This window comes from Gordonia sp. (in: high G+C Gram-positive bacteria) (assembly GCF_049647785.1).
Lineage (GTDB): Bacteria > Actinomycetota > Actinomycetes > Mycobacteriales > Mycobacteriaceae > Gordonia.
In genome coordinates, this window is the sequence record NZ_JBARYI010000094.1 from 1 (window position 1) to 56024 (window position 56024).

Annotated in this window: 65 protein-coding genes (1 of these 65 running past the window's edge); 15 read left to right on the top strand and 50 right to left on the bottom strand. The window is 62.8% G+C overall.

The genetic code is table 11. The features are described from left to right. Positions 1 to 80: 80 nt before the first annotated feature. From ahcY to WBA38_RS16465, 5 genes are all read right to left on the bottom strand, one after another. Positions 81 to 1568, bottom strand: a complete 1488-nt coding sequence (ahcY, locus tag WBA38_RS16445) for an adenosylhomocysteinase (RefSeq protein WP_424296070.1) — start codon at positions 1566 to 1568, stop codon at positions 81 to 83. Between the two features lie 115 nt (positions 1569 to 1683). Continuing rightward, the gene (locus WBA38_RS16450; RefSeq protein ID WP_424293773.1) at positions 1684 to 3183 is read right to left on the bottom strand and encodes an amino acid permease; all 1500 of its coding nucleotides are present in this window, start codon (positions 3181 to 3183) and stop codon (positions 1684 to 1686) included. Positions 3184 to 3262: 79 nt separating this feature from the next. Then, complete coding sequence (locus WBA38_RS16455; protein ID WP_424323139.1) at positions 3263 to 3445, bottom strand: methionine/alanine import family NSS transporter small subunit; 183 nt, start codon at positions 3443 to 3445, stop codon at positions 3263 to 3265. Continuing rightward, positions 3442 to 5052, bottom strand: coding sequence for a sodium-dependent transporter (locus WBA38_RS16460; protein ID WP_424323140.1), 1611 nt, complete (start codon positions 5050 to 5052; stop codon positions 3442 to 3444). Before WBA38_RS16460 ends, WBA38_RS16455 begins: the two co-directional genes overlap by 4 nt. Before the next feature lie 119 nt (positions 5053 to 5171). Then, positions 5172 to 6098, bottom strand: a complete 927-nt coding sequence (locus tag WBA38_RS16465; protein ID WP_424293776.1) for a cation diffusion facilitator family transporter — start codon at positions 6096 to 6098, stop codon at positions 5172 to 5174. Positions 6099 to 6283: 185 nt separating this feature from the next. Here WBA38_RS16465 and WBA38_RS16470 point away from each other — a divergent pair, with 185 nt between their 5' ends. Further along, complete coding sequence (locus WBA38_RS16470; protein WP_424323141.1) at positions 6284 to 7423, top strand: LLM class flavin-dependent oxidoreductase; 1140 nt, start codon at positions 6284 to 6286, stop codon at positions 7421 to 7423. A gap of 3 nt (positions 7424 to 7426) precedes the next feature. Continuing rightward, complete coding sequence (locus WBA38_RS16475) at positions 7427 to 8080, top strand: CE1759 family FMN reductase (RefSeq protein ID WP_424293795.1); 654 nt, start codon at positions 7427 to 7429, stop codon at positions 8078 to 8080. 74 nt (positions 8081 to 8154) lie between these two features. Here WBA38_RS16475 and WBA38_RS16480 read toward each other — a convergent pair whose 3' ends face one another. The 8 genes from WBA38_RS16480 to WBA38_RS16515 all read right to left on the bottom strand — a co-directional run bounded on the left by WBA38_RS16480 (position 8155) and on the right by WBA38_RS16515 (position 12431). After that, positions 8155 to 8451 carry a WXG100 family type VII secretion target gene (locus WBA38_RS16480; protein WP_424293796.1) on the bottom strand — a complete coding sequence of 99 codons (297 nt, stop codon included), beginning with the start codon at positions 8449 to 8451 and terminating at the stop codon, positions 8155 to 8157. Between the two features lie 38 nt (positions 8452 to 8489). Further along, positions 8490 to 8801, bottom strand: coding sequence for a WXG100 family type VII secretion target (locus tag WBA38_RS16485; protein ID WP_424293797.1), 312 nt, complete (start codon positions 8799 to 8801; stop codon positions 8490 to 8492). Positions 8802 to 8902: 101 nt separating this feature from the next. Then, positions 8903 to 10258 (bottom strand): hypothetical protein, encoded by a 1356-nt coding sequence (locus WBA38_RS16490; protein WP_424293798.1) that lies wholly within the window; start codon positions 10256 to 10258, stop codon positions 8903 to 8905. Further along, complete coding sequence (locus tag WBA38_RS16495; RefSeq protein WP_424323142.1) at positions 10255 to 10557, bottom strand: type VII secretion target; 303 nt, start codon at positions 10555 to 10557, stop codon at positions 10255 to 10257. The genes WBA38_RS16490 and WBA38_RS16495 overlap by 4 nt, the downstream gene beginning before the upstream one ends. 42 nt (positions 10558 to 10599) lie before the next feature. After that, a complete protein-coding gene (locus WBA38_RS16500) occupies positions 10600 to 10929 on the bottom strand; it encodes a YbaB/EbfC family nucleoid-associated protein (RefSeq protein ID WP_424293539.1) in 330 nt (109 codons plus the stop codon). A gap of 2 nt (positions 10930 to 10931) precedes the next feature. Next, positions 10932 to 11315, bottom strand: coding sequence for a hypothetical protein (locus WBA38_RS16505; protein ID WP_424293540.1), 384 nt, complete (start codon positions 11313 to 11315; stop codon positions 10932 to 10934). A 73-nt stretch (positions 11316 to 11388) separates the two neighbouring features. Further along, complete coding sequence (locus WBA38_RS16510) at positions 11389 to 11820, bottom strand: nuclear transport factor 2 family protein (protein WP_424293541.1); 432 nt, start codon at positions 11818 to 11820, stop codon at positions 11389 to 11391. Beyond that, positions 11817 to 12431 carry a TetR/AcrR family transcriptional regulator gene (locus WBA38_RS16515; RefSeq protein ID WP_424293542.1) on the bottom strand — a complete coding sequence of 205 codons (615 nt, stop codon included), beginning with the start codon at positions 12429 to 12431 and terminating at the stop codon, positions 11817 to 11819. Before WBA38_RS16515 ends, WBA38_RS16510 begins: the two co-directional genes overlap by 4 nt. Before the next feature lie 118 nt (positions 12432 to 12549). On the opposite strand from WBA38_RS16515, the gene WBA38_RS16520 reads away from it, so the two are divergent. Then, complete coding sequence (locus WBA38_RS16520) at positions 12550 to 14211, top strand: AMP-binding protein (protein WP_424293543.1); 1662 nt, start codon at positions 12550 to 12552, stop codon at positions 14209 to 14211. A gap of 95 nt (positions 14212 to 14306) precedes the next feature. On the opposite strand, the gene truA is transcribed toward WBA38_RS16520, so the two are convergent. From truA to WBA38_RS16610, 18 genes are all read right to left on the bottom strand, one after another. Further along, entirely contained in the window at positions 14307 to 15179 is an 873-nt protein-coding gene (truA, locus tag WBA38_RS16525; protein WP_424293544.1) for a tRNA pseudouridine(38-40) synthase TruA, read from the bottom strand. A gap of 51 nt (positions 15180 to 15230) precedes the next feature. Continuing rightward, complete coding sequence (rplQ, locus tag WBA38_RS16530; protein WP_424293545.1) at positions 15231 to 15773, bottom strand: 50S ribosomal protein L17; 543 nt, start codon at positions 15771 to 15773, stop codon at positions 15231 to 15233. A gap of 106 nt (positions 15774 to 15879) precedes the next feature. Continuing rightward, on the bottom strand, positions 15880 to 16932 hold the full coding sequence (locus WBA38_RS16535) for a DNA-directed RNA polymerase subunit alpha (protein WP_424293546.1): 1053 nt from the start codon (positions 16930 to 16932) through the stop codon (positions 15880 to 15882). A 98-nt stretch (positions 16933 to 17030) separates the two neighbouring features. Next, positions 17031 to 17636, bottom strand: a complete 606-nt coding sequence (gene rpsD / locus WBA38_RS16540; RefSeq protein WP_424293547.1) for a 30S ribosomal protein S4 — start codon at positions 17634 to 17636, stop codon at positions 17031 to 17033. 21 nt (positions 17637 to 17657) lie between these two features. Next, the gene (gene rpsK, locus WBA38_RS16545; RefSeq protein ID WP_006895581.1) at positions 17658 to 18065 is read right to left on the bottom strand and encodes a 30S ribosomal protein S11; all 408 of its coding nucleotides are present in this window, start codon (positions 18063 to 18065) and stop codon (positions 17658 to 17660) included. Next, positions 18065 to 18433, bottom strand: coding sequence for a 30S ribosomal protein S13 (gene rpsM, locus WBA38_RS16550; protein ID WP_424293548.1), 369 nt, complete (start codon positions 18431 to 18433; stop codon positions 18065 to 18067). The genes rpsK and rpsM overlap by 1 nt, the downstream gene beginning before the upstream one ends. A 176-nt stretch (positions 18434 to 18609) precedes the next feature. Then, positions 18610 to 18723, bottom strand: coding sequence for a 50S ribosomal protein L36 (gene rpmJ, locus WBA38_RS16555; RefSeq protein WP_026917227.1), 114 nt, complete (start codon positions 18721 to 18723; stop codon positions 18610 to 18612). Positions 18724 to 18827: 104 nt separating this feature from the next. Beyond that, positions 18828 to 19049 (bottom strand): translation initiation factor IF-1, encoded by a 222-nt coding sequence (infA, locus tag WBA38_RS16560; protein ID WP_003418601.1) that lies wholly within the window; start codon positions 19047 to 19049, stop codon positions 18828 to 18830. Between the two features lie 198 nt (positions 19050 to 19247). Continuing rightward, the gene (locus WBA38_RS16565; RefSeq protein WP_424293550.1) at positions 19248 to 19937 is read right to left on the bottom strand and encodes a hypothetical protein; all 690 of its coding nucleotides are present in this window, start codon (positions 19935 to 19937) and stop codon (positions 19248 to 19250) included. Positions 19938 to 20000: 63 nt separating this feature from the next. Continuing rightward, the gene (locus WBA38_RS16570) at positions 20001 to 20516 is read right to left on the bottom strand and encodes a hypothetical protein (RefSeq protein WP_424293551.1); all 516 of its coding nucleotides are present in this window, start codon (positions 20514 to 20516) and stop codon (positions 20001 to 20003) included. Continuing rightward, complete coding sequence (locus WBA38_RS16575; protein WP_424293552.1) at positions 20513 to 20857, bottom strand: hypothetical protein; 345 nt, start codon at positions 20855 to 20857, stop codon at positions 20513 to 20515. The genes WBA38_RS16570 and WBA38_RS16575 overlap by 4 nt, the downstream gene beginning before the upstream one ends. Positions 20858 to 20872: 15 nt before the next feature. Continuing rightward, positions 20873 to 21133, bottom strand: a complete 261-nt coding sequence (locus WBA38_RS16580; RefSeq protein WP_424293553.1) for a hypothetical protein — start codon at positions 21131 to 21133, stop codon at positions 20873 to 20875. A gap of 27 nt (positions 21134 to 21160) precedes the next feature. Further along, positions 21161 to 22720, bottom strand: a complete 1560-nt coding sequence (locus WBA38_RS16585) for an AAA family ATPase (protein WP_424293554.1) — start codon at positions 22718 to 22720, stop codon at positions 21161 to 21163. 14 nt (positions 22721 to 22734) lie between these two features. Continuing rightward, positions 22735 to 23325 carry a hypothetical protein gene (locus WBA38_RS16590; protein ID WP_424293555.1) on the bottom strand — a complete coding sequence of 197 codons (591 nt, stop codon included), beginning with the start codon at positions 23323 to 23325 and terminating at the stop codon, positions 22735 to 22737. Positions 23326 to 23842: 517 nt separating this feature from the next. After that, the gene (locus WBA38_RS16595) at positions 23843 to 25606 is read right to left on the bottom strand and encodes a hypothetical protein (RefSeq protein ID WP_424293556.1); all 1764 of its coding nucleotides are present in this window, start codon (positions 25604 to 25606) and stop codon (positions 23843 to 23845) included. 48 nt (positions 25607 to 25654) lie between these two features. Next, entirely contained in the window at positions 25655 to 26164 is a 510-nt protein-coding gene (locus tag WBA38_RS16600) for a hypothetical protein (RefSeq protein WP_424293557.1), read from the bottom strand. Positions 26165 to 26180: 16 nt separating this feature from the next. Further along, the gene (locus WBA38_RS16605) at positions 26181 to 26726 is read right to left on the bottom strand and encodes a hypothetical protein (RefSeq protein ID WP_424293558.1); all 546 of its coding nucleotides are present in this window, start codon (positions 26724 to 26726) and stop codon (positions 26181 to 26183) included. Beyond that, positions 26723 to 29602, bottom strand: a complete 2880-nt coding sequence (locus WBA38_RS16610; RefSeq protein WP_424293559.1) for an FtsK/SpoIIIE domain-containing protein — start codon at positions 29600 to 29602, stop codon at positions 26723 to 26725. Before WBA38_RS16610 ends, WBA38_RS16605 begins: the two co-directional genes overlap by 4 nt. A gap of 201 nt (positions 29603 to 29803) precedes the next feature. On the opposite strand from WBA38_RS16610, the gene WBA38_RS16615 reads away from it, so the two are divergent. Genes WBA38_RS16615 through WBA38_RS16630 form a run of 4 tightly spaced genes read left to right on the top strand, consistent with a single transcriptional unit; the run spans position 29804 to position 32490 of the window. Further along, entirely contained in the window at positions 29804 to 30205 is a 402-nt protein-coding gene (locus WBA38_RS16615) for a phage holin family protein (protein WP_424293560.1), read from the top strand. After that, entirely contained in the window at positions 30202 to 30816 is a 615-nt protein-coding gene (locus WBA38_RS16620) for an SIMPL domain-containing protein (RefSeq protein WP_424293561.1), read from the top strand. Before WBA38_RS16615 ends, WBA38_RS16620 begins: the two co-directional genes overlap by 4 nt. 2 nt (positions 30817 to 30818) lie before the next feature. After that, positions 30819 to 31268: a D-aminoacyl-tRNA deacylase gene (dtd, locus tag WBA38_RS16625; protein ID WP_424293562.1), complete on the top strand. Its 450-nt coding sequence runs from the start codon at positions 30819 to 30821 to the stop codon at positions 31266 to 31268. A gap of 22 nt (positions 31269 to 31290) precedes the next feature. Further along, a complete protein-coding gene (locus WBA38_RS16630) occupies positions 31291 to 32490 on the top strand; it encodes a glycosyltransferase 87 family protein (protein WP_424293563.1) in 1200 nt (399 codons plus the stop codon). Here WBA38_RS16630 and WBA38_RS16635 read toward each other — a convergent pair. From WBA38_RS16635 to rpsH, 10 genes are all read right to left on the bottom strand, one after another. Further along, on the bottom strand, positions 32487 to 32945 hold the full coding sequence (locus WBA38_RS16635; RefSeq protein WP_424293564.1) for a hypothetical protein: 459 nt from the start codon (positions 32943 to 32945) through the stop codon (positions 32487 to 32489). The genes WBA38_RS16630 and WBA38_RS16635 overlap by 4 nt on opposite strands. Before the next feature lie 141 nt (positions 32946 to 33086). After that, entirely contained in the window at positions 33087 to 33881 is a 795-nt protein-coding gene (gene map / locus WBA38_RS16640; RefSeq protein ID WP_424293565.1) for a type I methionyl aminopeptidase, read from the bottom strand. Positions 33882 to 33891: 10 nt separating this feature from the next. Continuing rightward, positions 33892 to 34440 (bottom strand): adenylate kinase, encoded by a 549-nt coding sequence (locus tag WBA38_RS16645; RefSeq protein ID WP_424293566.1) that lies wholly within the window; start codon positions 34438 to 34440, stop codon positions 33892 to 33894. Beyond that, entirely contained in the window at positions 34437 to 35771 is a 1335-nt protein-coding gene (gene secY / locus WBA38_RS16650; protein WP_424293567.1) for a preprotein translocase subunit SecY, read from the bottom strand. The genes WBA38_RS16645 and secY overlap by 4 nt, the downstream gene beginning before the upstream one ends. Before the next feature lie 220 nt (positions 35772 to 35991). Further along, a complete protein-coding gene (rplO, locus tag WBA38_RS16655; protein WP_424293568.1) occupies positions 35992 to 36432 on the bottom strand; it encodes a 50S ribosomal protein L15 in 441 nt (146 codons plus the stop codon). Between the two features lie 3 nt (positions 36433 to 36435). Next, a complete protein-coding gene (gene rpmD / locus WBA38_RS16660; RefSeq protein WP_161897451.1) occupies positions 36436 to 36615 on the bottom strand; it encodes a 50S ribosomal protein L30 in 180 nt (59 codons plus the stop codon). 3 nt (positions 36616 to 36618) lie between these two features. Next, positions 36619 to 37275 (bottom strand): 30S ribosomal protein S5, encoded by a 657-nt coding sequence (gene rpsE / locus WBA38_RS16665; RefSeq protein ID WP_424293569.1) that lies wholly within the window; start codon positions 37273 to 37275, stop codon positions 36619 to 36621. A gap of 34 nt (positions 37276 to 37309) precedes the next feature. Further along, the gene (gene rplR / locus WBA38_RS16670; RefSeq protein ID WP_424293570.1) at positions 37310 to 37717 is read right to left on the bottom strand and encodes a 50S ribosomal protein L18; all 408 of its coding nucleotides are present in this window, start codon (positions 37715 to 37717) and stop codon (positions 37310 to 37312) included. A gap of 4 nt (positions 37718 to 37721) precedes the next feature. Next, on the bottom strand, positions 37722 to 38258 hold the full coding sequence (gene rplF, locus WBA38_RS16675; RefSeq protein WP_424293571.1) for a 50S ribosomal protein L6: 537 nt from the start codon (positions 38256 to 38258) through the stop codon (positions 37722 to 37724). A 14-nt stretch (positions 38259 to 38272) separates the two neighbouring features. Continuing rightward, the gene (rpsH, locus tag WBA38_RS16680) at positions 38273 to 38671 is read right to left on the bottom strand and encodes a 30S ribosomal protein S8 (protein ID WP_424293572.1); all 399 of its coding nucleotides are present in this window, start codon (positions 38669 to 38671) and stop codon (positions 38273 to 38275) included. Between the two features lie 402 nt (positions 38672 to 39073). Between rpsH and WBA38_RS16685 the strand changes: the two genes are divergently transcribed. The 8 genes from WBA38_RS16685 to WBA38_RS16720 all read left to right on the top strand — a co-directional run bounded on the left by WBA38_RS16685 (position 39074) and on the right by WBA38_RS16720 (position 48547). After that, on the top strand, positions 39074 to 39235 hold the full coding sequence (locus tag WBA38_RS16685) for a hypothetical protein (RefSeq protein ID WP_424293573.1): 162 nt from the start codon (positions 39074 to 39076) through the stop codon (positions 39233 to 39235). 276 nt (positions 39236 to 39511) lie between these two features. Next, positions 39512 to 43216, top strand: a complete 3705-nt coding sequence (locus WBA38_RS16690) for a nitrate reductase subunit alpha (protein ID WP_424323143.1) — start codon at positions 39512 to 39514, stop codon at positions 43214 to 43216. After that, a complete protein-coding gene (gene narH, locus WBA38_RS16695) occupies positions 43216 to 44925 on the top strand; it encodes a nitrate reductase subunit beta (protein WP_424296189.1) in 1710 nt (569 codons plus the stop codon). Before WBA38_RS16690 ends, narH begins: the two co-directional genes overlap by 1 nt. Further along, the gene (gene narJ / locus WBA38_RS16700; protein WP_424296190.1) at positions 44922 to 45617 is read left to right on the top strand and encodes a nitrate reductase molybdenum cofactor assembly chaperone; all 696 of its coding nucleotides are present in this window, start codon (positions 44922 to 44924) and stop codon (positions 45615 to 45617) included. Before narH ends, narJ begins: the two co-directional genes overlap by 4 nt. Then, positions 45614 to 46360: a respiratory nitrate reductase subunit gamma gene (gene narI / locus WBA38_RS16705; RefSeq protein ID WP_424296191.1), complete on the top strand. Its 747-nt coding sequence runs from the start codon at positions 45614 to 45616 to the stop codon at positions 46358 to 46360. The genes narJ and narI overlap by 4 nt, the downstream gene beginning before the upstream one ends. Continuing rightward, on the top strand, positions 46360 to 47607 hold the full coding sequence (locus tag WBA38_RS16710) for an MFS transporter (RefSeq protein ID WP_424296193.1): 1248 nt from the start codon (positions 46360 to 46362) through the stop codon (positions 47605 to 47607). The genes narI and WBA38_RS16710 overlap by 1 nt, the downstream gene beginning before the upstream one ends. Further along, complete coding sequence (locus WBA38_RS16715; RefSeq protein ID WP_424296195.1) at positions 47604 to 47936, top strand: cupin domain-containing protein; 333 nt, start codon at positions 47604 to 47606, stop codon at positions 47934 to 47936. The genes WBA38_RS16710 and WBA38_RS16715 overlap by 4 nt, the downstream gene beginning before the upstream one ends. Before the next feature lie 239 nt (positions 47937 to 48175). Next, positions 48176 to 48547: a DoxX family protein gene (locus WBA38_RS16720; RefSeq protein WP_424293867.1), complete on the top strand. Its 372-nt coding sequence runs from the start codon at positions 48176 to 48178 to the stop codon at positions 48545 to 48547. 69 nt (positions 48548 to 48616) lie between these two features. On the opposite strand, the gene WBA38_RS16725 is transcribed toward WBA38_RS16720, so the two are convergent. The 9 genes from WBA38_RS16725 to WBA38_RS16765 all read right to left on the bottom strand — a co-directional run. Next, a complete protein-coding gene (locus WBA38_RS16725; protein WP_424293868.1) occupies positions 48617 to 50320 on the bottom strand; it encodes a purine-cytosine permease family protein in 1704 nt (567 codons plus the stop codon). Positions 50321 to 50428: 108 nt separating this feature from the next. Beyond that, positions 50429 to 51412, bottom strand: a complete 984-nt coding sequence (locus tag WBA38_RS16730; protein ID WP_424293869.1) for a HoxN/HupN/NixA family nickel/cobalt transporter — start codon at positions 51410 to 51412, stop codon at positions 50429 to 50431. Further along, on the bottom strand, positions 51409 to 52032 hold the full coding sequence (locus tag WBA38_RS16735) for an urease accessory protein UreD (RefSeq protein ID WP_424293870.1): 624 nt from the start codon (positions 52030 to 52032) through the stop codon (positions 51409 to 51411). Before WBA38_RS16735 ends, WBA38_RS16730 begins: the two co-directional genes overlap by 4 nt. Before the next feature lie 86 nt (positions 52033 to 52118). Beyond that, positions 52119 to 52850 (bottom strand): urease accessory protein UreG, encoded by a 732-nt coding sequence (ureG, locus tag WBA38_RS16740; protein ID WP_424293871.1) that lies wholly within the window; start codon positions 52848 to 52850, stop codon positions 52119 to 52121. Beyond that, positions 52843 to 53493, bottom strand: a complete 651-nt coding sequence (locus WBA38_RS16745) for an urease accessory protein UreF (protein WP_424293872.1) — start codon at positions 53491 to 53493, stop codon at positions 52843 to 52845. The genes ureG and WBA38_RS16745 overlap by 8 nt, the downstream gene beginning before the upstream one ends. After that, a complete protein-coding gene (locus WBA38_RS16750; protein WP_424293873.1) occupies positions 53493 to 55190 on the bottom strand; it encodes an urease subunit alpha in 1698 nt (565 codons plus the stop codon). The genes WBA38_RS16745 and WBA38_RS16750 overlap by 1 nt, the downstream gene beginning before the upstream one ends. After that, positions 55190 to 55519 (bottom strand): urease subunit beta, encoded by a 330-nt coding sequence (gene ureB, locus WBA38_RS16755; RefSeq protein ID WP_424293874.1) that lies wholly within the window; start codon positions 55517 to 55519, stop codon positions 55190 to 55192. Before ureB ends, WBA38_RS16750 begins: the two co-directional genes overlap by 1 nt. 8 nt (positions 55520 to 55527) lie before the next feature. Then, positions 55528 to 55830 (bottom strand): urease subunit gamma, encoded by a 303-nt coding sequence (locus tag WBA38_RS16760; RefSeq protein ID WP_424293875.1) that lies wholly within the window; start codon positions 55828 to 55830, stop codon positions 55528 to 55530. Positions 55831 to 55952: 122 nt separating this feature from the next. Next, positions 55953 to 56024, bottom strand: the final stretch of a protein-coding gene (locus WBA38_RS16765) for a sulfate/molybdate ABC transporter ATP-binding protein (RefSeq protein ID WP_424293876.1). Its footprint extends 954 nt past the window's final position; the window shows 72 of its 1026 coding nt (coding positions 955-1026); the start codon falls outside the window, past its right edge — the gene reads right to left on this strand; it ends in the stop codon at positions 55953 to 55955.

Genomic DNA, 56024 nt, shown 5'->3' on the forward strand with positions numbered 1-56024 from the left:
GATTCCCGCTCCACGTCAGACGTGGAGCGGGAATCAACGCATCATGCGAGAACAGGCGGGGCGGGACGCCACGGGCGGGATTAGTAGCGGTAGTGCTCCGGCTTGTAGGGGCCTTCGACGTCGACGCCGATGTACTCAGCCTGCTCCTTGCTGAGCTTGGTCAGGCTGCCGCCGAGAGCCTCGACGTGGATCCGAGCGACCTTCTCGTCGAGATGCTTGGGGAGGCGATAGACCTCGTTGTCGTACTCGTCGCCCTTGGTCCACAGTTCAATCTGTGCGATGACCTGGTTGGCGAAGCTGTTACTCATGACAAACGACGGGTGGCCCGTCGCGTTGCCGAGATTCAGCAAACGCCCCTCCGACAGCACGATGATGCTGTGGCCGTCGGGGAACACCCACTGATCGACCTGCGGCTTGATGTTGATGCGCGTCATGCCTTCGGCAGCTTCCAGACCAGCCATGTCGATCTCGTTGTCGAAGTGACCGATGTTGCCGAGAACGGCCTGGTGCTTCATCTTCTTCATGTGCTCGAAGGAAATGATGTCCAGGTTGCCGGTGGCAGTGATGACGATGTCGGCGTTGGCGATGGCTTCGTCGACGGTGACGACGTCGTAGCCGTCCATGAGCGCCTGCAGCGCGTTGATCGGGTCGATCTCAGTGACCTGGACACGACCGCCCTGGCCCGCGAGGGACTCTGCGCAACCCTTGCCCACGTCGCCGTAGCCGCAGATCAGGATCTTCTTGCCGCCGATGAGAACATCGGTGCCGCGGTTGATGCCGTCGATCAACGAATGGCGGGTGCCGTACTTGTTGTCGAACTTGCTCTTGGTGACCGAATCGTTGACATTGATGGCCGGGAAGTCCAGCTCGCCTGCGACCGCGAACTGGTACAGCCGCAAGACTCCCGTGGTGGTTTCCTCGGTGACGCCCTGTACCGACTCCGAGATTGCGCTCCACTTGCCGGGCGCAACCTCAACGGAACGACGCAGCAGTTCCAGGAACACCTTGTACTCGGCCGAGTGGCTTTCGTCGGCTGGCGGCACAACGCCTGCCTTCTCAAACTCACAACCGCGGAGCACCAGCATGGTGGCGTCGCCGCCGTCGTCCAAGATCATGTTGGCCGGCGCGGGCTCGCCATCAACGTCAGGCCAGGTCAGCATCTGCTCCGCAGCCCACCAGTACTCCTCCAGCGTTTCGCCCTTCCACGCGAACACCGGAACGCCCGAGGGCTCTTCGACGGTGCCGTACGGTCCGACGACCACGGCTGCGGCCGCGTGGTCCTGGGTGGAGAAAATGTTGCACGACGCCCAGCGAACCTCCGCGCCCAAGGCGACGAGAGTCTCAATCAGCACGGCTGTCTGCACAGTCATGTGCAGGCTGCCGGAAATCCGAGCGCCCTTCAGCGGCTGCACATCGGCGTACTCGCGGCGCAGTTCCATCAGACCGGGCATCTCGTGCTCGGCCAGACGGATCTCTTTACGGCCATATTCGGCCTCGGAGAGATCGGCAACCTTGTACTCGACGCCGTTGCGAGTGTCGGTGGTCAGGGCGCTAGTGGGCGCGGTCATAGGTACCTCTCGGTTGGCAGACTAATCAATGACGGTACCGGTCACCTGTGAGGCAACCGGTACCTGTCGCGTCTATAAGACTGTGTTCTTGCTACTAGCGTATCGCGACCACAAGTTACAGCGACTCCGGTGTCGGGACATCGTCGACGACTTCGCCGCGTTGCCGCTTACCAAGGACCGAATTGCGACGACCGTAGAAGGCGTAGACGACGATGCCGATGAGCATCCAACCGACGAATCGCAGCCAGGTCTCCACTGCCAGATTCAGCATCAACCAGATGCAGGCTGCAACCGCCAAAATCGGGATCACCGGAACCAGCGGAACGCGAAAACCGCGTTTGAGATCGGGACGGGTACGACGCAGCACAATCACGCCTATGCACACGAGAACGAAGGCGAACAAGGTACCGATGTTCACCATCTCTTCGAGTGTGCCCATCGGGAAGATGAAGGCGAGAAGACCGGAGACCACGCCCACTATGACCGTGATCCGGACGGGCGTCCCGCGACTACCGGTCTTCGCGAGACCGCGCGGCAGCAGTCCGTCGCGCGCCATGGCGAACCCGACGCGTGTCTGCCCGAGCAGCATCACCATTACGACGGTCGTGAGGCCAGCGAGGGCACCGATGTTGATAGCCCATTCGGCCCAGCCGATGTCGTGGACGGCAAAAGCCGTCGCCAAGGTCGCATTCTCGCCGGCCAGGGCGGTGTAGGGAACCATCCCGGTCAGCACCAGAGACACCGCGACGTACAGGACCGTGACGATCGCGAGCGAACCGAGAATGCCGCGCGGCAACGCCTTCTGCGGATTCTTCGTTTCCTCTGCGGTGGTGGCGACGATGTCGAAACCGATGAAGGCGAAGAATACGAGCGACGCCGCGGCGAGGAGTCCGTACCAACCAAAATCACTGCCGGCACCGCCAGTTATCCACGAGAACAGAGTTTGCCGAATGCCGGACGGCCCGTCGGCCGATTGCTGCGCGGGCGGAATATACGGCGAATAGTTCTTGGTACTGATGTAGAACGCACCGACGACAATGACGAGCAGCACCACGGACACTTTGATCGCCGTGATGACGACGGAGACACGCGAGGACAGCTTGGTGCCGAGTGCCAATAACGTTGTCAGGACCGCAATCAGGAGTAGCGCAGCCCAGTCGAAGGTGTGTCCAAACAACTCAAAGGTGTTGTTGCCTGCGCCAATGATATTGCCCAGGTACAGCGACCAGCCCTTACCGACCACCGACGCGGCCAGCGCGAACTCCAAGATCAAGTCCCACCCAATAATCCAGGCGACAAATTCACCGAACGTGGCATACGAGAAGGTGTACGCCGAACCGGCAACCGGGACCGTCGAAGCGAACTCGGCGTAGCAGAGTGCGGCCAGGCCGCAGGCGATAGCGGCGAGCACAAACGCCAACGACACCGAGGGTCCTGTGACATTTCCTGCGGTCCGCGCGGTGGTCGTAAAGATGCCCGCACCAACCACCACGGCCACGCCGAAGACCGTAAGGTCCCATGCGGTCAGTTCGCGTTTCAGTTTGCTGCCGGGTTCATCAGTGTCGGCGATGGACTGCTCAACTGATTTCACACGACCGAAGAGGCTGCTAAACATGCCCACTGGTGTACTCCCTTGAGGAATGCTGGATTTCCCGCCCGGGCGGGATAAAACGTTGCGCGAAATAGCCGAACCGTCAGGTGTCGCGGGTGGGGTGCGGTTCACTTTCGCGGACTACGTCATCGCGGACGAGGGCTGCCGGTTCCTCAGGCAGTTCTTCGACTTCCGGATGACGGACGAGAAAGGCAATGCTGGCCGCCAGTCCGCCCCACACCACGACCGCCGCGATGATGAGAAAGAGAATTGCTCCGCCGGTCATTGCTCGGCCCCCTTCTTTGCCGCGACGACAGGTCTCACATCTGGCCACGCCTTAAACTGCGGATCGTCGCGTCCCTTCCACGGGAACAGTGTGCCGACGATCGCTATGACTGCGATGAGTCCGACGGTGCCCCAACCGAAGACACCGACAAACCAGGTGGGTTCGCCCTCGTAACCGTCGCGGATGAGGGTTCGCAGTTTCTCGATCAGCATGATTCCCAGGAAGACCGGCGCGTACAGGCCAATCAGCGGGACCCACCATGCACCGACCCTGAAGGTCGAGACCGCGTTCAAATGCCCGCGCAGTTCGTCAATGCTTCGGGAAGCCCAACCGCCATTGTTTCTAAAGGTGAACTCCACCAAGACGCACATGGCAATCGCGGAGGCGACGATGCCGATGTTGTTGGCGAACTGGTCGACGGTGTCGAGCGTATAGAGGCCGGTGGCGGTACTGAACAGTCCGAAGGAGACGGCACCGCACACGATGCCAACGGTCAAGGCTGCGGTCCGCTGCGTCAACCCGAACTTCTCTTGGAGCGCCACCGAGACTCCCAAAACCAGCGAGATCAGCGACGTGAAGCCAGCAATCACCAGCGACCCGAAGAACAGGGCACCAAACAGCGCACTGCCCGGCATCTGGGAAATCACGGCGGGAAATGTCACGAACGACAGGATGGGACCTGAGATCCCCTCAAGCTCGTCTACCGCGATGCCCTGTTGATGGGCGAGGAAGCCCAGGGCCGAGAACACGCCGATGCCTGCGAGGATCTCGAACGACGAGTTCGCGAAGCCAACGACCAGACCCGACGACGTCATGTTTGCCTTGCGTCGCTGGAACGATGCGTACGCGATCATGATGCCGAAAGCGATCGACATGGAGAAGAAGATCTGACTGTAGGCCGCGATCCACACGTTGAGGTCGCGCAGCGCGGCCCAATCCGGGGTGAAGAGAGCATTGAGCCCGTCCGACGCGCCGGGCAGGGTTACCGCCCGAATAACGAGGGCACCGAAACCCAACACCAACAATGGAATGCCAATGACGTTGAGCTTCTCGATGCCCTTAGAAACTCCGAGCGCCAGCACCACCACAATCGCGACCCAGACTGCCGCTAACGGCCACGCGACGCCAGCGACCAAGTCCGACGAGACGCCAACTTCTTTGGGTAGGTGAAGGTACTCGTCGGTGAAGAATGCTGCGGTGTCGTCGCCCCACTTGGTGCCGAAGGAGAAGTAAAAGAAGCTCAATGACCAGGCGATGATGACCGCGTAGTAGCAGGAGATCACAAAGAGGATGCCGATCTGAAACCAACCGAGCGCTTCGGCCTTGCGGAACAGACGCCGGAAAGCCAGCGGCGGTGCCGCACGGAACCGATGTCCAATCGCGTAGTCGAGGAACAGGATCGGGATTCCAGCCGTCACGAGGGCAATCAGATACGGAATGAGGAAGGCACCGCCGCCGCTCTCGTACGCGACTCCGGGGAAGCGCCAAATATTTCCCAATCCGACCGCTGAACCGATCGCCGCCAAGATAAATCCGCGGTTACTGGTCCACGTGTCGCGCTCGCCTGCGGCCCCCGTCGTGCCCGACGCAGCCTCAACTTCTGCCACCTTATGTGACCCCTTCCACATCTATTTCGACTCAGACGCTAGCGCATGCGCTAGGCCGGGAGGCCCCATCTGCCAGGACTCGTTACCTCGCGGCGACCCGTCGTACAGCGCCAGATGAATCAAGACGCGGTGATGCCGCGATCAATGTCCGGTTCGAGGTAAATAACGCGCGATTGCGGGACCGCCCCGCGCATACGCCCCTCTGCCTCGTCGATGATCTGCGCGATCTCAGCAGCACCAAGGCTCGGAGAGACCGCAATCTTGGCGGCGACGAGAAGCTCCTCGGGACCGAGATACTGGGTCTTCATGTGAATAACCCTATCGACACCCTGGCCCGGAAGTACGGCCCAGAGGGCGGCTTCTTCTTCTTCGGTCGCCCCTTCGCCGATCAGCAGGCTCTTCATTTCGACGATCAGGACCATGGCAATCAATCCCAACAGCACGCCGATGGACAGGGTGCCGATGCCATCCCAGATGGCGTTGCCAGTCAGCATCGTCAGACCGACGCCCGCCAGCGCCAGGATCAAGCCGATAAGCGCCCCGGCGTCCTCAAGCAGCACGACGGGGAGTTCCGGGGAGCGCGACGTGCGAATGAATCGCCACCACGATGCGTCACCCTTGAGGGGCTTTGACTCTTTGCGCGCGGTGTGAAAGCTGAAACTCTCGAGAACGATCGCCACCAGCAGGATCACGACGGCGACCATCGGTGAGTCCAGCCCGTGGTCCCCGGAGTGCCGAATCTTCTGGACACCTTCGTACAGCGCAAACAGCGAACCCAGTGAGAAGATGACCAGCGCAACGACGAACGAATAGAAGTACCGACTGCGGCCGTACCCAAACGGATGCAGCTTGTCAGCCTCACGCTTGGCCCCTCGCTGCCCCACCAGGAGCAGCCCCTGGTTCGAGGTGTCCGCGACCGAGTGAACGCCTTCAGCCAGCATCGATGACGACCCGGTGATCGCGAAGCCGACAAACTTGGCGACGGCGATGCCGGCATTCGCGGCGAGCGCGGCGACGATCGCGCGCGTCGATCCTTCTGTAGACATGGATGTTTCCCCTCGGATTTCAGCGAAGCTGTCAGGTGGTGTGGATAAAAACTCTAGACGGCAGTCCGCACCGCGCTGCGTTTAGCACCTCCGGGAATTAACCGGACCATGGTCCGGTTAACCTGGTAGCGGCGGCGCGAGCCTCACCGGCCGCGCCACCGAGAGACCAGAGTAAGGAGCCTGCAATGCAGTTCGGACTATTCAGCGTCGGCGACGTGACCACCGACCCCACCACGGGCCACACCGTCAGTGAGCACGAGCGCATCGAGGCGATGACGGCCATCGCACTGAAGGCCGAGGAAGTCGGACTCGACGTCTTCGCCACCGGCGAGCATCACAATCCGCCCTTCGTTCCGAGTTCGCCTACGACAATGCTTGGCTGGATCGCCGCCAAGACCGAAAAGTTGCGTCTGTCCACCGCAACGACGCTGATCACCACCAATGACCCGGTGAAGATCGCCGAAGACTTCGCCATGCTGCAGCACCTTTCAAACGGTCGCGTCGACCTCACCCTCGGCCGCGGAAACACCGGGCCCGTGTATCCGTGGTTCGGCAAGGACATCCGCCAGGGCATCCCGCTCGCCGTCGAGAACTACCACCTCTTGCGTCGGCTGTGGCGCGAAAAGAACATCGATTGGGAAGGTAAGTTCCGCACGCCCCTGCAGGGCTACACCTCTACCCCGGCTCCGCTCGACGAGACTCCCCCGTTTGTCTGGCACGGTTCGATTCGCTCGCCGGAGATAGCCGAACAAGCCGCCTTCTACGGTGACGGCTTCTTCCACAACAACATCTTCTGGAACTCCGAGCACACCCAGCAGATGGTCAATCTCTACCGGGAACGCTACGAGCACTACGGCCACGGGGCGGCCGATCAAGCCATCGTCGGACTAGGCGGCCAGGTCTTCATCGCCAGCACCGAAGCCGAAGCCAAACGCCGCTTTCGCCCGTACTTCGACAACGCTCCCGTCTACGGACATGGACCGTCTATGGAAGATTTCACCGAAATGACGCCGCTGACTGTGGGCACCCCCGAACAGGTCATCGAGAAGACCCTGTCGTTCGCCGACTACGCGGGTGACTACCAGCGTCAACTCTTCCTGATCGATCACGCCGGCCTGCCTTTAGAAATGGCCCTCGAACAGGTTGAGCTACTCGGCACGGAGGTCGTGCCCGTGCTGCGCGCCGAGTTTGAGCGCCGTCGCCCGGCTCATGTTCCGTCCAATCCGCCCACCCACGAAAGCTTGGTCGCTCAGGGCCGCGAGTCGATGCATCATCGCGTGGCACCGGCCCAAGACTTAGCTGCCGCAGGCCAGGAAGGAAACTGACGAATGGCCCGGAACCTGCTCGTAATCAGCGCAGGCGTGTCGACTCCGTCGTCGACGCGACTGCTCGCCGACCAACTTGCCGAAGCGGTGAGCGCCGGTGTCACCGCCCGCGGTGAGTCGGTGGCGATCGATGTCTTAGAGATTGCCCCTCTCGCCGCATCACTCGCGACCACCGTGACCACCGGCGTGGCACCGGCAGACATCACCGACGCCCGCGATCGAGTAGCGGCCGCCGACGGCGTGGTGGTAGTGACCCCAATTTTTGCCGCCTCCTACAGCGGGCTGTTCAAGATGTTCTTCGACATCCTGGACCCCGATTCGCTGAGCGGCGTGCCGGTACTGATCGCGGCGACTGCGGGCACCCCGCGCCACAGCTTGGCTCTGGAGCATTCGATTCGACCACTGATGAGTTATCTGCGCGCCGCAACTGTCCCGACGGCGGTGTTCGCGGCAACCGAGGACTTCGGAACCGCCGAACTCAGCGGCCGGATCCGGCGGGCCGCGGCCGAGTTAGCGCAGCAACTCGTCGCAGCCAACGCGGTCGCCGGGTTTGGCGGGCCCACCGACCTCGACCGGCCCCGCCGGTCGGGTGGGTCGCTCGACCTCGGCGCGGTGACACCCTTCGCCGAATTGTTGAACGGACACACCGGCAATTAGCCGCCAGAAGGACGGCCGGGCGCAGAACTTGACGCTGCGCCCGGCCGCTGTCTTTGGGCATGCCTGTCGAACCGTCAGACGGTGAAGGTCTTGCCGACGCGCATATCCGTCTCGCGCATGAGGTTCGCCGCCTTTTGAACCCCGACTCCGAGGGCGTCCAGCCTCCCTCGAGCGTCGAGGAAGATCCGGTCCCAATTGGCCTGCGCCTGCTGGTACTGGCCCGCGCCACCGGAACTCCAGTGCGAAGACAGCGATCCCACCTGCCGCTTGAGTTGTCCGGAAAGGTCCTCCAACCGTTGAAACTGTCCCCGCAGATCGCCCGACAAGGTGCCGAGGTTCGCGAAGTCGTACCGAATGAGCCCGCCGTTCATGTTGTCCCCCTGTTGTCTTTCCGTGTGCTTTGAATTGATCAGATCTGGAGTCCGACGGGTGCGCCGTTGAACTGCCCGGCAACGGTCGCATCTTCATCGTCGTAGCCGCGGAATCCAGCAGTCAGCTTGGACTCGATGTCATCGAGCGCCGTCTGCAATTTCACCGCGATGCCGTGCCAGTCGGTGTGAGTGGCCTCGAAGGCGTTAGACGCCCTTCCGTCCCACCCCGATTTTCCGCTGGCCGCCGACTTCGCGATCGCAGCGACAACACGCTGCATCTCGTCGACGATCCCCTTGATCGACGCCGCCGACGCCTGGCTGGCGACAAGGTCGAGGTTGAGTCCGGCCATGGTGTTTGTCCTTTCGTTTGGTCCTACTTGTTGGGTTCTTTTCGCTGGGTCTTGCTCGATGCACTAGGTCAATCCAGCGCACACTCGGTCAATCCGGCGCACTAGGTTGATCCGGCGTAGTCGTGGTCGCCAAGCCCGAGAGCAAGGGCGACGTCGAAGTTGAGCGACTCCGCCGTCAGCGCCGTCAGGGCACCCGGTTCCGCTGCGGACGAGGCTGCAGAGTCCGCAGCCAGCGACGGCGACGGGGTAAATACCGGGGCCGGTCGCCCCGCATCGGCGGAATGACGCGCGGCCATCGGTGCCATCGGCGCCACCGGCGCGGTGGCACCGGCTCCCGACACCTGCAGCGCACTCGCAGAAGCGGGCTGTGCAGTGGCGACCGTTGCGTTCGAGGTCATCGGTCGGTCAGCGAGCGGTGTCTGCGGTGGAGCGGGTGCCTGAACCGCTGCCGGTACCTCGCCTGCCACCGCAGTGCTTGTCGACGCTGCCGCGGGACTAGTTTTCGGGGCACCCGCAGTCGGCGCCGTTGACTCACACGATGGCGGGCAGGAGCCAGGTGCCGCTGGCACTGCCGCGGGGGCACCGATCCCGGGCCGATCACCACTCGGGCCGACCTGTGTTGCGCCAACTCCCGAGCCGCTAACCGCCGAAGTCACCATGCTCAGGCCGGCCTGCACCAGCGGCAGCATCGACTCCAAGACTTTGGCGACGGCCTGGAAGCCATCACCGCTCGCGTTGGGTACGCCGGTGACCGGTACCGGCGCACCGTTGGCGGTCATGCTGGCGGTCGGCGCAATCAACTGTGCGCGGGTGGCACTGACAACGGCTACGCCTTCGGCGAGTCCCTCAGCGGCGATTCCGAGAGCCGCAATCTGGCCGGGCGGAGTGGCGATCGCGGGCAAAGTCGCCGACAGCAGGCCTGCGGTTTTGACCACAATGCCCTGCAGTTCGGCGGCACCGGCCGCAACGATGGCGGCAGCTGCCTGCAAGTCGACGGACATTCCCGTCCCCTGCATGGCGACGGCGGCCGCTTCCGTTGCGGTGCGGGTCGCCGCGACGATCGCCGACGTCGCACCCTCTCCGGCCCATGCGCCGTCGACCGATTGCACCGCCTTAAGGAGGGTGCCGACTCCACTGTCGAGTACCTGCGCGATTTGTTGGTGTGCCTGGGCTGGGTCGCCAGTCGGGGATCCGCCGAGTTGGCCCGTGCCAAAGGTGGCGAGCAGGTCGGTGATTGGTTTTAGCAGCAGTGTCGGATCCACCATCGGCAAAGGCAATGCTGGCAGGACCGGAATGCCGGGCAAGTCCGAGAGTGAAGGCAGGGCGGGGAACGTCGGCGGGGTTGGCAGCACGGGCTCCGCAAGCCCATCGAGCGGTTCCGGCACGTTGCCCGGCTCTGTGGGTTCGGCGTGGGTCTTCGCCGCCCAGACTTCGCAGTCGACCTCCTGCCCGCTCACACTTGCACTCCGCCGGCACCGGTCGAATCAGCGCCAGTGAACGAGGCCAACGCTGCGGCAACCGATGCTGCGGTGGCCGCGTGCGTTGCCGCGAGCTGACCGACAGCCCGCAGGTGGTTGGCCTGCGCTATCGCGTAGGCGCCCGCAAACTCTTGGCCGATCAACCCAAAGACGGCAACCACCGCCGCGCTAACAGCGCCAGCGTCGACGGCTCCCGCTGCTGCGGTCGCCGTTCCCAGTGCGGCCGATGTGGCACCAAAGGTCTGCACTGCCGACGGTTGCACGATCACCTGATTCACTTGTTCCCCCTGTCGTTGCTGGTGTCGTTAGCGGATTGGCGACTAGCGTTCCGATATCGCCGCGGGTTCGGTGAGGGCGGCGAAGTCATCGCAAAAGTCCTGCATTATCTCGGCACGACGGGTGAAGACGTCGGTGGCCGCGCGGATGGCCGCACCGACAATTTCGTCGGCTAACCGGCTCCCTTTGCCGCCGCCAGCTCCGGGGCCCAGTTCCAGGTCGACGAGTGAGCCGTTACCGTTCACCAACACCCGCACGCGACCTTGGTCGCCGGTCCCTTCAGCACGCAACGCCGTAAGTTTGGCGTGCACGTCCTCGAGTGCTCCGAGCTGTCGTTGAGCCCGGTCGGCAACGGCATCCATTTCGGAATTCACGGTCACCGCCTGCCCCGATTCGCGGAAGCATCGGCGGCCGCTTCCGCGGCGACGAGTTCTTGGCGGGAGGGAAGACCCAGAAGACTGAGGGCTTCGTCGGTAACGCCTTGCCCACTGAGCTCGGAACGCGCCTGCAGACCGGCTGAGGTGCGGGCAAGTTGGCACAACGCCAGGATTTCTCTAGCGAGTGCAGTCGGGGTGCGGCGCACAGCCGCGGAGCTCAGTCGCATGCGGACGGGCAAACCCGCTGCCGTGCAGGTGACGGTCACCGCACCGGAGCGCGACGAGACTTCGGTGAGTCCGTCCGCACCCGTCACCGGCGCCGCGATGCCGCCTTCGCCCTGTTGAACTTTCGATGCCGTTCGGCTGTCATTCTTCGTTGCCATGACACTTAGACGCAGCAAGTGCCGATTCGGTTCCATCGCGTGCATTACGGGCGTGTCGCGCGCGATCGGTGCGTTAAAGCACCTTGGTGTAACCCTTTTCTTCCACGCGTTCGCTAATTCGCCAACCGTCATCGGTCCGGATCAACCGGTCCCGGTACCAGAGGCCCGCAAACAACATCTGCGGTTCGCCCTCTGCCTCGCCCCGTACGACCATCGGATTGAACAGGATCGTGCGCGCCGTTGCCGAATCGCCATCCAGATCGAGCTGGGTAGTGGCTGCGAGGTGCTGTGTCATCGAAAACGCGGCGGGAAGAATCGCGGCCAGCCACGTTTTCACTTCGGGATAGTCGCCCGCGATGCCGCCGGCCGCCGTGTAGTCGATCCGCGCGTCGGCGGTGAAGACCGCATCGAGCGCGTCCCAATCGTTCCGGTCAATCGCGTGGCTGTAGCGCGCCAGGAGGTCTTGGATCTCGAGACGATCGGACATCTCCTGCAGGTCCATCATTTGCTGCCGTTCGGCACGCCGATTCCCGCCATGAGGAAGTCCACCATGTTCGCTTGCCATGTCTCGTCGAGTTGATCGGCCCCACGAATACCGGCGGCGAGGAGTGCACTACCGAATGCAGCCTCAGCGATCAGGCCCAAATCAACGTCGAGGGTTACGCCGTCATGGCGGGCCGCATCAGCAAAGCGACCGGCCAGATCGTCTTTCACTGTGCCCCACAGGCCATCGGTCAATTGCGCCTGCAGATTGGGGTCGGCTGCCAAATCACTCATCAGGCCGGTAATCGCACCAACCATCGACGGCAGCGACACCAAGAGCACACAACCATTGACGATCAGCTCCATTTCCTCGCGGAGGCCTACTCCGACGCGACGCGGCGGTACCGCGACATCGGTGGGAAATACGGCTTGGTGCACGAGGTGAAGTTTGCTGGGCCAGCGCCTTCGCACTGCGGGCACCGAGGTGCCCGCCCGGGCGGCTACCGCCGTCAAGGTGAGGTCGGCGTAGCTTCCCTCGGTTAGCAGTTCGATAGTCGCGTCTAGGACGGCGCGATCGATCCGATCATCGCGTGGTCGACCGACCGCACCGGGCTCGAGCCTCGAAGCTTCCATACTTGGTTTCCTCCCCGTTACCTGCAGCGAATCAACCATATTCATCGGAAGGGTTGACGTCGATCACATCTGCAGATTACATTACGATCCGACACAGAACGTAACTCCCGGAGGCACAATGGCGTTGGCACCACCCGCAGAAAAGGTCACTACGGCCGATCTCCTGCAGAGGCGTTGCGACGATGATTCCCCCGCACTTTTCTTTGAAGACCGCGAATGGAGTTGGCGCGAGTTTGTCCGCGAGGCGGCAGTTCGCGCCGCGGCCCTCACAGCTCTTCGCCAGCAGCAGCCCGACGGCCCCTGGCATGTCGGTGTCCTGATGGACAACGACCCCGAGTACCTCTTCCTCGTGTGCGGCGCCGCCCTGGCCGGCGCCACCATCGTGGGAGTCAATCCGACGCGCCGCGGCGCAGAGCTCACGTCCGATATCGCTCGTACAGATTGCCAGGCCATCGTGGTCGGCGACAGCTACGCCGACCTTGTCTCCGACTTCCCGGAGTCGGTTCGTGCCGTACCAGCCTCCGGTGACGAATATCGTGAACTACTCACCGACGCCGCGGACTCGACCGCCGCGGACTGGACCGATCCCACGCTGCAAGATCACCATCTGCTGCTCCTCTTCACGTCGGGTTCCACTGGCGCACCGAAGGCCGTCATTTGTAGTTCCGCCCGACTCGCGGCCATCGGTGTACTCAACGTTCACGGCATCAAGCCCGACGACATCGCGTACAACGCGATGCCCATGTTCCACGGCAACGCACTGATGAGCGCCTGGGCACCGATCGCCGCAGTGGGCGGGGCATTCGTGCTGCGCAAGAAGTTCTCGGCATCGAATTTTCTGCCCGACATACAGAAGTACGGCGCGACGTTCTTCAACTATGTCGGTCGTTCACTCGCCTATATCCTGGCTCAGCCGGAACGCCCCGACGAGTCCTCAAACAGCCTGCGGTTTGGTTGGGGTACAGAAGCTTCGGCCCGCGACCGCGATGAGTTCTCGCGCCGTTTCGGTGCCCCAATCACCGAGTCATACGGCGCCTCAGAGGGCGTATGCGTGATTGTCCGCGATGAGACGACACCTCCCGGCGCCCTCGGGATTCCCAATCCGGCGCTGGGGATGACTGTCCTCGACCCAGACGGCAATGAGTGCCCGCCCGCCGAGTTTGCGGCCGATGGTTCGCTGCTCAACGGCTCCAAAGCCATCGGTGAAATCGTCGCCCGCGACGGTGGCGCCCGCTTCGAGGGTTACTACAACAACCCAGAAGCCTACGCAGACAAGGTCCGCAACGGCGACTACTGGTCTGGCGATCTCGCCTATCGCGATGCGAATGGCGTGTACTGGTTCGCCGGCCGGACCAACGATTGGATCCGCGTCGATTCGGAGAACTTTTCGACGGCACCCCTGGAGCGAATCGCGGCGCGATACCCCGGCACCACCGGCGCGGCGGCTTACGCCGTCCCAGACCCGCAGACCGGCGATCGCGTGATGGTGACCCTCGAGTACCACGGCGATTTCGACGCGGATGACTTCTTGAAGTTCATGCGCGCGCAGCCCGATCTCGGTACCAAGCAGATGCCGAGCTTTGTGCGGATTACCGAGGCTTTCCCGTTGACTGCGACCCGCAAACTCAACAAGGCGCCGCTTCGGCAGTCCGGGTGGCGCACCGACGACCCCGTATTCGTCCGACGCGACGATACCTTCGAGCTACTCGACGAGTCCGCCGCCGCGCGACTGTCGGACGAGTTCCGTGCGCACGATCGCGCACACCTAATACCCGGCTAACTGCCCTCCCCGGGAAGTGCCCCGGTGCCGACGTTCCCCCTCCCTCCCAAGACAACGTCGGTACCGGGGCATTTCTCTGCTTTCAGCAGTCGTCGCTACATGCAGCCCACGTCGTCGGGGTTGCGGACATGCCGAGTGAGAGAACTGCGGGCGGCCCATTCCTCGGCAGGTGGATAAGCCACCGAAATAAGGCTCAGGCCGCGAGCTTGAGCCACCGGCACCTTCGCCGATCGTGACCGTTCATCGAGCAGATCGGCGCACCACTGCACGCTCCGACGACCGTCACCGACGGAGGCGACGGCACCCACCAACGACCGCACCATTGACCAGCAGAAGGCGTCAGCGACGACGGTGCCGATCAGTACCGTTCCGTCGCGCCGCCACGAGAACTGCTGGAGTTCCCGAATGGTGGTTGATCCTTCGCGGTAGCGGCAGAAGGCGGCAAAGTCGTGGAGGCCGACGAGTTGGGCCGCAGCGTCGTTCATCAGGTCCACGTCTAAGTTGCGCGTCCAGTCGGCGGTGCTGCGCGCCAGGATCGGTTCCGGGCCCCAGAGAGCGTCGGTGAGGCGGTACTCGTAGGTGCGGGCGAGCGCTGAGAAGCGCGCATCAAAATCTGGGCTGACGGCATCGATCGCTTTGACGCGGACGTCGTCGGGAAGCATTTTTGCGAGCCGTCGGACGAGTCGTCCCGGGTCGCCATCGATCGATCGGGTCTGCAGGGACTGCAGTGGCACATCGCAGTGCGCAACCTGCCCTGCCGCGTGCACTCCGGCGTCGGTCCGCCCGGCAACCGTCAACCGAACGGGGGCGCGCAGGATGGTACTGAGCGTCTGCTCGAGAGTCTCGCACACGGTACGACGTCCCGGTTGGGTAGCCCATCCGGAAAAGTCGGTGCCGTCGTAGCCGATCAGTAAACGCAAACGACACAGCCCGCCCTCATCAATGATGGGGGCGGGCTGTGTCGTCATGGATTGCGACCGTGCGAACCGGTCACGCGAACGTGACCGATACGACGACGGTTACTTGTCCTGCTCAGCCTCGGCGGCCGGAGCCTCGTCGGCGGCAGCCTCGGTGACCTCAGCTTCGACAGCTTCAGCTTCGACAGCCGGGGTCTCCTCAACGGGAGCATCCTCGACAGCAGCTTCAGCAGCCTTGGCCTTGGAAGCCGCAGCACGGGTGGCACGGTTGGCCTCCGTCGACGCGGTCTTCTCCTGCACCAGTTCGATCACTGCCATGGGGGCGTTGTCACCCTTGCGCGGCATGGTCTTGATGATGCGGGTGTAGCCACCGTTGCGATCCGCGAAGTGCGGGCCGATTTCGGCGAACAGGGTATGAACGACGTCCTTGCTGCGGATGTCCTTCATGACCTCGCGACGGTTGGCCAACGAGCCAGCCTTCGCGTGGGTGATGAGCTTTTCGGCGTACGGGCGGAGCCGCTTTGCCTTAGCTTCGGTGGTGGTGATTCGGCCGTGCTCGAAGAGCGCCGTGGCAAGGTTTGCCAGGATCGCCTTCTGGTGGCTGGCCGACCCGCCGAGGCGGGCACCCTTAGTGGGCTTGGGCATGTCTTTCTCCTAGGAGGGACTCACGATCTCGCGACCGGAAGTCGTTTGGCTCAGCGGTTCGCTGAACGCTTCGCGCCCAGGAACCATAGTGGTTCTTCTGCAAGACCTACAGTTGCTCGGTCTCGGCGTAATCCTCGCCACCATCAGCGTCGAACGATGCATCGTCCGACCAGGTGCCCGTGCTCGGGTCGTAGCCTGCAACCTGCGACGGGTCGAAGCTCGCCGGGCTGTCCTTCAGGCCCAGACCCAGGCTGTGCAGCTTGACCTTGACCTCGTCGATCGACTTCTGGCCGAAGTTCCGGATGTCGAGCAGATCCGACTCGGTACGACCAACCAGTTCGCCGACGGTGTGAACACCTTCGCGCTTGAGGCAGTTGTACGAGCGGACAGTCAACTCCAGGTCTTCGATCGGAAGGCCGAATGCGGCGATGTGGTCGGCTTCTGCCGGCGACGGGCCGATCTCGATTCCCTCAGCTTCGACGTTGAGCTCCCGAGCCAGGCCAAACAGTTCGACCAGGGTCTTACCGGCGGACGCCAGGGCGTCACGGGCGGTCATGGAGTTCTTCGTCTCCACGTCGAGCACCAGACGATCGAAGTCGGTGCGCTGCTCGACGCGGGTTGCCTCAACCTTGTAGGTCACCTTCAGGACCGGCGAGTAGATCGAGTCGACCGGGATACGGCCGATCTCGGCACCGGATGCCTTGTTCTGTACGGCAGGCACGTAGCCGCGGCCTCGTTCGACGACGAGCTCGATTTCGAGCTTGCCCTTGTCGTTGAGGGTCGCGATGTGCAGGTCAGGGTTGTGCACGGTGACGCCCGCCGGCGGCACAATGTCGGCACCGGTAACAGCACCGGGACCCTGCTTGCGGACGTACATGGTGACCGGCTCGTCTTCTTCGGAGCTGACCACGAGGCCCTTGAGGTTCAGGATGATGTCGGTGACGTCTTCCTTGACTCCGGGGACCGTAGTGAACTCATGCAGAACACCATCGATGCGGATGCTGGTGACTGCTGCGCCGGGGATCGACGACAGCAGCGTGCGCCGCAGCGAGTTGCCCAAGGTGTAACCGAAACCCGGCTCGAGGGGTTCAATGGTGAACTTCGAGCGGTTCTCGGCGATGACCTCTTCGGACAGGTTGGGTCGCTGTGAGATGAGCATGGGGTGGGATTCTCCTTCGGCCGACCTCTATTTGACGGCTTTTAAGGTGGACCGAGCAGCCGTTGCTGCTCAGTAGGTTTCGCGAAAGCTCAGGTCGACTACTTGCTGTAGAACTCGACGATGAGCTGCTCGGAGAGCGGGACCTGGATCTGTTCGCGCTCGGGCAGCGAGTGCACGAGGATACGAAGAGTCGAAGGAACCACCTGCAGCCAAGCCGGTGCCGTGCGCTCGCCGATGAGTTCCTTGGCGATCTGGAACGGCGTGGTCTGCAGCGACTTCGGACGAACGTCGATGATGTCGTACTGGCTGACCCGGTAGCTCGGGACGTCAACGCGAACACCGTTCACGGTGAAGTGACCGTGGCTGGTCATCTGACGTGCCTGACGACGCGTGCTGGCGATGCCCGCACGGTAGACGACGTTGTCCAGGCGCGACTCGAGGATCTGGAGCAGCACGTCACCGGTCTTGCCGTTGCGACGGTTTGCTTCCTCGTAGTAGCGACGGAACTGCTTCTCCATGACGCCGTAGGTGAAGCGAGCCTTCTGCTTCTCCTGCAGCTGGAGCAGGTACTCGGATTCTTTGATACGCGCGCGGCCGTGCTGGCCGGGCGGGTACGGGCGCTTCTCGAACGCCTGGTCTCCGCCGATCAGGTCGACGCGAAGGCGACGAGACTTCTTAGTTGCGGGGCCGGTATAACGAGCCATAGTTCTTCTTTCCCTTTCCCGCTAGACCCGGCGCCGCTTGGGCGGACGGCAACCGTTGTGCGGCTGCGGGGTCACGTCGGAGATGGTGCCAACCTCAAGGCCGGCTGCCTGCAGCGAACGGATTGCGGTCTCTCGACCCGAACCCGGTCCCTTGACGAATACGTCGACCTTCTTGACGCCGTTTTCCTGCGCCTTGCGGGCAGCGTTTTCGGCGGCAAGCTGGGCGGCGAAGGGCGTGCTCTTGCGCGAGCCCTTGAAACCGACGTGGCCGGAGCTGGCCCAGCTGATCACGTTGCCCTCGGGGTCGGTGATCGAGACGATGGTGTTGTTGAACGTCGACTTGATGTGAGCGTGGCCCAGCGGGACGTTCTTCTTGTCGCGACGACGGGTGCCCTTCTTCGGGCCAGCGCTACGTGACTTGGGTGGCATTACTTCTTCTTCCCGGCGATGGTCTTCTTCGGGCCCTTGCGAGTGCGGGCATTGGTCTTGGTGCGCTGACCGTGAACCGGCAGGCCGCGACGGTGGCGCAGACCCTGGTAGCAGCCGATCTCGATCTTGCGACGGATGTCAGCCTGCACCTCGCGGCGAAGGTCACCCTCGACCTTGACCGAGGCTTCGATGTACTCGCGGAGCTTCACGACGTCTGCGTCGGTCAGATCCTTGGCTCGCAGATCGGCCGAAAGGCCCGTTCCTGCGAGGATCTCCTTCGAGGTGGTACGACCCACCCCGTAGATGTAGGTGAGCGCGATCTCCAGCCGCTTTTCGCGGGGGAGATCCACACCTGCAACACGTGCCATGTGGTGATTCCTAATCATTTTTCAGAGGTCTGCTCCCGGTCCGTCCTGGACTCTGCGCCAGGCCCCGGCCTCTGAACCGGGGGTCGGCATTCACGCGTCTGCGAATGCTAGTTCTGGGAGTTCTTCTCGTTACGTGTATTCAGTTGTGGTTTTCAAGCGATCCTTGCGGAAGCTGATCAGCCTTGACGCTGCTTGTGACGCAGGTTTTCGCAAATCACCATGACCCGGCCGTTACGACGGATCACTTTGCACTTCTCGCAGATCGGCTTGACGCTCGGCTTGACCTTCACGTCAGCTTCTCCCTTTTATCTTTCAGTGGCTGTGCCATGGTGTGGCGGCACAGTGTTCGGGCAGCACGAAACGACGCGTCGTCCCGGTACTCCCCGCACGAGGGTTACTTGTACCGGTAGACGATGCGTCCTCGACTGAGGTCGTAGGGCGACAGCTCTACGACGACTCGATCCTCAGGCAGGATGCGGATGTAGTGCTGCCGCATCTTTCCACTGATGTGTGCAAGGACCTTGTGTCCGTTCTCCAACTCAATGCGGAACATCGCATTGGGTAGGGGCTCGACTACACGACCCTCGACCTCAATGGCCCCATCTTTCTTCGCCATATCCTCCGCGATTCTCCGGCGACCGGTTTCACCCGTATCTACCGACTTCAGCTTCGTCTATCCGCTACGGTGGCGATATCGAACGATCGCCCTGTCCAGTGCTGCGAGGCACCGGGCGCGGGCATGCGTGACCGCACGACGCACCGACGTTCTACTGTACGCGAGTGTTGGGCTATGCCCAAACTGCGCCGATGCTGGTCATCGCCGCGGACCGTACGGGTGGTTCGACGGAGGACTAAATGACGGTCGATGGGGCTGCGACCCCCCGGGTGTTCCAGCTCCCGGACCGAACGTGGGGCCGGGGTTTTGGTTGGCGGTTTGACCGGAGTGCGGGCCCGGGCTCGGCATAATTCCGTACTGCTGACCCATTGCGGGGTGCCCTTGTTGTGGCATCCCTTGTTGTGGCATCCCCTGCTGCGGCATCCCCTGTTGTGGCATCCCCTGCTGCGGCATCCCCTGTTGTGGCACCCCTTGCTGCGGCATGCCCATGCTGATCGCCTTCAGCGCTCGCTCCACCTTGAGCCTCTTGAACACCACCCTGTCGGCGCAGCCCACCTGGCCCCATGCCGATCCGTACTCCGACATCCACATCGACACCAGGACTCCGGCCGGACCGTGATCGGATGCGTCGATCGATATCACCGGCTTGGTGCTAATCGACATCGAACTGATTCCCATCCCGCGACATTCAAAGTTCCAGGCGCCACGGCCATAAACCTCTCGCCACAGCATCCCGCCGCCGAAAGCCGACTCAATGACGGCGATCACGTCGTCGGGCCGTGCCATGACGACGACGTCTTTCTGCCGGCGCGCGGCAAAACTAAGGGCATACGCGGACCCAAAGAGCCCGACGATCAATAGGACAATTAACGCTAGAACGAAACCCATGGCTAGTATCCCGTCTCCTGTTTCAGGCATTCTGTTCGTTGATGTGTAATCCGTGTGGCTGCCTCAGCGACCATCGCCCGAGCCTCTCGGCTTGCGCGGTACCGTCGGCTCCGGGTCAGGAGCGGCGTCGTTCACGTCGATGCGACTGAGAGCATCCATGGCCTGTTCTGAATCACCCGTGCGGTTGGCTGCATATGCATCCATCAGGTTGTCGACCGGGCCGACGAGTCCGCCCACCATTGCGCCGACTACCGCGACACCGGCGACCGCATGCCCTAATGCGCTCACCGCATCGCTGACGGACCTCGCCGTCTCGGCTCGCGCCAGTCGATCGGCAAATGCTCCGCCACCGCGACCAAATTCATCGAGATGACCGGCCGCCTTCGTGGCCGCCTGCCCGGCAGCACTCAACAGATCAGCTGCGCGACGTAAATCAACGTCGGGCATCGCTGCCGCCACCACCTCGTCGTGCAGGCTGAGGCAATCGGATTTGAGGGCGGCCAACGCGTCAACACCCGGGGTGGATACCGCGACGAGACTTTGCAGCTTGCCTGCCAGTTCCTGAATCTCCGAGCTCATCGGTGGCCTCCGCCCCGCTGTCGCTGCTCACTCTGTTCCCGTGCGGCCTGCTGGGCACGCGCGCGAGCCGCTTGGGCCTGACGCTTGAGTTCCGCAGCGGCCGCCGCCGCCCGCGCCATCCCGTCATTGGCGGCCTTGACCAGAGCATTAAGTGTGTTGAGCATCTGGAGGTCGTCACCGGTTGCCGTTCCCCGAACCAGCCGGTTGCACTGATCCGAGAGCGGCTTCACCGCCGCCACTCGATCTTGAAACCGATTGCGTAACTCGTCGCAGGCTCCAGCTTTCGCCATCAGATCCCGTGCGAGGCGCTCATACTCTTGCGGACTGGCGTGAGTAGTCATCCTTGGTTCCCCCAGTTACAGCGACGCGCCATACTGCGAGGCGACGCGGGCCGCATTTTGAAGTGCAGCCTCGGCCTGTTTCGCGTCCCGCGTTGCCTTCGACAGTGCTTCAAGGACCTCCCGGTCCTTGCGCTGCGCGCTGCCGCCAATAGCTTGACTGACACGATTGCTCTGAGATTGGAATTTTCGCTCGAACGATCCCAGTTCGCCGGCGATCTGCTTGGTCGATTGCGCAATCGAGTTGAGGGTTTGTTTAAGTTGCTGAAGTTCTGACATCTGATGCCTCGCAGTTGAATGAAATGGTTAGTGGCTGAGGACAACACGGCGGCCGTGGCCATGCGGCGGTGCAAAACCCTGCCCTTCGGCGACGCGTCCGGCAGGCTTGGCCCGTTCCCGGCCCCAAGCACGGATCGCCTCAACGTCCTCGGGATTCGACCGACTGAACGGCACTACTCCCACAAACGCCGACTTGATGGCCACCTCGTCACGAGGATCCAGTTCGCCGATGACTACGCTGGCGCCGATATCGTTCATAACGGCGTCGATGTCTGAACCGGCGAATCCTTCGGTTGCCTCAACCAGATCGTCGAGCACGAAGGGCGATGGCTCTGTCCGCAGGTAGCGCGCGAAAGAGAGAGTCAAGATTTCGCGCCGATCGTCGGCGTCGGGCAGGTCGACGAAGAACATCTCGTCGAACCGGCCCTTGCGCAACAGTTCCGGCGGCAGCGACGACACATCGTTAGCGGTGGCGACGAGGAACACCTTCGAGGTGGACTCTTGCAGCCAAAACAGGAACTGCCCAATCATGCGTCGGGTGGTCCCCGAATCACCCGAACCGCCTGCGAAGGCCTTTTCGATCTCGTCGATCCACAGCACGCACGGTGAGACAAGATCTGCGGTCTCGAGCGCTTCCTTCAATCGATTCTCGGAGACCCCGACATACATACCGAGGATCGACGCCATATCTAGCCGATACAGCGGGAGGTGCCATTCCGCTGCAATTGCCTTGGCGCTCAATGACTTTCCACAACCCGGCACGCCAACCAACAACACTCCCCTGGGCGGGCGGACCTTGCTACCCGTGAGGTCGGCGCGGATCATGACACTGCGCTTGGCGAGCCACGCCCGCAAGTTCGACAGGCCGCCGACCTGGTAGTCGGATTCGTTCAACAGCACCCGTTCGATACCACTGCGATCGCCAAAGATCATGTCCTTGTACTGCGAGAGCTGCTCGACGTCGCGGACTTCCAGCGAGCCTTTCGCCAGCAACGTAGTGACCATATTGACGGCCTCGGTCTCGGCGACCCCGACCAGGATCTCAGCGGCTCGGCGCACCTCGTCGTGCTGCCATTCGATGACGATGTTGGAACCGCGATGCTCGTTGACGAGGCTGTCAACCAGGAAGTGCAGTTCATCTTGCTCGGGCAGATCCAGGGTGACTGCCATTCCGAGCCTGGCAAGCCCCGACCAGACTGGCTTGTCGGAGATCAGGATCAGCGACCCTTGCCGCTCTTCTGCCAGTCGCGCCATTTCCGCAAGGTGTCGCGCAGTGGCCGAGTCGTCCTCGATGTCGTCCAGGTCGGCAAAGATGAAGTTGGCGTACGCGCGGCCCAAGAATGTTGACGTCGCGAAGTCGAGTGCACCGACAAACGAGCGGTCGTCGTTGACGGGCACATTAGACCCAACTTCACTAAGCCCCTTGGCCCGCGAGTGGAGATAGAACGACATCTGTCCGAACCTCTGCGCGGTCTCGGACACGAGATCGATGGCGCGTGCGTACTCGCTGGTCCGCACGATCACGACCGGTACGCGCGCCATGAAGAACCGATTGAGTTGATCAGCTGTGTCGGCCCGATTGGGCATTACATACGCCTTTCCTAGCTATTGATGGGGCCGCGGTAGATCTGTCGTCGCACACGCGGGCCGCCGTACGGCGGCGATTGCGGCACCGGACTCGGCTGCACGGGCGCGCTGGTCACCGCTGCCATCCCGGCACCGGCCTGCAAGACTGCGGTCAACGGATTCTGACGAACGAGGTGAAGCATTTGTTCGCTGGCTAAACGGTCACTTCCGTAACGGCTTACGGAAGAGGCTGCCATCGTTTCCAGTTCCGCCTGCATACGCGAGATATCTTTGGCCGCGGCAGTTTCCAGAACTTCACGGATCTGCTTCGGGAGTCCCGGGTGACGCGCCAATTGCAGTCGGCGGGCAAGCTTCGGTCGTGCTGCCACGAGTGCAGCGGCAATCTCATGCGGATTGCGTGCGGCACCGATGTCCCGATCCAATTGGGACGAAGCCGCCGAGTTCACTGCATCGATGGCTTCCCCGACATGGCGGAAAAACCTCTCGTATGCACCGGGAGGGAACGAGTCAACTGCCAGCGTCGGCAGTCGCGATAAGTCCGTCGACGGATCTCGCGACCAGGTCCGCAACGTCACCACCCACAGTTCGTAGGGGCTATCGCTCATGGCCGCTTGGCTCCGCCTCGACTGACGATTGCTTCGCCCGGCGGAAGCAGGTCCCAATCGGGAAGGCTGCCGGCGAGCTTACGCTTGCGACCGATGTTGGTAGCTTGCTTTTTTCGTTGGGACGATTTGGCAAAGTCTCGCGATACCACGACCACCGGTTGTTCACCTTGCCCCGAAGGCGGCAGGAACCGGTTGTTTGCTGGCCTGCGAACCAGGGGCTGCTGAGCTTGCGGGGCAGGCGGCTGAGGCATCGGCTGTGCGTGATCCGAGTTGGTGATCGCCGGAGGCCTCATCGACGGCCGTTCGGCCACCGGTTGTGCCGGATGAGACTGCGCCAAATGTGGCCCTCGTTGTGGCGGCCCTTGGGGTTGTGGCGGCCCTTGGGGTTGTGGCGGCCCTTGGGGCTTTGGCCGCTGATTGTTCGGGCTTGGCGCATGCGGGCCGCGAGAATTCAGCCCCTGCGAATTCGGCCGCTGGGGATTCGGCGGCTGGGGATTCGGCCGCTGGGGATTCGTCACTATGCGACTCCCTCGTTGACTCGGACTCCGGCGTCGACAGGCCAGGTATTAACCAACTTCGCAAGGTCTGCAGCCAAAGCGTCTTCCTCCTGGTAGCAAAGCTTCGCATCGACAAACTCGGCGACGGCGGCTCTAAAGACGTCAATCGAAAAGCGCATCGCTTGGTCACGCATGGCGAGCGCTTCGGCCGTCCGACGGTCCGCCTCTCGCTTGCGGAGGTAGGCCCAACCACCAGCCCCGGCAAGTGCTGCGAAGAACAGCACTGCGGTAAACGCGCCGGGGGCAACGATCAACAGCAACAGGCCGACAAAGGCGATAGCACCGGCAATGACCCAGGTGGTCGGCTTCAACCGCACCCGTTCGAGGTAGCCCCGCATTGTCTGCTCCCACGCAGCAGCGAGCGACTGTTCTGATTCTTGCTGCGGCACAGCAGTATTCGACTGCCAACCGACAAATCCGAGGTTGATCGCGAACTCGGAATGCTTGCCGTCGAGGATGATGTCGACGTCATCGACATAGTTCGCGCGGTATGAGGCGTCATACCGGTCGATGGCCGTCGCGAAATCGTTGCGCCCGATACCGATAGCCACCTGCTGAGTACTGACCGACGTGCCCATCAACTCCGGACGCAAGGCCGTCTGGGTTTGCAAGGTCACGAGATCCAGCGTTTCCTCCAGGGCTTCGCTCAGCGCGGCAGCAGTCTCTTTTGCGCGTTCCTCGTCGCCCTCAAATTCGATGACAGCCTCGTGGTAGATCACCTCCCTGGCAAACGGGAGTTCTTCCGTGTCGTATTCGCTGACGAGAACTTCCAGAATCTCGTCAAGTCGGTCGGCAACATTCGGGTTCAAGTACACCGGAGTATCGCGAACTCCCTGGTACTTCTCGATCACGTTCCGATGCGCGGAAGCATGCTCCAACATCGAGGCGACCGCAGGCCATTGGGGGGTAATCTTCGCCAAATGCGGATACTGTGACTGATCCAGAACACCGCGATGGATCGCGATCTCCTTACCCCACACTCCGACCTGCTGGTCGGTTACGGCGGGGTCCTCGCGCAGTTGACAATTCCACTCCAACAGTTGCTCGGCCACCATCGCGCGACCCGGAGCTCCAAACGCCTCCTGCGAGGTTGCTTCGAGAATCATCGCGAACTCGCGCGTCAAACTCCGCGGATCGAGGGACCGCAGGTAGTGCCGCAGCCATCGGGTCGCCGCCTCCATGCGGCCCTGCCGACGTAACACCAGAGCAAAGAACAGACCGGTCTTTGCTGGGTCGCGCCGAAAGGCCTCGGCGACCGACTTATCGGCGACTGACTTGTCGTCGCGCGACCACGCAGCGATCGCCACGAGCGCAGGTGCCAGCCAGTACCTCGGAGTCTGGATCATCAATTCTTCGCTGACCTGTTGCGCCATGCGCTCGCTGACATTGCCAACGTCGAATGCCTGGAGCAAGCCGACGGTGCTGAGCCGGACCTTGTTGTAGTGTCCGTACTCGCGTTCCAACTCGGCTTTGACATTCCCGATTACGGTCTCGGAGCGTTGCCACGCCGCCACTCGTTCGGCCTTGAGCACGTACTTCTCAAAACTTGCCGCCAGTTGAGCAAGATCGGCCCGCGTAGAAGACATGTCTGCACTGATCGATCCGACCTCGGCACCGATGGCATCGACTGACATCTCGACCGAACCAAGATGATTACTCAGTGCGAGCACATTGCGACTGACCTGGCTAATTGCGCGATGCAATCCAGGATCGTAATCGGCCACTTCGCTCCCCTTCTCTAATCTGTTGCTCGTGGTGTTAGTGAAAGCTCGTTACCGGCCGGAAGTGTTACCTGGGCGCAGCGTGCTCGATTGATTTGCCGCCACTTCGACGGACCGACCGTCAGGCATGATCGCAACCATCGAGCCATCCGAATAGAACTCGATGAATTCGTATGCGCCCGACCTCACCAGCCCGCGCGCCTGCCCATACGGGTGCGGTGGCACGTCCGATGGCTTGTAGTGCTCGCAAATGTTGCCCATGAGCGTCATCCGGTGATCAATAAACGGCGGCCCGAGATAGCACTTGGCGAAGAGCCCGATTGGAATGCCACCTTGGCGGGCGTCGTAGTCGGCTTTCACCCACTCGATCAACTGCCGATAAACGGTCGGGTCGGTCGCCGTATCCAGCCGAGTAATGGTCTGCACCAGCTCTAAACTTCGCGTCCGCTGCCGCGCAATCCGCTCTTGGCTGCCGGTACCCGTATGTACGACGGTGGGCGCGACAGAAGTGGTTTGTGCCGGCGCTTCATAGGTGACGCGCCGAGAAACCCGCTTCAGCATTGCTCTCTCCTTCTCGCTACAGCGCTACCGCGAAGATCGCGATAAGTACGACGATGATGAATGCGACCAGCGCCAGGATGAGCGCGGTCCGATGTTTAGCGGCCGGCGGCTGCGGTTGCGGTGTCGGCGGCGCGACCGGCATCGGCGGTTGCGGAGGCGGCGGAGGCGGCGGTCGTCGGGTTGACCCGCGCAACCGTTGTGCCTGATCCCATTCGGTACCGGCGCGCTGAACTCGACGTCCAACATCGTCGAGCGCATGGAGGATCTCCTCAGGCGAACCGAAATGCCGTTGCGGCGACGCGCTCTGTGACCCCGTTCCGACTTGGGACTTCGAACCCACGCGAATTCGTAGGTTCTGCACATCGCGAGCCACTCGATTCCGATGTGCATCGGCACTATCGAAAGCGCTCAGGGCCTGCGACCATTGGCGTCCGAACGACGCAATCTCTTCGTCACCACGGCGAATAACTTCCGCCTTGCGCTGTTCTAGCCTCGCCTGCGCGGACGACAAGGTTTCTAATCCGGCGAGGTACTCGGCATAAGCCCGGTCCTGGCTACTCATCGCACCGCTCCGCCCAGCCACGACCGCACTTGTTCATCAGTCAGTTCGTCGAACGGCACAACTTCGCGGCACCCCGCGTCGTCGGACCGGATCAAAACGCCGACGCGCGGACTCTCGGTAAAGGGCTGCATGTGCACTCCGGCAAGACTGCGCAGGTCGTCGAGACCCACCCGCAGTAGTAGGTAGGCGCCGATACCGGAGTGATCGAAGCCCAGCGCCTCGGTCATCGCACGGCCGTGCGGCCACCAGCTGATAAGTGAAACCGCAGGTGCCAATCGCCCCTCCGCAAGCTTGGTGAGAAGCGAGGAGCCCGTGATGTCCTCGTAGGTCTCCGGGTTCGTCGATCGCGTCGCTTTGAGGTCGAGCATGTGGAGCGTGTGCGTGACGACCACTGTCGGCACCGATGAGGCCGCAAGCCCTTCCAACTCATCAAGGACCGCAGCACCGTTGATCGCGACTACCTCGACCCCTGCGGCGGCGAAGACATCCGCTCGGCCCAGCAGTCGCTGCGTCGCTGGCCCGGGCACCGGTGCGCCGTCGAGAATGAGGACACGGGTAGCAGACCGGGTCGCGATCGACGTCACGACCAAGTTCTCGATCAACGTGGCGGCTTGCTCATCCCCCGACCCCACCAAGGCAATCCCCGTGTCGGGGCCGTCGGCCACGTCGACGGTAACCGGCGTGTCGGTAACTTCGACTGGTCTGCCAACCCACGCTGTCGGGCGGCTGTGGACTGGCGGTTCGGTTGGCCACTGTGCTGGCGAGCGTCCGAGGAACACCCACGGCTCGCGGGTGAAGCCAGCATCATGCGCCCGCTGAAACAGGTCGGCCTGCAACCGTGCGACGTACTCGGGCTCGGCGAAAGCCACAATCCCTCGTTCGTTGGCCCCGCCGGTAGCCATGCCGAGGTTACGGTTGACGATGACTTCGCCGCGGAAGCTCAGATCGGCGGCAGCGCGGTTGCCTCGAGAGAGGACAGCCTCGGATTCTTCGGCGGTGTTCTTCAGCGAGATGCGGATCGGGAACTGTGCAAAGATTGAGTCGCCCTTCACATGCAGTCCGGTGATTCCGGAAACGGTCTGCGACGACAACAGCACGTGAATGCCGTACGCGCGCCCCTGCTTTGCGATGGTCTCGAACAGACGGACAGCTTCGACGGTGAGTTCGTCGTGCCCGTCGAAGAGGAGCTGGAATTCGTCGACAATAAGCAGCAGGCGCCGCATCGGTTCGCCGCCCCCAGCCCGGTAGGCGGGGAAACTATTGCAGCGAGCAGCGTTGAATACCGCCGCGCGACGCACCATCTCGTCGGTCACGTATTGCAGAACTGCCACGCCGAAGGCCTTGTTCGACTCCAGAGACAGGATTCGCGCGTGGGGCAGCCAGTTGCTTCCGGACTCGTCGCGGTCGAAGCGCTTGAATTCCAGTCCCTGCTTAAAGTCGAGGAGGATCATTTCCAACTCGTGCGGCGAGTACCTCGCGGCAAGCGAATAGATCACGTCCAGTAGCAAGTTCGACTTGCCTTGACCGACCGCGCCGCCTACCAGCAGGTTCGGGTGCGGCGGATTCTCCGAGCGCAGCGCGATGCGCATCGGTGCCCGACCGAAACGACCGATTACCGCTTCGACCGCGTCAGTTGACGGTTCCGTCCATGCGCCAGGGTTCACTCCAGCCTCGGCGAGCACGTCGGCCAACAGGATCGTCGGCCCGTGTTGCTCGGCAGCGCCTTCGGTGACCCCACGGATAGCTTCGGCGATTACCGCGGCAGGCGGTGCGCCCTCGTCTGCGACCGTGATCGCTTCGGGCAGTCCCGGCACAAGCCAGCGCGACCCGTCCACTCCCAGTGGCAAAAGGCGCTCGGCTAACAGCCTGGGTTTGACCCCTCGCCCACCGGATTTCGTACGATCGCGTTGCACAATTAGGTTCACGCCGCGGGCAGGACCCATGTCGGCCAGCCGCACCAGTGCTTCCTGGATTACCTCATCGATGCCGTTCGGATAGTCCAAAACCACGATGACCGCGAACTGGCCAACCGGTACGCCGTCCGTGGTCCAGGCTTCCCCAAGGTCGCGAACTTGGCGCGTACCAATCGCATCAGCGTTGGTCAACGCTAGCCGGGTGACCTCATCGAGGACCTTCCCGAAGGCCGACGGATCGTGCACGACCTCCGGCAGCGACTCGCTCCGCACGTTCCGCAGCGGTGCCAGGAACGACGACAGCCCGCTGAGGCGAGGGTCGTAGACGTGCACGGTGAGGTCACTCAACGGCAGTTGGGTGACGGTACGCAGCAGTGCGGATTGAATAAGATGCCCGGTGGTGGCGCGATTGCCTTCCAAGTACCAGCCAACTTCCAACAGCAGCGGAGCCAGAGCCGCCGCCGGATCGCCGGTGCCCGCGATCTGCCCAACCCGGAAGTATCGGGCTGGTGGCTGTCCGTCAGCGACTGGCCAGAGGTCCGTCCAGCCCGCGCTGGCCGATCCGGGTGCCAGGTGGTCAATCGCCGAAGCGACGTTTTCGGCAGCTTGCCCGGTAGTTGACTGTTCGTCTGCGATCGTCGCGTCGAGCTGCTGTTGTCGTGCCGCCTCGACCCGCGCAGTGATCTTCGCGCCGCGTTCGCGGAAGTCCTGATCGGTCCGTGACCGCATGGCCGTGATCGACGCATCGGCGAGGGCAACGATCGTGCCAAGCTCGGTTGCCTCATCGCGAACACGTTGTTCGATGCGGTCCGCCTCGCGGGCCTCCGGCGACTCGGCTGACCAGTGCTGGGATGGGACTGGTTGCGATGGAGTTCCAGGAGTCGTGCCAAACCCCGGGTGCGGTGTCTGCGGAAACTCGGAGTAGACGCGCCGCACCGACCGACCCTGTGGCGACTGGTTCATCGTGCGACACCGCTCCTTTACCGAAATCAGTGGCGGTGCCAGTCACCTACCTGCGCTTTGCACAAATGCCACCAACCACGTTAGGTAGACCACAATGATTTGTCTGTTCTCCATTCGGATGAACCACGCGACTGCGCCAGAACGGGCCACTCCGTCAAAGACTCCGGCGCATCATGCATCCCGCGTGAAAGACTGTTAGGCATGCGCGCCTTCATCATTCGCACTGCCCTGACTGCTCTGGCCCTGTGGATTGCCGACTTGCTGGTATCCGGGATCCGCTTCGACTTCGGTGACAACACCTCGTGGTGGGGGAAGGTCGGTATCTACCTCCTCGTCGCCGTCGTCTTCGGTGCGGTGAACGCGTTCGTCAAACCTGTCGTGCAGATTCTGTCTATTCCGCTCTACATCCTTACCCTCGGCCTTATCCACCTGGTCATCAACGCGTTCATGCTGGAAATCACCAGTTGGCTCACCCACAACGTGTTCAAAGTCGGCCTTGAGGTCGATAACTTCTTTTGGTCGGCGATTCTCGGTGCCCTCGTGATCTCCGCGGTCGGCTGGCTCACCGCCCTCGTTATGCGCGACACGGCGCAGAACCTGTGACCGAGCGTCGCACCGTTAGCGTCTCCGGTTCCGGTCAGGCCGCCGCTGTCCCCGATGTCATGCGCCTGGACGTTGGTGTTGCGGTGGTGGAGCCGAATGTCTCCGCGGCGATGGAACGCGCGGCCGCGTCAATGCAAGCGGTCCTCGATGCCCTGCTGGGTGCGGGCGTCGCCCGCCGTGATCTCGCGACATCGCAGTTGTCGGTGTACCCGCAGAATCGATCGGGTGATGAACCCTGGATCTCCGGATACGAGGTCACCAACATGCTGACGGTCACCATCCGTGACCTCGGCGCGGCGAGTGCCATTCTGGCGGCAGCCACCGCCGCGGGTGGTGACGATCTCCGTGTCCACAGCATTGCGCTCATCATCGACGACCCCTCGGTACCGCGTTCGCTCGCTCGGGACGCCGCCTTCGCCGACGCCCGGGCCCGTGCCGATCAGTACGCGCGGTTGGCGGGGGCTTCACTGGGGCAAGTCCTCGAGGTCAACGAAGACTCCCCGAGCTTTGGACCCGCTCCCCGCATGACCGCCTACGCGGCTTCGATGCCGGTAGAGAGCGGCGAACAACAGCTCTCCGCATCGGTGAACGTCGTCTTCGAGCTCAGCTGATCATGCGAAGTGTTGTACAACGGGTTAGCGCCGCGTCGGTCGTTGTTGACGGCGAAACCGTCGGGCGGCTCGACCTCGCCGATGGACAACTCGGCCTAGTGGCACTAGTCGGCGTCACCCACGACGATGATCCCGCCACCGCAATCAAACTCGCCGACAAGATCTGGAATCTTCGGATTCTGAACGATTCACATGGTCGCGAAGTTTCCGCCGCAGATCTCGACGCACCGATCCTCGTCGTCAGCCAGTTCACCCTGTATGCCAACACCGACAAGGGTCGGCGCCCCTCGTGGAATGCGGCCGCACCAGGTCCGGTTGCCGAACCGTTGGTCGACGCGGTGGTCGAAGCTCTCCGTGGTGCTGGCGCCACGGTCGCCACGGGAACCTTCGGCGCCCACATGCACGTCAGCCTCGTCAACGACGGCCCGGTCACACTGATTCTGGACATCTGAACTGCGCTGATAGGCTGGCGCGGTGCCAAACCCGCTGACCCGTCCCGCTACCCGGGATCGGATTTTTCTCGGCATCGCCATTGTCGCGCTGATTGTCAGCACGCTCATCGGTTTGCGATGGAAAAGCTACCTCGACCTGCACGTGTATCGCACCGGTGCACGCTTGTGGCTGGACGGCCTCTCCCTGTACGGACCGTTGCCGCTCGTCGACGGGATTGCGCTTCCCTTCACCTATCCCCCACTGGCGGCCATCTTCTTCAGTCCGTTCGCCATGATGCCCGTCGGTGCCGCCGATACCCTGCTGCTGGCGTTGACGCTCGCCGCGGTGGCCTTGACGCTGTGGCTGGTACTGGCGAGGGTCGCTCCCGGTATGTCCGTGATCAATCGTGCGAGCATCGTGATCGGTGCCACGGCGATCGCCGAGTTCATCGAACCCATCCGAGAGACAATCAGTTACGGGCAAATCAACGCCGTCCTCATGGCAGTGATCGCGTTCGACGTCCTATGCCGCCACCCCAAATGGCCGCGCGGACTGCTGATCGGCATCGCCGTCTCGATCAAGCTGACACCCGCCGGATTTCTGCTGTACTTTGTGTTGCGCCGCGACTGGCGGGCCGCTGCGACGATGATCGCCGGTACCGTCGCTGCCATTGGTATCGCCTGGTTGATCATGCCGGCCGATTCCACCAAGTACTGGTTCCACACGCTGGCCGAGACCGGCCGCATCGGTGCCCCCTGGTATGCCGGCAACCAGTCTATTAAGGGTGCGGTCTTCCGCCTTGGTTTGAGCGAGGGCCTGTCGAGCGCTCTGTGGCTTGGGTTGTCGGCGATTGTCGTCGTTCTCGCCGCATGGTGGATGTATCGACTTCTGGAAGCCGATCAGCTAGTTACGGCACTTTTGGTGAATGCCGCCGCGGTGCTGCTGATCTCACCGGTCAGTTGGTCGCACCATTGGACATGGGTTGCGCCGGCCCTCCTGATCGCCGGTTTTGCGATCTCCACTCGCCGGTTCGGTTGGCGTTTGCTTGCCGCGACGCTGCTGGCAACGGTGCTCTTCATGCTCGCCCCGCACTGGCTGCTGCCGGTTGGCCACGACGCCGAGCTGTCATGGACATGGTGGCAGCAGCTCATCGGGTCTTCGTACGTGTGGTTTACCTTCGCGATTCTGGCCATCGGGGCCGTTCGGTGGCGTCGCGCTGACGCTATCGAAGCGGTCGCCTAACCCCAGACGCACCACGTGCCATCGATCTTGCGGAGATCGAGCGGCATGTCCAGATTGGTCCCCATCGAATTCAGGGAACCCTCGACGTGCGCGGCGGTGCCGTCAACGACGACCGCCTCGACATTGGTCCGGACCGTGCCGCCCGCTGTCCCAAGGCCCCCGAGTGAACCGCCGAGTTGCGTCAATACCTTGGCCGCTTCCTCACGACCGGCGCAGATCCCTGCGGAGGAGACATCGCCTGACTGCACCGCGGCCGCGAATTGGTCATAGACCTGCTCAACTTCAGAGCGGTCGGTGACGCTTCCGGTGCTTGTCGCATTCGCATCCCGGACCACCAGGAATACCGCCACACCCACCGCGATCACGACCAGTGCGACGCCGACCATCGTGAGCCAATGTCGCCATGGAACGCCAGCCCAATCGTCGTCGTGCTTCGCAAACTCGTTGTCGCTCATTGTTTCTGGCACCTGCGTTCTGATTCTGCCCGACGTCTTGCTCCACTTGGAAGCATCGTATGCCCAGCGGCACCGAATATGGGCGGGCACGCAAAGACCCCCGAAACGGCGAACCGATTTCGGGGGTCTTTGCGGGAAAATCTATAGGGGCCTTGGCGTCAGAATCCGTGGGCCATCTGCGGTGACGGCAACCGTGTGTTCCCAATGCGAAGCGCGTGAACCATCGTCTGTGACGACGGTCCAGTCGTCTTCCAAAACCGTAGTGTCCTCGGTGCCAAGAGTCAGCATGGGCTCAATCGCGAGGGTCGAACCAACCACCAGTCGCGGCCCGCGGTTTGGTTTGCCCTCATTCGGCAGGAACGGATCCATGTGCATTTCGCGACCGATCCCGTGTCCACCGTAGCCAGCGACGATCCCGAACTCGCGGCCAAACTGCTTCGCTGCCGCATAGGTGCCCTGCTCGATAGCGTGGGAGACATCGGTAAGTCGATGATCGGGGATCATCGCGGCGATGCCCGCCTCCATCGACAGGCGCGTCGCCTCATTGAGTTCGATGTCGGCTTGCGTCAACTCCCCGACCCCAAAGGTCCACGCCGAGTCGCCATGCCACCCGTCCAGGATTGCGCCACAGTCAATGGACACCAGATCGCCGTCGGCCAAGACCACGTCCTTCGACGGGATCCCGTGAACGACTACGTCGTTCACCGAGCTACAAATGGAGCCGGGGAAACCGTGGTAGCCCTTAAACGACGGGACGGCACCCGCATCGCGGATCACCGATTCGGCGACCGCATCGAGCTCCAAGGTACTCACACCGGCCTTGGCAGCCTCGCGCACCGCAATTAGTGCCGCGGCGACGACCCGACCGGCCGCCTCCATCGCGTCGAGTTCCCCCGCACTCTTGAACGGGACCGGCTTCGGTTTACGAAAACCCACGATCGGTGACTCAGGCCTTACCGAGTGCGACGAGCACGCGCTGGTGTACCTCGTCGACCGCTCCGACAGCGTCGATCTCGGTGACCTGGCCGGCGTAATGGTCAAGCAGCGGCGCAGTCTCAGCGTCGTACACGGCCATCCGGTTGCGGATCACGTCTTCGGTGTCATCGGCGCGACCACGGGCGAGCATGCGCTCAACCACGACATCGGTGTCAACCTTGAACGACAGCACGCCGTCGAGCTTGGCCGACAGGTCGTCCAAAATTCCCTCAAGGGCGACGGCCTGTTCGGTGGAGCGCGGGAATCCGTCGAGGATGAAGCCCTTCGCGGCGTCGGGTTCACCGACGCGCTCGCGCACCATATTGATGGTGATCTCCGGCGGCACCAGATTTCCGGCGTCGAGGTACTTCTTGGCTTCCACACCGATCGGGGTGCCCTGCGAGATGTTCGCGCGGAACAGGTCGCCGGTCGAGATGTGCGGAATGCCGAGTGCTTCGGACATCAGTTCGGCCTGTGTGCCTTTGCCCGCTCCGGGCGGTCCGAGGATGACGAGTCTCACTTCAGGAACCCTTCGTACTTGCGTTGCATCAACTGGCTGTTCACTTGCTTGATCGTGTCGAGGCCGACAGCCACGATGATCAACAGTGCGGTACCGCCGAACGGAATGTTGGCTGCTCCACCGCTACCAAGGTCCATGAACAGGTTCGGGAGGATCGAGATGATGCCCAGGTACAACGATCCAGGCAACGTGATCCGACTGAGCACGTAGCTCAGGTAGTCGGCCGTCGGCTTGCCGGGACGGATACCCGGGATGAAGCCGCCGTACCGTTTCATGTCGTCAGCGCGTTCCTCCGGGTTGAAGGTCACGGCGACATAGAAGTACGTGAAGAAGATGATCAACAAGAAGTAGAAGCTGATGTGGAACCAGCTAGACGGGTTGATCAGGTTGTTTTGCAGCCAGAGCTTCCAGCCCTCGACCTCACCGCCGGAACTCTGACCCGTCAACTGCAGGATCAACTGCGGGATGTAGAGCAGCGACGACGCGAAGATCACCGGGATAACACCTGCGGTGTTGACCTTGATCGGCATGTACGTCGACGACCCGCCGTACATCTTTCGTCCGACCATGCGCTTGGCGTACTGGACCGGGACTCGCCTGGTGCCCTGCTCGATGAAGACGACGGCGATCAGGATTAGGAGGACCGCGACACAGACCAGACCGAAGGCCAGGCCACCGCGCGACTGCAGGATGGTGCGACCTTCAGCCGGGATACGTGCGGCAATGCCGACGAAGATCAGCAGCGACATACCGTTGCCGACGCCGCGTTCGGTAATGAGCTCACCGAACCACATGACGAGGCAGGCACCGGCGGTCATGACCAGCACGATGATCGACAGACCCAGGATGCTGGTGTCGTTCAGGATCGCTTCGGCATTACAGTTTGGTCCGGTCGATGGCAGTAGGTTGCCGGTGGCGGCGAGCGCCACGATGCCGGTTGACTGCAGCAGCGCCAACGCCACCGTGAGGTAGCGGGTGTACTGCGTCATCTTGTTCTGGCCGGATTGGCCTTCCTTGCGGAGCTGCTCAAACCGCGGAATGACGACGGTGAGCAGCTGCACGATGATGCTGGCCGTGATGTACGGCATGATGCCGATGGCAAACACGGACAGCTGCAACAGTGCGCCGCCGGAGAACATGTTAATGAGCGAATAGATCTGTCCCGAGTCGCCGCGGCTAGCCGCGTCAACACAACGCTCGATCTGCTTGAAGTCCACGCCCGGCGACGGGATCGTCGCACCGAGGCGGTAAAGCACAAGGATGCCGAGGGCGTAGAAAATCTTCTTCCTCAGGTCGGGCGTCCTAAAGGTCGCCACGATGGGGGAAAGCACTAACTCCTCCTATAGCACCGCAGACTCGGTGGGCGCTTGCATGCTCATCGTGCATTGGCGGTCGACTCGGAAATGACCCGGGCGCCCCGATGGACGCCCACTGGAAAACTCTAACAGTCTCGAGAACTGACACCGGTCAGGTGTGCGGCACGAACGGCCCAAAAGCCGTTCGCGGTCGCTCACCTGACCGGGTCAGTGACTCTCAACATGCGATGCGGGCTCAGGCCTGCGTCGCGGTGCCGCCAGCAGCGGCAATCTTTTCCTGTGCGGAACCGGTGAACTTGTTGGCGGTCACATTGACTGCCACGGTCAGTTCGCCGTTGCCCAGAACCTTGACGAGCTCGTTCTTGCGAACGGCTCCGGCAGCAACCAGATCGGCGATGCCGATGGTGCCACCCTGCGGGAACAGACGTGCCAAATCGCCAACGTTGACGACCTGGTACTCCACGCGGTTGCGGTTGGTGAAGCCCTTCAGCTTCGGCAGGCGCATGTGAATCGGCATCTGGCCGCCCTCAAAGCGAGCCGGAACGTTCTTACGCGCCTTGGTGCCCTTGGTGCCGCGACCAGCGGTCTTACCCTTGGAACCTTCACCGCGACCCACACGGGTCTTGTCAGTCTTCGCGCCCGGTGCGGGGCGAAGGTGGTGCAGCTTGATGGTCATTGACTAAACCTCTTCGACTGTCACGAGGTGACGAACCACGTTAATGAGGCCGCGGTTAATCGGAGTGTCCTCGCGGGTGACGGTCTTGCGGATGCCCTTGAGACCAAGGGTGCGCAGGCTGTCACGCTGGTTCTTCTTGGTACCGATGGTGCCCTTGATCTGGGTGATCTTCAGCTCAGCCATGGCTTATGCTCCCTTGTTCGCTGCGGCAGCTGCGCGAGCGCGCAGCATACCGGCCGGCGCAACGTCTTCCACCGGCAGTCCACGACGGGCAGCGACCTCTTCTGGGCGCTGCAGCATCTTCAGGGCTGCGACGGTCGCATGAACGACGTTGATCGCGTTGTCCGAGCCGAGGCTCTTCGCAAGGACGTCGGTCACACCAGCGCACTCGAGGACGGCGCGCACAGCGCCACCGGCGATAACACCGGTACCCGAGCTAGCCGGACGCAGCATAACGACGCCAGCTGCCGCTTCACCCTGAACTGGGTGCGTGACAGTGCCACCGATCATCGGGACGCGGAAGAAGTTCTTGCGAGCCTCTTCGACACCCTTCTGGATTGCTGCGGGAACTTCCTTGGCCTTGCCGTAGCCGACGCCGACCATGCCCTGACCGTCGCCGACGACGACGAGAGCGGTGAAGCTGAAGCGACGACCACCCTTGACGACCTTCGACACACGGTTGATGGTCACGACGCGCTCGAGGTGATTCTTCTCCTCGCGCTCACGACCACGGTTGTCGCGACGATCGCCGCGACCGCGACGCTCGCCGCCACCACGGTTGTCGTTGCTGTTGTTGGTGTTTCCGGCGGGTCCGTTGCCGCCCTCACGCTGACGTCCGGGCATCAGAGGTCCCCTCCGTTAATCATCTTGTTGGTCATCACAGCTTCAGGCCTCCCTCGCGGGCGGCGTCAGCCAGGGCCGCAATGCGACCGTGGTACGCCTTGCCGCCGCGGTCGAAGACCACGGCTTCAATACCTGCAGCCTTGGCGCGGGCGGCGACGAGCTCGCCGACCTTGGTCGCCTGGGCCGACTTGTCGCCACCTGCGGCGCGCACGTCAGCTTCAATGCTGCTGGCGGCGGCCAAGGTACGACCGGTGAGGTCGTCGATGACCTGCACGTGGATGTGACGGCTGCTGCGCTTGACGGCCATACGCGGACGCTCGGCGGTGCCGTTGATCTTCTTGCGCAGGCGGAAGTGACGACGGTTAGTCGCGGTGCGACGACGCGTCGACGCATCCTTGCCGACCGGCTTGCGGTTCTTCTTTTCGGTAACTGCTTCAGCCATTTTCTTACTTACCCGTCTTTCCGACCTTGCGGCGGATCTGTTCACCCTCGTAGCGAACGCCCTTGCCCTTGTACGGGTCCGGACGACGCAGGCGGCGGATGTTTGCCGAGATCTGGCCGACTAGCTGCTTGTCGATTCCCGAGACCGAAAAACGAGTCGGTGACTCCACCGCGAAGGTGATGCCTTCCGGAGCCTCGATCGGCACGGGGTGGCTGTAGCCGAGGGCGAACTCGAGGTCCTTGCCCTTGGCCTGGACGCGATAGCCGACGCCGTAGATTTCCAACTTCGTGGTGTAACCCTGGGTCACACCGACGATGAGGTTGTTTACGAGCGACCGGTTGAGACCGTGGAGTGCACGGCTTTCGCGGTTGTCATCGGGCCGGGTGACAACGATGGTGTTGTCTTCCTTCGCCACGGCGATCGGCGAGGTAACAGTCAGGCTCAATTCGCCCTTAGGGCCCTTGACCTTGACGTCCTGGCCGTCGATAGCGACGTCCACTCCGGCGGGAATTTCAATGGGGTTCTTACCAATGCGCGACATGTCTTTAAGCTCCCTTACCAGACGTAAGCGAGGACTTCGCCGCCCACGCCCTGGTTGGTTGCCTGACGGTCGGTGAGGAGACCCGAGGACGTGGAGATAATCGCCACGCCGAGGCCGCCGAGCACCTTAGGCAGGTTGGTGGACTTTGCGTACACGCGCAGACCCGGCTTCGAAACGCGACGCAGACCGGAGAGGCTGCGCTCACGGGTCGGGCCGTACTTCAGGGTCACGGTGAGCTTCTTGCCAACCTCGGCGTCTTCGACGCGGAAGTCGGTGATGTAGCCCTCACGCTTAAGGATCTCGGCGATGTTCACCTTGATCTTCGACGACGGCAGTGACACCTCGTCGTGGTACGCCGAGTTGGCGTTGCGCAGACGCGTCAAGAAGTCTGCGATTGGGTCAGTCATGGTCATGGTTGACCGTCAACCTTTCTCGTAGCGGTTCCCATGCAGCGGTGTCCCCGGGACAAGTCCCGGTTGGCACTGGTGGGCCTTCCACGAAGTGGATAGTTGTGCATTTTCACACCCGAAGATGCCATTGGCTTTTCGCCGGCACCGTCGAGCTATATGAAGTTGTGGGCCCTGGGGGCACACTTCACCCAGGCAACCTGAAATATCCTACGGCCTTACCACGCAGAACCCAAATCGCGGTGGCCGCGGTTCCCGGCATCAACAGTTTCGGTTACGACCATCCTACGAGCGGCTACGGAAGTTGTTGACTGGCAACCTCAACGGCGTGCAACGCCACGCTCAACTCCACGAGGTCGCGGGGCCATCAGACCGTCGACGACCTAACTGACGCCACACGCACCAGCCGTGAGCAAGCTTCCCGGTGACCTCGACACGACTGCCCACTCCACGGGCACTGCGACGCTGATGAATTCGAAGGCGCTCGAGGCTGGTGACGTAACGAATGCCGTTGCGAAGTATGTGCACGTCACCATCGATCGCCGGATACACGTGACCGGCAACTGCTGAAGCCTCTCCCGCCCGCGCTTCCGAAGGCGCTCGTCGAAGTGACCGCGCAGGCACTTCTGGCCCAGACGCGCGACAGTTTGCTGGCAGCTCTGCCATCGCTTAACCCCATCAGTTTTCTCCTATTTCGTTGAATACGAAGCAATTTCGATTTAAAAGGGACTTCCGACCCCATATCTATGAGGACTTCATCGTCAACTGGGTGGACTAAACATATTGATTCCGCCAACAAGGCTTGTTTGAGAGAAATTCGGCATTACAGAGTCTTAATGTGAGCACATGACTGCGTCTGACTCAGTTCAAGGATCGGCTGCACAAGCGCTCCTCGACATTGGCCGTTTCTTTACGAAGTGGGATGAGACCGACGATGGCCGAGCGGTTTTCCGCGACGGCGGCCGTGCTGGCGACATCTTCTATCGCGATCGTTGGAGCCACGACAAGATCGTCCGATCCACCCATGGCGTCAACTGCACGGGGTCGTGCTCATGGAAGGTGTACGTCAAAGACGGCATCATCACGTGGGAGTCCCAGGAGACGGATTATCCGTCGGTCGGACCCGACCGCCCCGAGTATGAGCCGCGCGGTTGCCCACGCGGTGCCGCCTTCTCCTGGTACACCTATTCCCCGACGCGGGTCCGCCATCCCTATGCGCGCGGAGTCCTCCTCGAGATGTATCGGGAGGCCAAGTCCCGGTTGAAGGATCCGGTCCTGGCGTGGGGCGATGTGGTTGGCGACCCCATGCGACGGCGGTCGTACCAGCAGGCGCGCGGCAAGGGCGGACTGGTGCGCGTCTCGTGGGAGGAAGCCACCGAAATGGCGGCCGCTGCGCACGTGCACACGATCAAGACGTACGGGCCCGACCGCTGCACCGGCTTCTCGCCGATCCCGGCAATGTCGATGGTCTCGCACGCCGCGGGAAACCGGTTCATTCAGCTCATCGGCGGCGTCATGACGTCGTTCTACGACTGGTATGCCGACCTTCCCGTCGCGAGCCCCCAGGTATTCGGCGACCAAACCGATGTCCCCGAGTCCGGCGACTGGTGGGATGCGTCGTACCTAATGATGTGGGGCTCCAACGTTCCCGTCACACGCACACCCGACGCCCACTGGATGGCCGAGGTCCGCTACCGCGGCACCAAGGTGGTTTCGGTGTCACCCGACTACGCCGACAACACCAAGTTCGCCGATGAATGGCTGCCCGCCCAAGCTGGCACGGATGCAGCACTCGCGATGGCCATGGGTCACGTGATCCTCAAAGAGTTCTACGTCGACCGCAACACCCCGTTCTTTAGTGAATACACGTCGAAGTACACCGATCTGCCGTTCCTGATTCACCTTGAAGAACGCGACGGAAACTTGGTGCCCGGCAAATTTGTTACCGCTGATGAACTAGGCAAGACCGCCGACGAGGACGTCTGGAAAACCGTCCTCATTGACGATGCGACCGGGCAACCGCTGGTCCCCAACGGCACTCTCGGCGACCGCTATTCCGAAGCGGGCGAAGGATCCTGGAACCTCGACCTTGAAGGCGTGACTCCGCGTCTGACGATGCTCGACGACCCCGATGCGACCGGCGTGGAAGTGTCATTCCCGTCGTTCGACTCCCCCGACGGCAGCGGCAGCATCCTGACCCGCGGCGTCCCGGCCCGAAAGTTCGGCGACGGCCTCGTCACCACCGTCTACGACCTGCTCCTCGCCCAGTACGGCGTCGGTCGCGGCAATCTGCCTGGCCAGTGGCCCACCGGATACGACGACGCCTCGACCCCGTACACGCCAGCGTGGCAGGCCGAGATCACCAGTGTTCCCGCCGAGGCCGCGATCCGCGTGGCCCGCGAGTTCGCGCAGAACGCCGAAGAATCCGGCGGTCGTTCCATGATCATCATGGGCGCGGGTATCTGCCAGTGGTTCCACGGCGACGCCACCTATCGCGCCATCCTGTCGATGTTGATCCTGACCGGCAGTATGGGCCGCAACGGCGGCGGCTGGGCGCACTACGTCGGGCAGGAGAAGTGCCGGCCGATCACCGGCTGGATTTCCCTCGCCAACGCCCTCGACTGGTCACGACCACCGCGCACGCAGCCGGGCACATCGTTCTGGTACATGCACACCGATCAGTGGCGAAACGACGGCTACTCAACATCGGCACTCACCTCACCGCTGTCGTCGGGGAAGCTCGACGGAATGCACACGGCCGACGCGATCGCGCAGTCGGCGCGTCTCGGCTGGATGCCGTTCTATCCGCAGTTCTCCGACAATCCGCTCGACGTCGCCGATGCGGCCCGCGCCGCGGTCGACGCTGGCGAAGTTGCCGACCCCGCCTCCTATGTGGCCGGCAAGCTCGTCGACGGTGACCTGACACCCGCGATCAGCGACGTCGACGCCCCCGAGAACTGGCCGCGCACGCTGGTCCTGTGGCGGTCGAATCTGTTGGGTTCCTCGGCCAAGGGCGACGAGTACTTTCTGCGTCATCTGCTGGGCACACACCACAATGTGCTCGGTAAGGAGAACTCGGAAACCCCGCGGCCGCGCGAAGTTCGCTGGCACGAACAGGCACCCGAGGGGAAGCTCGACCTGCTGTTATCGGCCGACTTCCGCATGACCTCGACGACGTTGCTGAGCGACATCGTGCTCCCCGCCGCCACTTGGTACGAGAAGCACGACCTCAGCTCCACCGACATGCATCCGTTTGTGCACGCATTTACTCCGGCGATCGATCCGCCGTGGGAAGCGAAGACCGACTTTGACCTGTTCCACGGTTTGGCGCGGGAACTCTCGCGGCAGGCGGAGAAGCACCTGGGTACCCGCTACGACCTCGTCGCCACACCCTCCCAGCACGACACACCCGGCGAGACGGCGCAGCCGCACGGCCGGGTCATCGACTGGCGCGACGGCAATGCCCCGGCCAAGCCCGGCATGAACATGCCGTCGTTCCAGGTGGTGGAGCGCGACTACACGGCGATCGCCGACAAGCTCGCCTCGGTTGGTCCGCTGGCCGACAAGGCTGGCTTCACCGTCAAGAACATCACCTACGACATCGCCTCGCAGATCCCGAAGCTGGCGGCGGCAAACGGGGTAATGCCACCGGGCACCGGGGCCGCCTCGGGCAGGCCCGCCATCGACACCGACGCGAAGCTGGCCGAGGCCATCCTGATGTTCTCGGGAACCACCAACGGGGAACTGGCGGTCGACGGGTTCAAGAAGCTGGAGCGCCGCGTCGGTAAGAAGCTCGTCGACTTGGCCGAGGGGTCCGAAGAAAAGCGCATCACCTTTGCGGACACCCAGGCCGGACCGGTGCCCGTCATCACATCGCCGGAGTGGTCCGGTTCGGAGACCGGTGGTCGACGGTACGCACCGTTCACCGTGAACATCGAACGAGACAAACCGTTCCACACCCTGACCGGGCGGCTGCACTTCTATCTCGATCACGACTGGATGCTCGACATCGGTGAGGCCCTACCGATTTACCGGCCGCCGCTCGACATGCACAAACTGTTCGGTGAACCCAAGCTCGGGCCCGACGGCAGCAAACAGATCACCGTCCGGTACCTGACACCGCACAACAAGTGGTCCATCCACTCCGAGTACCAGGACAACTTGTTCATGTTGTCCCTCTCGCGCGGTGGCCCCACAGCGTGGCTGTCGCCGGAAGACGCCGAGTCGATCGACGTGCGCGACAACGATTGGATTGAGTGCACCAACGCCAACGGCGTCTACGTTGCTCGCGCAGTCGTCAGTCACCGCATGCCAGCCGGGGTTTGCTACGTGCACCACGCACAGGAGCGCACCATCGACGTGCCGAAGTCGGAGGCCACCGGCCGCCGCGGCGGCATCCACAACTCGGCGACGCGCCTGCTGGTGAAGCCGTCGCACCTGATCGGCGGGTACGCGCAGTTGTCGTACGCGTTCAACTACCTCGGACCCACAGGTAACCAGCGCGACATTGTCGCGACCATCCGTAAGCGGAGCCAGGAGGTGACGTACTGATGCGAGTCATGGCGCAAGTCGCGATGGTGATGAACCTCGACAAATGCATCGGTTGCCACACATGTTCGGTGACCTGCAAGCAGGCGTGGACCAACCGCGCGGGCACCGAGTACGTGTGGTTCAACAATGTGGAAACGCGGCCCGGGCAGGGCTATCCGCGACGGTACGAAGATCAAGACGAATGGCAGGGCGGCTGGCACCTCAATAAGAAGGGCAAGCTGCGCCTGCGTACCGGCGGTCGCCTGCAGAAGCTGTTCACCATTTTCCACAGCCCGGTGCAGCCCACGCTCGACGACTACTACGAGCCCTGGACGTACGACTACGAAACCCTCATCAACGCTCCGCTCGGCGACGACTTCCCGGTCGCCCGACCGAAGTCGTTGATCACCGGTGAGGACACCAAGGTCACGTGGTCGGCCAACTGGGACGACAACCTCGGCGGGTCTATGGAGCACGGCGACCTCGATCCGATTGTCGCCAAGATCCGCAAGGAGTCGGCCGACAAGATCAAGTTCGAGTTCGAGCAGACGTTTATGTTCTACCTGCCACGAATCTGCGAACACTGCCTCAACCCCTCGTGCATGGCGTCGTGCCCGTCGGGCGCGATTTACAAACGCGAGGAAGACGGCATTGTCCTCGTCGATCAGGACCGGTGCCGCGGTTGGCGTCAGTGCATCACCGGCTGCCCGTACAAGAAGATCTATTTCAATCACCGGTCGGGCAAGGCTGAGAAATGTACGTTCTGTTACCCCCGCATTGAGGTCGGGCAACCCACGGTCTGCGCTGAGACCTGCGTTGGGCGGCTCCGCTACATTGGCATCTTCCTCTACGACGCGGACGCGGTTACCGAGGCTGCGGCCACACCCAACGAACAGGACCTTTACGAGGCCCAGTTGGAATTGATGCTCGACCCCGACGATCCCGAAGTCATCAGGCAGGCACGCGCCAACGGCATCCCCGAGGAGTGGCTGACCGCCGCCCGCCGGTCGCCGGTGTACGCGCTGGCCAAGAAGTACAAGGTGGCGTTGCCGCTGCATCCGGAATACCGCACGATGCCCATGGTTTGGTACATCCCACCGCTGTCGCCGATCGTCGACCTGTTAACCGAGCAGGGGCACGACGGAGAGAACCGCGACAACCTCTTCGGCGCCATCGAATCGCTACGCATTCCGGTGGAATACCTAGCGGAGATGTTTACCGCGGGCGATACCGACCTCATCGAATTCGTGTTGCAGAAGCTGGCCTCGATGCGGTCGTACATGCGGGATGTGAACCTCGGAAGAGAGACGAATCCGTTGATCCCCGCCAGCGTGGGAATGTCCGAAGAGGAAATGTACGAGATGTATCGCCTGCTGGCGATCGCCAAGTACGACGACCGCTACGTGATTCCGACCGCACATCACGAGCAGGCCCACAAGCTCGAAGAGACGGCCTGCCCCGTCGACTACGACAACGAGTTCGAGAACTACGGGTCGAGTGTGTTCGGTGAGGCGAGCGGTCGACCCGTGCCGGTGTCGGTGGAAACCTACGAGGCTTTAAAGCAAAGACAGACCACCGACATTCCGGCGGGTGAGTTCACCTTGCGGGGCCGAACCAACCTGCTCAACTGGGACGGCAACGGCATGCCCGACGGGATGTTCCCCGGCGACGGTGATATTTCGGGCGGCGATATTTCAGGCGGCGATATTTCAAGCGGGGGCAAATCATGAGGCTCGGTGTTCGCAAACGCACGCCCACCAAATCCGACGGCCGCGTGGTGCATCAGATTGCCGCCTGGTGCCTCGGCTATCCAGATAGCCAGGTATTCGACCGTTTTCCCCTGATGCGGGCCGCGCTCGACGAGCAACCCGACAGCGACGCCACCCGGGCGTTACTGAAATTCCTCGATCACGTCGACCGCACAGATCACGCCGAACTGGCACAGCACTACACCGACACCTTCGACCTTTCACGCAAACGAACGCTGTACCTGTCGTACTGGTCGGCCGGGGATACGCGACAGCGCGGTTCGGTGCTCACCGAGTTCAAGCAGTTGTATCGGGACACCGGATTCCTAGTGGACCTGCACGGGGAACTCCCCGACTATCTGCCGGTGGTGTTGGAGTTCGCGGCTCTCGCCGACCCGGTCCGTGGCCGCGAGGTACTGGGCGACAATCGAGCCGCAATCGAACTGATCCGATTTGCCCTACTCGACGAAGCCTCCCCCTATGCCGATGTACTGGCTGCGGTCTGTGCGACGTTGCCCGGGCAGGCCCCACCCGATCGTGCCACCGCCCTCGCGATGGCCGCACCGAGCAGGGCCGTCGAAACCGTCGGTTTGGACCCCTACGATTCGCGCCTACTCCCCTTGTTCACAGGTGCCGAGGCCGGCACCCGCCAACCAGACGGGATGTTTCGATGAAAATTTTCCTGTGGGGCGTCCTGCCCTATATCGCCCTGCTGAGCGTGATCGGCGGAACCATCTGGCGCTACCGGTACGACAAGTTCGGGTGGACTACACGCTCGTCGGAACTGTACGAGTCGCGACTCCTCCGCATCGGTGGCCCGCTGTTTCACTACGGCATCTTCGCCGTGATCGCCGGGCATGCGATCGGCTTGGTGATCCCAGAATCGTGGACCAACAAGGTCGGTATCAGCGAGACCATGTACCACTGGGTCGCTGCCGTCGGCGGCATCATCGCCGCGATTGCCACCCTGGTGGGAGTCGCGATCTTGATCTACCGGCGCCGCACCGTCGGCCCGGTGTTCATGGCAACAACCCGCAACGACAAGCTGATGTACGCCGTGCTGCTCGCGGCTCTCATCGCCGGCACCTACATCACGATCGTCGGAATGATCGATCCCCACGGCGAGGGCGTCAATTACCGCGAGACCGTCTCACCGTGGTTCCGGTCGGTCTTCTACTTCCAACCCGATATCGACGCGATGAATGCGGCTCCCATCCGCTTCCAGATTCACATTGTGATCGGCATGGTCATGTTTATGCTGGTGCCGTTTACCCGCCTGGTGCACATGTTCACGGCACCCATCCACTATCTGTTCCGCCCCTACATCGTTTACCGCAGTAAGGACACCCGCCCCGCCCCCGGCAATGCTCCGCATCGTCGTGGCTGGGAACCGATCGGAGTGAAGGACCGCAACTGATGACGCAACAGACAACGGCCGCAGCACGTACCACCAAAGCCGATCAGACTCGCAACCTCATCCTCGCGACGCTCGCGTTCGCGATGACGTTCTGGGCGTGGAACTTGATCGCGCCGCTCGGGGTTTTCTACGCCGGGCCAAACGAACTCAATCTAGATTCGACCCAAAAGTCAATCCTGATTGCCGTACCGATCTTGGTCGGCTCGCTGGGCCGGATTGTCGTCGGAGTCATGACGCCCCGCTATGGCGGCCGGGTCATGTTCACCGCCTTGTCGCTGGTCTCAGCCCCGTTCGTGATCTTTGTGGCCATCGCAGGCGAGGTGAAGTCGTACCCGCTGATGTTGGTCGCTGGCTTCTTCCTCGGCATTGCAGGCACCAGCTTTGCCGCAGGTATTCCGTTCTTGAACAGCTGGTACGAAGCCTCGCGCCGCGGTTTCGCGACCGGTGTCTTCGGCGCAGGCATGGGCGGTACCGCCCTGTCGGCGTTCTTTACCCCGCGCTTCCGCGAATGGTTCGGCTACTTCCCCACGCACGTCATCATGGCCGTCGCCCTCGTCGTCGTTGCCGCGGTGTGCTGGATGTTTATGCGTGACGCACCGTCGTGGACTCCGAACACCGAGCCCTCCGTGCCGAAGCTCGTCAGTGCTATGAAGCTGCCGATCACCTGGCAGATGTCGTTCCTGTACGCGGCAGCATTCGGCGGCTTCGTTGCCTTCTCCACCTACCTGCCGACCTACCTGAACGACGTCTACGACATCACCGACCTAAAGTCGGCCGGTGCTCGTACTGCGGGCTTTGCGATCGCCGCCGTTATTGCTCGGCCGATCGGCGGCATCCTGTCGGACAAGTTCGGTCCGCGTCTCATCACTGCGATCTCGTGTGGCGGTGCCGCACTCCTCGCTGTCTGGATGATTACAAAACCGAGCCTGGGTTCCGGTCTGGCTGCGGTCGACTTCATCCTCATGGCCGTGATGATGGGCATGGGTGCCGGTGCCGTCTTCGCTTGGGTGGCCGTCGCTTCGCCGCCCGCCCGGGTTGGTGCCGTTACCGGCATCGTTGGTGCGGCCGGAGGCCTTGGTGGCTTCTTCCCGCCGCTGGTGATGGGTGCCACGTACAACGCTGATACCCACTCGTACACCATCGGTTTGGCGTTGCTGGTGGCCTTCGCCGCCGTCGCCTGCCTGTTCACATTGTTCGGTATCCCCCGGAATGCCGACGAATCGCCGAAGAAGAAGGTGGCTGCATGACCGACGTCGACCTGTCAGAACTCGTGATCGAACTGCTCGCCGAGGCGCGCCAGGCGCATTCCGGACGGGCGGCCCGCACCGTTCGCGGCCAGTCCGAGCACCGTCTCCGTCTGACAGTGATCGGACTGCGCGCCGGCGCCGAACTGTCCGATCATGAGAGCCCCGGCGAAGCGACGCTGCAGGTGTTGTCCGGTCACGTCCGCATGACTTGTGCCGACGGCGACTGGGTTGGTTCCGCCGGTGCCCTCGTCGATATCCCTCCGGTAAGGCACGGGCTGAAGGCCGAGGAGGACTCGGTCGTGATGCTGACGGTGGCGCTGAGCACGTAGACCGTCACCCCACCCGAGGTTGGCCCCGCCGGAGCATTTCCCGGCGGGGCCAACGTCTGTCTAGGTCTGCTAGCCGACCCACTTCTGGGATCCGGCATACGACTTCAGCCGCGGACATAGCAGCCACATGCGCGAAAATGCCTGGAGCACGGCTATCGGTGCGCTGATTTAAGGCAGCATGGCTCCGATCGCTAAGGTGCATCTGCATCGGGCAGCTGCCAATCAGCTAGGAGACACCCATGAACATTGTCCTTTGGATCGTCGCGGTGGTCCTCGCCGTCATCTTCGGTGGTGCGGGAACGTTGAAGGCCACCCAACCGAAGGCAAAGTTGGCCGAAAGCATGGGTTGGGTCAACGACTTCAGCTCCAACGCGGTAAAGACGATCGGTGGACTGGAGATTCTCGCCGCCATCGGACTGATCCTCCCGGCAGTGACGAGAATTGCGCCCGTACTGGTCCCCCTTTCCGCGTCCGGCCTGGCGATTGTGATGGCTGGGGCGATAGCCGTGCACGCGCGACGCAACGAATCCCAAATGATCATGGTGAACTTTGTTCTTCTCGTCCTGGCCGTATTTGTTGCGTGGGGCCGATTCGGGCCGTACGCACTCTGACGGTCACGTCCCACCTCTAATAACTGTGTGCCTTTGCCCCGCGCGGGGCAAAGGCACACAGTTGTTGCGCTACTGCTGCTCAGGCAATACGTGCGCGCCGGTCTTATCGCAGGCGAGCGCGAGCGAGGAGATGTACTGCTTGGACCCATCAGCCGCAGGTAGGGCCGATGCCAGCATGTCCGGGCGCTCGAACTCCATCCCGCTGACACAGCACAGAAGCTTGGCATCGCTAGGATTGCCGAAGTCGTCATACATGGGCAGGTCGATGCCGTCGTCAGTGCGACGCAGGTAGTAACGCCCACTTGTGGCGATTGCCAAGATCGGCGGCAGGACAAACGCCAGAACGGCCGCAACCATCGGCGAGTACGGTGCGACGGTGTCACCGAACACCCCGAAGAACACCAGAATCGAACCACCGGCGGCGACGATCAGCGACACGAAGCCAACTGGATTCACCGCGTAGAGCATTCCTCGACGAAACTCCGGTGCCTTGGGGCTCAGCTTCAGCAGGTACTTGTTGACCACGATGTCAGTTGCCACGACAACAATCCACGCGATACCGCAGTTGGCGTAGAAGTTGAGGAGTTCACTCATGAAGCTGAACATGTTGGCTTCCATCAACACGAGGGCGATCACCAGGTTGACGACAACAAAGACCAGTCGGCCCGGGTACGTCTTGGTGACGCGTGTGAACGAGTTGGTCCAGGCCAGCGACCCCGAGTAGGCGTTCGTGACATTGATTTTGATCTGTGAGATCACCACCAGCACGACGGCGAGAGTCATAGCCAGCCATGCGGGCATCATGTCGTCGTAGATCTGGACGAACTGGTGCACCGGCTGATTCGCGATGCCGACGCTGTCGGCAACATTGGCGATCAGGTACACCGCTAGGAACAGGCCAACAATCTGCTTCACGGCGCCAAACAGCACCCATCCGGGCCCGGCGATGAGCACGGCGGCCCACCAGCGGCGCTTGTTCTCGGGGCTGCGGGGCGGCATGAATCGCAGGTAATCGATCTGTTCGGCGATCTGCGCGATCAACGACAGGCAGACGCCAGCACACAGCATTACGCCCGCGAAGTTGACGCCTTCACCGCGGGGTTGCCCATCGGCGTCGACACCAGAAAACGACAGGAACTGTGACACCGAATCCGGGTGCGCGGCAAGCAAATACACCAGCGGTCCGACCATCATGACCAACCACAGCGGAGTGGTCCACACCTGGAGTTTGGCCAGCGCCTTCATCCCGTAGATCACCAGCGGCAGCACAATCAGGGTGGAGACGAGATAGCCGACTGGCAGTGGTATTCCGAGTCCGAGTTCCAAGCCCTGCGCCATGATGGAACCTTCGAGCGCGAAAAAGATGAACGTGAACGACGCGAAGATCAGGTTGGTCACGATGCTGCCGTAATACCCGAAGCCGCTTCCCCGGGTGATGAGATCGAGATCGATGTTGTAGCGCGCGGCGTAGTACGCCAGTGGTGCGCCAGTCACGATGATCACTACGGCAAACAGCGCGATGCCCCACAGCGCGTTGCCCGTGCCGTGCGCCATACCGATGTTGGCACCAACTGCGAAGTCGGCAAGGTAGGCGATGCCGCCGAGTGCCGATGTCGCGACCACCGCCGCGCTCCACTCGCGGTAGCTTCGCGGCGCAAATCGGAGCGTGTAATCCTCAAGGGTCTCGTTGAGGGCGTCATCCCTTCCGGTGCTGCTACCCGCGCCGTTGCTGGCGACTGTTGTCGCTGGGGGTTCTATCAGCTGTTCGGTCATCAATCCTCCACTCGCCGTTGCTTTCATGCTTGAGTTGAAAGCTATGGCTGCGGTGTCACCGGCCGACCTCGCTCCGGTTTCAGCGACGAAACCGATGCGTCCCTCGTGTTACGGCTCTGTGGCCGGAACCTCTCGGCCCACACCGACTCGCTTGCGGGTCAGTACAAAGACCGAGGCCCAGACAGCGAGGAGAGTGCCGGTGAGCCAGAAGCCGACGGCTCCCAGGTTGGCACTGCCGATCCAGGCAAAGGGTCCCGCCCAGCCGAGGGTGTCGTGGGCGACGGTGGAGAGTTGAACGGTCGCGATGGAGACGGCAACGATCGCCGAGATCCCGGTCATGATGGCGCCGTAACCCAGCGCCTTCGACCGTCCGGGCGACCACAGGTAGGCACGGCGCATTACCGCTCCCTGCACCGTGTCAATCAGCGACATCCCGGCGGCAAACAGGATCGGCAGGGTCAGGACGGCCCACCACGGCACGGCTCCAAACGATGCCGACCCGGCGAGAGCGAGGAGTCCGATTTCGGTGGCGGTATCGAACCCGAGCCCAAAGGTGAAGCCAACGGCGTACATCCGCGTGGGGCGGTCGACCACTTGCTCGAACCGCGACATGACCCGCCATACGGGTCCTCCGGCGGTATGCCCGCCACGCAACGAGGCGAAGTTGAGTCCCGCGATCGCTAACAAGAAGAGCGAGGACACCACGGGACCCCACACGCCCGCGACGGCGTGCACACCCGAGGAGTCATCGGCAATAGCCTGCCCAAGCGCACCGAATCCGACAACCAGCGCCAGGCAAAGGAGAAACACCACCGACGAGTGTCCGAGCGAAAACCACAGTCCGACTGTCGATGCTGGCCGACCTCGGTCGACAAAGCGCCGCGTGGTGTTGTCGATGGCGGCGATGTGGTCGGCGTCGAACGCGTGCCGCACGCCCAGCGCGTAGGCGGCCAGGCCAACGGCGATCGCCGCTGGACCCGCTGCGCCGTAGCGGACATCCATCGGTACGACGAGGCCAAGGAGCATCCCCCAACCCAGCAGGTGCAGGCCAGCAATTACCACGACCGCCCACAGGCGTCCGCTGTCGGTCACGGCCGTCGGGTGAGTTGAGTGTGCCAACTGTTCCACGTCTCCTCCAGGGAAAGTCCGTGCGCCGCCGAGCCGAGGGAACGTGCGAGCGCTCCGGGTCCGGCCAGTTCCATGGTGTGCTTTTCATCGGTCAGATCGGGGTCGATTCCAGCAATCAGAACCGATTCGAGGACGCGGTGGTCGCTGAGAATGCCGGGTTGAGGTCGGTCACCGCGAACGTCGAGCGACTCCACCAGCAGCGGACTTTCACCGAAAGTCACCGAGGTTTCCAAGAGCAACTGCCCGCCGCGTTCACCGCTCCGACCGAGGACCACGACTTCGCGGATCAGGGCTCGGGCGTCGTTGGCCATCCTGATATCCGTGCGGCGGTGCAGATTGGCACCGTCGGAAATGACGGTTTCCAGGCCTCGCCAGATCAGGGTGGATCCGGGCCCCAAACCCACGGTGGTAACCCACGACGATCCCTGCCCGTCGGCGTCGTAGGCGACGGTGCCGCCAACCTCAACCAGTTCCAGCGTGCAGCCAGCCCCAACCTCGACTTGCAGGCTGATGGCGTCTCCGCCGAGGACCAGGGCTCGCCCAGCGACCAGCGCGACGCGCGCCCCGCACGGGGTACGACTCAACAGCCGTGGGATTAGCTCGCCACTCCCGGACGACAGGTCAATAGACGCGCGGCCCGTGGCCGCGCGTACACCGATGCGGGCGCTGTTCAATGTTCGTGCGCGTGCGTATAGCCGCCTCCGGGATGCTCCTCATCGGCATGGAAGTGCGGTGCCATCGGCCCCGGGTCGACGGGTGAATGATGGCCGCTCTGATACGAAGCGAGGATCCCGAGGACCCAGGCCCGCAGCTCGTTGATCGATGCCTCGTCGGTCTTCGACAACGCGAGCACCGGGCGCCCTTCGCGGGCCTGACCGGCGTCGGCGACCATCGCCGCGACGTCGACCCCGACGTACGGGGCAAGGTCGGTCTTGTTGACGACGAGCAGGTCGGCACGGCCGATGCCGGGGCCACCCTTGCGTGCGACGTCACCGCCACCTGCCACATCGAGCACAAACAGCTGCGCGTCGACGAGGGCTGGCGAGAAGGTCGCAGTCAGATTATCGCCACCGGATTCGATAAGAATCAGCTCGAGCGGCGCGAAGTCGGCTTCAAGGTCATCAGCCGCGAGGGCGTTCGCGGTGATGTCATCGCGGATCGCGGTGTGCGGGCAGGCTCCGGTCTCGACAGCGCGAATCCGATCCGCGTCGAGCACGCCCGCCGACTTCAAGAATCGAGCGTCCTCATCGGTGTAGATGTCATTGGTGATGACGCCAATCTCAAGATCGTCGGCGAGGGCCTTGCAGATGGCGGCGATCACCGAGGTCTTGCCGGTGCCGACCGGACCAGCGACACCGAGTCGTAGGGCTCGAGATGGGGCTTGGGAACGAGGGTCAGGCACGGAACAACCTTTTCGTCAGGCGGGCGTGGGCACTGGCCCACAGCTCGCTATGCGGGGCACCCGCCGCGGGAATGTCGGCGGGATCGGTGAGGGCGGCCAATGTGGCCACCCGGGGTTCGACATCGGCACAGGCGTCGAGGATCCAGGCGGTGACCTCAACGGGGTCACCGGGTTCGAGCTTCAGGAGCGCACTGGCCGCAGTGGCGGCGTCGTCGTAGATGGTGAGCCGCGCCAGGTCAGCGGCGGGCAGGTCGGCGACGGCCGCGATCGCCCCGAGGACGACGGCCCGGCACGGGCGCTCGGGGAGGTTGGCGAAAACTGTTGCCGCAGGCCAGAGTCGGTCCGCAAGACGCAAGTAGCCGCGAGCCTGAGCCGACGACGCCGTACGGACCGCGGGTGCGGGAGTCCGGGCGGCCCACGCGCTTTGCACCGGCATCAACGGGGCTTGCGCGAGAACCGCATTTCGGGCAACGACGGCGGTGCCTGCCTCCACCAGCGATGTCGTCCGAGCTCGTGCCAACATGAGCGCCCGCGCCTCGACAGGCGGCATGCCACCGGCTAGCGCGGGCTCCATGCCCGCCGAGTAGGCATGGCCGCCCGACGGCAGTCGGGCATCCGCAAGGAGCATCGCGAGGGCTGACATCAGAACAGCGAGTACAGCTGGGTCAGCGGCAGGCGTGTGGCCGGGGCGGGAATCACCGGGTCGCCGTCGATGCTGATCTCGAACGTGTCGGGCCGGATCTCGATCCGCGGCAGCTGGTCGTTGAGCTTCATATCGGCCTTCCCAACGTGGCGCGTTGGCCGCACACCGGCGAGACGTCGTCGGAGTTGCAGCCGGTCCGCGAGGCCATCATCGAGCGCGGCAGGCGAAACGAAAGTCACCGCCAGGTCGGCCCCGTTCGATGCGCCGAATGCGGGTCGCTGCAGGACGGGTTGCGGTGTCGGAATGGAGGCATTGGGGTCGCCGAGCGCAGCCCACGCAATGGACCCGCCCTTGATGACAAGCTCCGGTCGGACACCGAAGAATCGAGGGTCCCACAGCACCAGGTCGGCGAGCTTCCCCGCCTCCACCGACCCCACCTCATGGTCAATGCCGTGCGCTGTCGCCGGATTGATCGTGTACTTCGCGACGTACCGACGGGCCCGCAGGTTGTCGGCAGCGCCACCCAACGAGCCGCGGCTGTCCTTCATGACGTGCGCCACCTGCCATGTCCTGGTGATGACCTCGCCGATCCGGCCCATCGCCTGGGCATCGGACGAGGTAATCGACAGTGCCCCGAGATCGTGAAGGATGTCTTCTGCCGCGATGGTCGTCGCACGGATTCGGGACTCGGCGAACGCCAAATCTTCGGCGACCGCCGGGTTGAGGTGATGGCACACCATCAGCATGTCGAGATGTTCGGCGACGGTATTCACCGTGTGCGGGAGCGTCGGATTGGTGGAACCCGGAATGACGTGCGGCAGGCTCGCGATCGAGAGGATGTCCGGAGCGTGTCCGCCGCCGGCTCCCTCCACGTGGAACGCATGAATACTTCGGCCATTAATCGCGGCGACAGTGGAGTCAACGAACCCGGCCTCGTTCAGTGAGTCCGAATGCAGCGCGACCTGAAGGCCCCAGTCATCGGCGGCCCGCAGGGCAGCGTCGATCGCGGCAGGCGTCGAGCCCCAATCCTCGTGCACTTTGAAACCGGCAGCGCCGCCCAAGGCCTGTTCCGCCAGGCCCTCCGCTGAAATCGTATTGCCCTTGCCAAGGAGCAGCACGTTGACGGGCAGATCGTCGAGCGCGCGATGCATGGCCGCAAGGTGCCAGGGGCCGGGCGTCACGGTGGTGGCTTTGGAGCCGTCCGACGGCCCGGTCCCACCGCCGACGATGGTCGTAATTCCGGTGGCGAGGGCTTCGTGGATCTGCGACGGCGACAGCAAGTGGACGTGCGAGTCGATGCCGCCCGCAGTCAGGATGTGCCCCTCCCCGCCAACCACGTCGGTCGATGGCCCAATCACCAGATCCGGGTGGACGCCGCTGGCAATATCCGGGTTGCCGGAGCGCCCGAGCGCGACAATGCGCCCGTCGCGGATACCGACGTCCGCGATCTCAATACCCCACCAATCGAGAACGATCACGTTGGTGATGACGGTATCGAGGGCACCTGCCGAGCGTGGCACTGCCGACTGGAGCATGGATTCGCGGACGGACTTGCCACCGCCGAAGACCGCCTCGTCGCCGCCGATTGTGCGATCGGCTTCGATTTCGATCCACAGGTCCGTATCGCCGAGGCGCACTTGATCGCCGGTGGTGGGTCCGTGGAGCGCCGCGTACCGTTCGCGGTCGATATGCACCATCAGCGGTTGCCTTTGATCGAAATTCCGGGAACTACCCGTTTGCCCTGCAACGCAACGGCATCGACCCGTTTGGAGGCACCAGGTTCAAAGCGGATCGAGGTGCCGGCCGGAATGTCGAGCCGGAAACCTTCAGCGGCACCGCGATCGAAGTCCAGCGCTGGATTGGTGTCCGGCAGATGGCAATGCGAGCCGATTTGGACGGGGCGGTCGCCAGTGTTGAGGACGACCAATTCAAGGCGTTCGTCGGCCCCTCGGTTCCCGTTGAGCTCAATGCTTCCGGGGCGGACCCGGACAGCGCCGGGACCTGCGGTGCGAAAAGGTGTTGGCACTGTTGTCCTCAGTCGATGGGGTGATGGATGGTGACGAGTTTGCGACCATCGGGGAAGGTGGCCTCAATCTGCACGTCGTCGATCATTTCCGCTACCCCCGGCATCACATCATCACGGGTGAGGACGCCTCTGCCTCGTTCCATAAGTTCGGCGACGCCAGCCCCCTCACGGGCCCGTTCAATCGCCCAAGTCGACAGAAGTGCAATCGTCTCGGGGTAGTTGAGGAGGACGCCGCGCTGGTGCCTATCGCGCGCGACCATTCCCGCCACCGCTAGCAGCAGCTTTTCGGCGTCCGCGGGTGATAGGTGCATGTGGTCTCCTCGGCACTCGGATGAGCTTGGATTACCCATGGTGCCACCGGCTTTCCACCGAAATCTGTTCGCGCCAGGTCACTTCACACGAACGTCATAAACACGCAACGCGGGGTAACACGCTACCGCCGCACGCGCATTTTCCGCGGCGTAAACCACAGGCGTTCGCCGACGGTGACGCGCTCGTCCGATTC

Bases quoted from the DNA above. Each gene is read 5' to 3' on its own strand.
- ahcY (WP_424296070.1), bottom strand. From the start codon at position 1,568: ATGACCGCGCCCACTAGCGCCCTGACCACCGACACTCGCAACGGCGTC.
- WBA38_RS16450 (WP_424293773.1), bottom strand. From the start codon at position 3,183: ATGTTTAGCAGCCTCTTCGGTCGTGTGAAATCAGTTGAGCAGTCCATC.
- WBA38_RS16455 (WP_424323139.1), bottom strand. From the start codon at position 3,445: ATGACCGGCGGAGCAATTCTCTTTCTCATCATCGCGGCGGTCGTGGTG.
- WBA38_RS16465 (WP_424293776.1), bottom strand. From the start codon at position 6,098: ATGTCTACAGAAGGATCGACGCGCGCGATCGTCGCCGCGCTCGCCGCG.
- WBA38_RS16470 (WP_424323141.1), top strand. From the start codon at position 6,284: ATGCAGTTCGGACTATTCAGCGTCGGCGACGTGACCACCGACCCCACC.
- WBA38_RS16475 (WP_424293795.1), top strand. From the start codon at position 7,427: ATGGCCCGGAACCTGCTCGTAATCAGCGCAGGCGTGTCGACTCCGTCG.
- WBA38_RS16480 (WP_424293796.1), bottom strand. From the start codon at position 8,451: ATGAACGGCGGGCTCATTCGGTACGACTTCGCGAACCTCGGCACCTTG.
- WBA38_RS16485 (WP_424293797.1), bottom strand. From the start codon at position 8,801: ATGGCCGGACTCAACCTCGACCTTGTCGCCAGCCAGGCGTCGGCGGCG.
- WBA38_RS16505 (WP_424293540.1), bottom strand. From the start codon at position 11,315: ATGGCAACGAAGAATGACAGCCGAACGGCATCGAAAGTTCAACAGGGC.
- WBA38_RS16510 (WP_424293541.1), bottom strand. From the start codon at position 11,820: ATGATGGACCTGCAGGAGATGTCCGATCGTCTCGAGATCCAAGACCTC.
- WBA38_RS16515 (WP_424293542.1), bottom strand. From the start codon at position 12,431: ATGGAAGCTTCGAGGCTCGAGCCCGGTGCGGTCGGTCGACCACGCGAT.
- WBA38_RS16520 (WP_424293543.1), top strand. From the start codon at position 12,550: ATGGCGTTGGCACCACCCGCAGAAAAGGTCACTACGGCCGATCTCCTG.
- truA (WP_424293544.1), bottom strand. From the start codon at position 15,179: ATGACGACACAGCCCGCCCCCATCATTGATGAGGGCGGGCTGTGTCGT.
- rplQ (WP_424293545.1), bottom strand. From the start codon at position 15,773: ATGCCCAAGCCCACTAAGGGTGCCCGCCTCGGCGGGTCGGCCAGCCAC.
- WBA38_RS16535 (WP_424293546.1), bottom strand. From the start codon at position 16,932: ATGCTCATCTCACAGCGACCCAACCTGTCCGAAGAGGTCATCGCCGAG.
- rpsD (WP_424293547.1), bottom strand. From the start codon at position 17,636: ATGGCTCGTTATACCGGCCCCGCAACTAAGAAGTCTCGTCGCCTTCGC.
- rpsK (WP_006895581.1), bottom strand. From the start codon at position 18,065: ATGCCACCCAAGTCACGTAGCGCTGGCCCGAAGAAGGGCACCCGTCGT.
- rpsM (WP_424293548.1), bottom strand. From the start codon at position 18,433: ATGGCACGTGTTGCAGGTGTGGATCTCCCCCGCGAAAAGCGGCTGGAG.
- infA (WP_003418601.1), bottom strand. From the start codon at position 19,049: ATGGCGAAGAAAGATGGGGCCATTGAGGTCGAGGGTCGTGTAGTCGAG.
- WBA38_RS16565 (WP_424293550.1), bottom strand. From the start codon at position 19,937: ATGGGTTTCGTTCTAGCGTTAATTGTCCTATTGATCGTCGGGCTCTTT.
- WBA38_RS16570 (WP_424293551.1), bottom strand. From the start codon at position 20,516: ATGAGCTCGGAGATTCAGGAACTGGCAGGCAAGCTGCAAAGTCTCGTC.
- WBA38_RS16575 (WP_424293552.1), bottom strand. From the start codon at position 20,857: ATGACTACTCACGCCAGTCCGCAAGAGTATGAGCGCCTCGCACGGGAT.
- WBA38_RS16580 (WP_424293553.1), bottom strand. From the start codon at position 21,133: ATGTCAGAACTTCAGCAACTTAAACAAACCCTCAACTCGATTGCGCAA.
- WBA38_RS16585 (WP_424293554.1), bottom strand. From the start codon at position 22,720: ATGCCCAATCGGGCCGACACAGCTGATCAACTCAATCGGTTCTTCATG.
- WBA38_RS16590 (WP_424293555.1), bottom strand. From the start codon at position 23,325: ATGAGCGATAGCCCCTACGAACTGTGGGTGGTGACGTTGCGGACCTGG.
- WBA38_RS16600 (WP_424293557.1), bottom strand. From the start codon at position 26,164: ATGCTGAAGCGGGTTTCTCGGCGCGTCACCTATGAAGCGCCGGCACAA.
- WBA38_RS16605 (WP_424293558.1), bottom strand. From the start codon at position 26,726: ATGAGTAGCCAGGACCGGGCTTATGCCGAGTACCTCGCCGGATTAGAA.
- WBA38_RS16610 (WP_424293559.1), bottom strand. From the start codon at position 29,602: ATGAACCAGTCGCCACAGGGTCGGTCGGTGCGGCGCGTCTACTCCGAG.
- WBA38_RS16615 (WP_424293560.1), top strand. From the start codon at position 29,804: ATGCGCGCCTTCATCATTCGCACTGCCCTGACTGCTCTGGCCCTGTGG.
- dtd (WP_424293562.1), top strand. From the start codon at position 30,819: ATGCGAAGTGTTGTACAACGGGTTAGCGCCGCGTCGGTCGTTGTTGAC.
- WBA38_RS16635 (WP_424293564.1), bottom strand. From the start codon at position 32,945: ATGAGCGACAACGAGTTTGCGAAGCACGACGACGATTGGGCTGGCGTT.
- rplO (WP_424293568.1), bottom strand. From the start codon at position 36,432: ATGACCATCAAGCTGCACCACCTTCGCCCCGCACCGGGCGCGAAGACT.
- rpmD (WP_161897451.1), bottom strand. From the start codon at position 36,615: ATGGCTGAGCTGAAGATCACCCAGATCAAGGGCACCATCGGTACCAAG.
- rpsE (WP_424293569.1), bottom strand. From the start codon at position 37,275: ATGCCCGGACGTCAGCGTGAGGGCGGCAACGGACCCGCCGGAAACACC.
- rplR (WP_424293570.1), bottom strand. From the start codon at position 37,717: ATGGCTGAAGCAGTTACCGAAAAGAAGAACCGCAAGCCGGTCGGCAAG.
- rplF (WP_424293571.1), bottom strand. From the start codon at position 38,258: ATGTCGCGCATTGGTAAGAACCCCATTGAAATTCCCGCCGGAGTGGAC.
- rpsH (WP_424293572.1), bottom strand. From the start codon at position 38,671: ATGACCATGACTGACCCAATCGCAGACTTCTTGACGCGTCTGCGCAAC.
- WBA38_RS16690 (WP_424323143.1), top strand. From the start codon at position 39,512: ATGACTGCGTCTGACTCAGTTCAAGGATCGGCTGCACAAGCGCTCCTC.
- narH (WP_424296189.1), top strand. From the start codon at position 43,216: ATGCGAGTCATGGCGCAAGTCGCGATGGTGATGAACCTCGACAAATGC.
- narJ (WP_424296190.1), top strand. From the start codon at position 44,922: ATGAGGCTCGGTGTTCGCAAACGCACGCCCACCAAATCCGACGGCCGC.
- narI (WP_424296191.1), top strand. From the start codon at position 45,614: ATGAAAATTTTCCTGTGGGGCGTCCTGCCCTATATCGCCCTGCTGAGC.
- WBA38_RS16710 (WP_424296193.1), top strand. From the start codon at position 46,360: ATGACGCAACAGACAACGGCCGCAGCACGTACCACCAAAGCCGATCAG.
- WBA38_RS16715 (WP_424296195.1), top strand. From the start codon at position 47,604: ATGACCGACGTCGACCTGTCAGAACTCGTGATCGAACTGCTCGCCGAG.
- WBA38_RS16720 (WP_424293867.1), top strand. From the start codon at position 48,176: ATGAACATTGTCCTTTGGATCGTCGCGGTGGTCCTCGCCGTCATCTTC.
- WBA38_RS16725 (WP_424293868.1), bottom strand. From the start codon at position 50,320: ATGACCGAACAGCTGATAGAACCCCCAGCGACAACAGTCGCCAGCAAC.
- WBA38_RS16745 (WP_424293872.1), bottom strand. From the start codon at position 53,493: ATGTCAGCCCTCGCGATGCTCCTTGCGGATGCCCGACTGCCGTCGGGC.
- WBA38_RS16750 (WP_424293873.1), bottom strand. From the start codon at position 55,190: ATGGTGCATATCGACCGCGAACGGTACGCGGCGCTCCACGGACCCACC.
- WBA38_RS16760 (WP_424293875.1), bottom strand. From the start codon at position 55,830: ATGCACCTATCACCCGCGGACGCCGAAAAGCTGCTGCTAGCGGTGGCG.